Genomic DNA, 56,014 nt, shown 5'->3' on the forward strand with positions numbered 1-56,014 from the left:
TTGTTTTTTTGTTCTCAAAAATACTTCGCGGGGGCCGCTTTGCGGCCCCGGCATTCTCAAATGAACAGCATCACGTCCCCAGACGGGCCTGTGCGCCCCAGGGTAGCGGTCAGCGCTTGACCGGTGCCGGTTGCTGTTGGGTCAGGCAGTGAATGTTGCCGCCACCGAGCAACAATTCACGGCCCGGGATCATCACCACCTCATGGTTGGGGAAGACCTTGCCCAGGATCGCTCTGGCCTCGGCATCCGCCGGGTCATCGAAGCTCGGCGCGATGATGCCGCCGTTGACGATCAGGAAGTTCACATACGAGCCGGCCAGGCGCACCGATGGGTCGCGCTCCTGACTGCCCTGCACCTGGTCGACCCCGGCGCACTCGTCTTCGGTGGCGTACAGCGGGCCAGGGATGGGCATCTTGTGCACGACGAATTCGCGGCCCTTGGCATCGCGGGTGTTCTTCAGCACCTCATAGGCAGCGTGGCAACGTGCATAGTTGGGGTCGTTGGAATCATCGGTCCAGGCCAGTAAAACTTCGCCCGGCGCGACGTAACAGCAGAAGTTGTCGACGTGGCCGTCGGTCTCGTCGTTGTACAGGCCGTCCGGCAGCCAGACGATGGTGTCGACCGCCAGGTGGTCACGCAGGATGGCCTCGATCTGCTCACGGTCCAGGTGCGGGTTGCGATTGCGATTGAGCAGGCACTCTTCGGTGGTGATCAACGTGCCCTCGCCGTCGACGTGGATCGAACCGCCTTCGAGCACGAAGCCCTCGGTGTGATAACGCTGGCAGCGCTCCATTTCCAGCACCTTGGCGGCCAGTTCCTCGTCACGGTTCCACGGCGCGTACAGGCCGCCGTCGAAGCCCCCCCAAGCGTTGAAGCCCCAGTCCACCCCGCGTACTTCACCGTGGTCGTTGATGACGAAGGTCGGGCCGGTGTCGCGTACCCAGGCGTCGTCGTTGCTGATCTCGACCACGCGGATATTGGGCAGGTCGAGCTGGCGCCGGGCGTTTTCGTATTGAGCGGCGGAAACCGCCACGGTCACCGGCTCGAAGCGGGCGATGGCCTTGGCCAGGGTCAGGTGGGCGGCCTGGGCCGGCTTGCCGCCCAGGCGCCAATTGTCCGAGCGCTCCGGCCAGACCATCCAGACCTGGCTTTGCGCTGCCCACTCGGCAGGCATGTGGAAGCCGTCGGCACGGGGAGTGGAGTTGAGGGTTTTCATCGATAAACCTCTGCGAAGGCCCGGTGTCGATCCACACCAGGTCGTTGGTCAATTGGATAGCAGCGCAGTGCGTCAGTTCTGCCGGCGCGCCAGCACCTCAGGATAGCCTCTTTATATCCGATATATATCGATATTTGAAGCAGACCCATTAGACCTTTACGCATAAAAAAGCCACACAAACCGATAACAATCGGCATATGTAGCCAGGGTCGTTAGAAATCTTCCGACAGGATGCGGTCAACGCTATCGACGAAGTAATCCACGCTGGCCCGGGTGGTGCACATCGGCGGCTTGATCTTGAGGATGTTCAAGTAGTCCCCCGTCGGCTGCATGAAGATGCCCAGGTCGCGCAGGCGATCGCACAGTTGCTGGGTCTCTTGGGTGGCCGGCTCCAGGGTCTGGCGATCGCGCACCAGTTCCAGCCCCAGGTAGAACCCCGAGCCATGGGCGGCACCGGCAAGCGGATGTTTATCGACCAGCGCCTGCAGCCGCGCCTTGAAGTAGCCGCCGGTTTCCCGCGTGTTCTGCCACAGCCCCTCTTCCTGCATGACATCGAGCACGGCCATGCCGATCCGGCAGCTCACCGGGCTGCCCCCGGCCGAAGAGAAGAAATAGCCCTCGGCCTCCAGCGCCTCGGCGATCTCGCGGCGGGTGATCACCGCGCCCAGAGGCTGGCCGTTGCCCATGCCCTTGGCCATGGTGATGATGTCGGGCACCACGCCTTGCTCCTCGAAACCCCAGAAGTGCTCGCCGAGGCGCCCATATCCCACTTGCACCTCATCGGCGATGCATACGCCACCCCGGGCTCGGACCTGGGCGTAGGCCTCGCGCAGGTAGCCGGCCGGCAGCGAGATGCCGCCGGCGTTGCCATACACCGGCTCGCAGATCATGCCCGCCAGCTGGCGGCCGCGCGCATCGAGGTCGGCGAGCTTGGCCTGGACGTCGCGCAGGTAGTCGGCGGCGCTGTCGGCGCCACGGTAACGGCCACGGAAGGTATTCGGCGCCTCCACCGGGTGCACCCAGTCCGGCCGCGTTTCCAGGGCCTGCGGGTTGTCGGCGATCGACGTGGAAATGGCGTCGGTGGCCACCGACCAGCCATGGTAGGCCTCGAGCACGCTGAGCAGGTCACGCCCGCCGCTGTAGGCCCAGGCCAGGCGGATGGCCAGGTCGTTGGCCTCGGTACCGCTGTTGACCAGGAACACCCGGTCGAAACCCGGCGGTGCCAGGGCCAGCAGGCGCTCGGAAAACTCGGCGACGGCCGCGTAGTGGAAGCGCGAGTTGGTGTTGAGCAGCGACCATTGCCGCGCCGATTCGGCCGCCATGCGTGGGTGACCGTGGCCGAGCACCGCGACGTTGTTGAGCATGTCGAGGTACGAGCGCCCCTGCATGTCGATCAGGTAGTTGCGCCAGCCGCGCTCGATGTGCGGCGGCTGGGCATAGTAGTGCTTCTGCGAACGGGCGAAGCTGGCATCGCGGCGGGCCAGCAAGGCTACCGGGTCCGGCAGCGGCTCGGCGTCGCACTCGAAGCCCAGCAGTGCGCTCGGCGACGGGCACAGGGCCAGCCAGGCCGCGGCGTGGGAAGGCTTGGCGAACAGCGGTGGCTGCAGCTGGGGCGCTCGGCACAGCTGCACCCCGAGCATGGCCGAGGTGCTGCCCAGTGCCTGGCCCCGGGCAATTGCCGCGCCGTCTTGCGGGGCCTGCTCCAGGCCGCTCAGCCACAGGCTCCAGTGTGCGCCGCGCAAGCAGCCGCGCCCTGCGCCAGCCTGCGCCCAGATGCCGTCCTGCGGCGCCTGTACGGCCGTACCGGGTTGTACGTGCAGCTCCACGCCAAGGGCACAGGTGGCCGGCTCGTCCGGGCGGTCGACATGGGTTTGCGAAAGGCGGTATTGGCCATGCAGGGTGCACGCCGGCACTGGCTGCGCCGCCAGCAGACGCTGGTCGATGCCGGGTTGCTCCCAGTTGCCGGCCTCGAAGTGCGGGCTGAACACGCCCAGATCGAGTCGCGCCGGCGCCTGGCCGGCCATCGTCGGCAGCAACGGCAGGCAGCCGTGGAAATCAGGAGTCTCGGCGTCGAAGCCGGCAGCCTGGAGGATGGCCGCTTCCATCAACGCGCATGGCGCTGCCATGGCCGTATCGAAGATCTCCCACTCATGGGCGATGTTATCGAGGATGTACTGGTTGCCCGGCTCCACCGTCAGTTGCTGCTCGCTGCTGAGCACCAGCACTGCGGCCCGGTTCAGCACCAACGGCCACAAGGCGCGCAGTTCGACCTCGATCAGCGGGTTGCAGGCGTGGTAGGCGGTCACGGCCGGAAGGATGCGCAGGGGGTCGCCTTCGGCGTGATGCAGCAGCGCCGCGCAGGTCACCGACAGGTCGGCGATGCGCCAGGTGCGCAGCAGGTCGCCGAAGTCGATCACGCCCTGCAGCTGCCACTGGCGATCGCTATCGCGGGCCCACACGGCGTTGTCATCGGTGATGTCCAGGTGCACGGCCTGGCTCGGCAACTGCGCCGCCAGCGGCGCCAGGCGCTCGGCCGCCAGCCGGGTCGCCTGCTCGATACGGGCGCGCTTGGGCGCATCCTGCAGGCTGGGGAGCAGATGGGCGATCAGCGCCTGGGCATGCTGGGGATCCCACTGCAAGGTCCGCGCAAGGCCTGGATGGTCGAAGCCGGCCAGGGCCTTGTCGACCCGGGCGCACAGCTCGCCGAGTTCGGCCATCAGGCGTGTCGGCATGTGCTTGAGACGGGTCAGCGACTGGCCGTCGATGTAATCGAGCAAACGCACCCGCAGGGGCTGGCCCTCGACGTCCACGGCCAGCAGCGCCTGGCCGTCGCGCGCACTGCGCACCGCCGGCACCGGCAGGCCCTGCCCACGCAGGTAGGCCAGCGCCGCGTGCTGCGCCTCGAGTTCGACCTGGGCGTAACTGGCGTGGCAGACCTTGAGCACGAAGCGGCCCTGGTCGCTGTCGAGCCTGAAATTGAGGTCCTGCTGGCTACCCAGCGCCTGCAGACTGCCCGCCAGATCATAATGCGCCCGCAGCAGGGCATGCGCCTGGGCTTCGCTGAGCGAAGGACTGGGCTGGCTGGAACGCTGGATCAGGGTGCGGAGCGGCATGAACAGGGAACCTCGGTTTTTTCCGCCTATATCGCCATTTGCCTGGCCAATAAACAAGTAGGCGTTGGTGCAAAGTGTCGGACGCATGGTGCAAGCGGCACTTGCCTCGGGCGGGCACAGTCGACAAGCTAGGCGGGTTCGGAACAACCTCACTTAGCCAAAGGCAATTGCACATGCGCATTCTCGTCACCGGCGGAGCCGGTTTCATCGGCTCGGCCCTCATACGTCACCTGATCGAGCACACGGAACATGAAGTGCTCAATCTCGACAAACTGACCTACGCGGGCAACCTCGAGTCGCTGCAACGCATTGCCGGCAACAGCCGCTACGAATTCGTCCAGGCCGACATCGCCGACCAGGCCACGGTCTCGGCACTGCTCGAACGCTTCCAGCCCGATGCGATCATGCACTTGGCCGCCGAGTCCCATGTCGACCGCTCCATCGATGGCCCGGCAGCGTTCATCCAGACCAACATCGTCGGCACCTACGCCCTGCTCGAAGCCACCCGCGCCTGGTGGAGCCGCCTGCCGGTGGACAAGCGCCAGGCCTTCCGCTTCCACCATATCTCCACCGACGAAGTGTATGGCGACCTGCACGGCGTCGACGACCTGTTCACCGAGACCACGCCCTACGCACCGAGCTCGCCGTACTCGGCCAGCAAGGCGGCGTCCGACCACCTGGTCCGCGCCTGGCAGCGTACCTATGGCCTGCCGGTGTTGCTGACCAACTGCTCGAACAACTATGGCCCGTTCCACTTCCCGGAAAAACTCATTCCGCTGGTCATCCTCAACGCCCTGGCCGGCAAGCCTCTGCCGGTGTACGGCAATGGCCTGCAGGTGCGCGACTGGCTGTTCGTCGAAGACCACGCCCGGGCGCTGCTCAAGGTGGTCAGCGAGGGCGTGGTCGGCGAAACCTACAACATCGGCGGCCACAACGAGCAGAAGAACATCGACGTGGTACGCGGTATCTGTGCGCTGCTCGAGGAGCTCGCGCCCGAGCGTCCGGCCGGTGTGGCAAACTATGCCGACCTGATCACCTTCGTCCAGGACCGCCCCGGCCACGACCTGCGCTACGCCATCGATGCGGGCAAGATCGAGCGCGAGCTGGGTTGGACTCCTGAAGAAACCTTCGAGACCGGTCTGCGCAAGACCGTGCAGTGGTACCTCGACAACCTCGAATGGTGCAGGCACGTCCAGGATGGCAGCTACCAAGGCGAACGGCTGGGCAACACCGACTTCAAGGATCTGATTGCATGACAAAAGGTATCGTCCTGGCGGGCGGCTCCGGCACCCGCCTGCACCCCATCACCCTCGGCGTGTCCAAGCAGCTGCTGCCGATCTACGACAAGCCGATGATCTACTACCCGATCTCGGTGCTGATGCTTGCCGGCATCCGTGACATCCTGCTGATCTCCACCCCCCAGGACCTGCCGCAGTACCGCCAGCTGTTCGGCGACGGCAGCCAGTTCGGCATCAATCTCAGCTACGCCGAGCAGCCCTCTCCCGATGGCCTGGCCCAGGCGTTCCTGATCGGCGAGGAATTCATCGGCAACGACCCGGTGTGCCTGATCCTCGGCGACAACATTTTCCACGGCCAAGGGTTCAGCGAGCAGTTGCTGCGTGCTGTCAACCACCCTTCCGGAGCCACGGTGTTCGGCTACTGGGTCAAGGACCCAGAGCGCTTCGGCGTGGTCGAGTTCGACGAGCAGGGCACGGCCCTGTCGATCGAGGAAAAGCCGCTCGAACCGAAGTCCAGCTACGCCGTCACCGGCCTGTATTTCTACGACAACGACGTGGTGAAGATCGCCAAGGGCATCAAGCCATCGCCACGCGGCGAACTGGAGATCACCGACGTCAACAATGCCTACCTGCAACGCGGTGACCTGCGCGTCGAACGCTTCGGCCGTGGTTTCGCCTGGCTCGACACCGGCACCCACGACAGCCTGCTGGAAGCCTCGCAGTATGTGCAGACCATCGAGCACCGCCAGGGCCTGAAAGTGGCCTGCCTGGAAGAAATCGCCTTCCAGAAAGGCTGGATCTGCCGCGAGCAACTGCTGACCAAGGCCGAAGAACTGAAGAAGACCGGCTACGGCCAGTACCTCCACACCCTGGCGAAAGAGCACGCATGAACATCATCAAGACCGCTATCCCCGATGTGATGATCATCGAACCCAAGGTGTTCGGCGACAGCCGCGGCTTCTTCCTCGAAAGCTTCAACGCCCGCGCCTTCGCCGAGCAGACCGGCGTCGACGTGGCGTTCGTCCAGGACAACCATTCGCGCTCGCAGAAAGGCGTACTACGTGGCCTGCACTATCAGCTGCAGAACGCCCAGGGCAAGCTGGTGCGGGTGGTGCAAGGCGAAGTCCTAGACGTGGCCGTGGACATCCGCAAGCGCTCGCCGACCTTCGGCCAGTGGGTCGCCGTGCGCCTGTCCGCCGACAATCACCGCCAGCTGTGGGTACCGGCAGGCTTTGCCCATGGCTTCGTGGTACTGAGCGAGTCGGCCGAGTTCCTGTACAAGACCACCGACTATTACAACCCCGCCGCCGAACGCTGCATCCGTTGGGACGACCCGACCCTGGCGATCGACTGGGAGCTGGCCGAGCCGCCGCAACTGTCGGCCAAGGACCAAGCCGGCGTGCTGTTCAAGGACGCGGAGCTGTTCCCATGAAAATCCTCGTCTGTGGCCGCAATGGCCAGGTGGCCCAGGCCCTGCAGGCCGAACTGGCCGGCCTTGGCGAACTGCACCTGCTTGGCCGCGAACAGCTCGACCTGGCCCAGCCCGAGGCCCTGCGTGAACCGCTGCGGGCGCTGGCTCCCGACCTGATCGTCAATGCCGCCGCGCATACCGCCGTGGACCAGGCCGAGAGCGAACCGGAGCTGGCTTTCGCGATCAACGCCGAAGGCCCGCGGGTGCTGGCCGAAGAGGCCGCTCGCCTGGGCGTGCCGCTGATCCACTACTCCACCGACTACGTGTTCGACGGCGACAAGCCCGCGCCCTACACCGAAGACGACGCGCCAAATCCGTTGGGCGTGTACGGCCGCAGCAAGCTGGTGGGCGAGCAGGCCATCGCTGCGGTGGCGGGCCAGCACCTGATCTTGCGCACCAGCTGGGTGTATTCCCTACATGGGCGCAACTTCCTGCTGACCATGCAGCGGCTGCTGCAGGAAAAACCCGAACTGCGCGTCGTCAGCGACCAGATCGGCGCGCCGACCTGGGCCAGCACCATCGCCGCCAGCACCCGTGCACTGATCGAGCGCTGGCAAGCCGGCCAGGCCGGCGCCTGGGGCACCTACCACCTCACCGCCCAGGGCGAAACGTCGTGGTTCGGTTTCGCCCAGGCCATCGGCGAGCAGCTCAAGGCCCGTGGCCTGCCCTGCGCCGAACTGCTGCCGATCCCATCCAGCGACTACCCGACCCCTGCGCGGCGGCCGTTCAACTCACGGCTGGACTGCTCGCGCCTGGCCCGTGAATGGCAGGTCAGCCAACCACACTGGCAGCAGGCGCTGATCGACTGCCTGAAGTAGCGCATAATTGCGCCAGACCCTTCTGGCGCATTCCACCCGATGATTGCAAAGCCCACGCCTCCCCGTCGCCCACGCTGGCGCAGCCTTGCCCTCCTGGCCCTGTGCCTGGCCCCCTTGCTCTGGCCGGTGCACCACCTGGCCGAACGCTATTACCAGGACCAGTTGGCCTCGCAGAACCGCCAGACCCTCGACCTGTACGTAGCCAACCTGCTCGGCACCCTGCACCGTTACGAAACCCTGCCACAGATCCTCGGGGACCTGCCGGCGCTGCGTGGCGTGCTGGCCGACCCGTTCCGCCTCGAGGCGGTGACCAATGCCAACCGCCTGCTCAAGGACATCGCCCAGCAGACCGGTGCCGAGGTGATGTACCTGATGGATGTCAGCGGCAACACCCTGGCCGCTTCCAATTGGGATAAACACGACAGTTTCGTCGGCCGCAACTTCGCCTTCCGGCCCTATTTCAACGAAGCCATGGCCGGTCGCCTGGGCCGCTTCTTCGGCCAGGGCACCACCTCGGCCAAACGCGGCTACTTCTTCGCCGCGGCGGTGCGCGACCGCGAGCGAGTGATCGGCGTGCTGGTGGTCAAGGTCGACCTCGACCATACCGAAACCCTCTGGGGCCGCACGCCCGAGCAACTGCTGCTGACCGATCACAACGGCGTGGTCATCCTCACTTCGCGGCCGGAGTGGCGCTTCCGTGCCACCCGCCCACTGACCGAGGCAGAGCGCCAGGCGATCATCGCCATCCAGCCCTACCCGACCCAGGCGCCACAGCCGCTGCAGCTCAACCGCGAAGCCTGGATCTCGCAGAGCCGCGACATCAAGGAAACCGGCTGGCAGGTGAGCATCCTGGCGCCGCGCATGCTGGTCGACCGCTCGGTGCAGACCGTGATGGCCATCGGCGGTGCCACGCTGCTGGTGCTGATGCTGCTGGCCGGCCTGCTGATGCAGCGGCGCCGCCACTATATCGACCGCATCGATTTCGAAGCCAGGGGCCGCCAGGAGCTGGAAAAACGCGTGGCTGCCCGTACCGCCGATCTCGAAGGCCTCAATACTCGCCTGAAAAGCGCCGTGCTCGAACGCGAAAACGCTCAGCAAGAGCTGGTGCGGGCTCAGGACGAACTGGTCCAGGCTGGCAAGCTGTCGGTGCTGGGCACCATGTCGGCGAGCATCAGCCATGAACTCAACCAGCCCCTGGCGGCGATCCGCAGCTATGCCGAGAACGCCGAGATCCTGCTCGACCACCAGCGTACCGAGGACGTGCGCGGCAACCTCAAGCTGATCGGCGAGCTGACCGGGCGCATGGCCTCGATCATCGCCCACCTGCGCGCCTTCGCCCGCCGCGATCGCCATGCTCCGGAGAGCGTGGCGCTGCAACCGGCACTGGACGACGCGCTGGCGCTGCTGGCCAAGCGCCGGCGGGCGATGGCCGTCGAACTGATCCGCGACCTGCCCGAGGCCACCCTGTGGGTGCAGGCCGGCGAGACCCGCCTGCGTCAGGTGCTCGGCAACCTGCTGGCCAATGCCCTCGACGCCCTGACCGAGAAAGCCAACCCGCGCAGGCTCTGGCTGAGTGCCGAACGGCGCGAAGACGACGTCTACCTGTACATCCGTGACAACGGCCCGGGGTTCAGCCGCCAGGCGCTGGAACATGCCAAGGAGCCGTTCTTCACCACCAAGACGCGGACCCAGGGCCTGGGCCTGGGCCTGGCCATCTGCGAAAGCCTGATGCTGGCCCTGGGCGGCGAACTGCTGCTCGGCAACCACCCGGAAGGCGGCGCCTTGCTCACCCTGCGCCTGCGCGTGGCCAAGCCCGGGGCCAACCTGCAATCTTCGGAGGACACGTCGGCATGACGACCGCGACAACGATCGACAGCCAGGCCCAGGTGATCCTGGTCGACGACGACCCGCACCTGCGCCAGGCCCTGAGCCAGACGTTGGACCTCGCCGGGCTCAAGGTGGTCAGCCTGGCCGACGCCCAGGGCCTGGCCGAGCGCATCGAGCCAGACTGGCCTGGGGTGGTGGTCAGCGATATCCGCATGCCGGGCATCGACGGCCTGCAACTGCTCGAGCAACTGCACGGACGCGACAACGAGCTGCCCGTGCTGCTGATCACCGGCCATGGCGATGTGCCGCTGGCGGTACAAGCCATGCGCGCGGGTGCCTATGACTTTCTGGAAAAACCTTTCGCCAGCGATGCGCTGCTCGACAGCGTGCGCCGCGCTCTGGCCCTGCGTCGACTGGTACTGGACAACCGCAGCCTGCGCCTGGCCCTGAGCGACCGCCAGCAACTGGCCACGCGCCTGGTCGGTCACTCGCCGGCCATGCAACGCCTGCGCGAACAGATCGGTGCCCTGGCCGGGACCCGCGCCGACGTGCTGATCCTCGGCGAGACCGGTGCCGGCAAGGAAGTGGTGGCGCGCGCGCTGCACGACCTGTCCAGCCGCCGCGACGGCCCGTTCGTCGCCATCAATGCCGGGGCCCTGGCCGAGTCGGTGGTCGAAAGCGAACTGTTCGGGCACGAGCCGGGAGCCTTCACGGGTGCGCAGAAGCGCCGCATCGGCAAGTTCGAGTTCGCCAACGGTGGCACGCTGTTCCTCGACGAGATCGAGAGCATGAGCCTGGACGTGCAGGTGAAGCTGTTGCGTCTGCTGCAGGAACGGGTGGTCGAGCGCCTGGGCGGCAACCAGCTGATCCCGCTGGACATCCGCATCATCGCCGCGACCAAGGAAGACCTGCGCCAGGCCGCCGACCAAGGGCGTTTCCGCGCCGACCTCTACTACCGCCTCAATGTCGCACCACTGCGTATCCCGGCGCTGCGCGAGCGCGGCGACGACATCCTGGTGCTGTTCCAGCACTTCGCCGATGCCGCCAGCGAGCGCCACGGGCTGGCGCCCCACACCCTGCAGCCAGGCCATCGGGCCATCCTGCTGCGCCATGAATGGCCAGGCAACGTGCGCGAGCTGCAGAACGCCGCCGAACGTTTCGCCCTGGGCCTGGAACTGGCCCTCGACGGCCAGCCAGCGCCAGCGGCAGCCACCGCGACGCCGGTCGTTGCCGGCAACCTCAGCGAGCAGGTCGAGCAGTTCGAGCGCTCGCTGATCGCCGCCGAGCTGGCCCGGCCACACGGCTCCATGCGCAGCCTGGCCGAAGCCCTCGGCATTCCACGCAAGACCCTGCACGACAAGCTGCGCAAGCATGGCCTCAACTTCGAAGGCGGCAGCAGCGCGCACGACGACCACGAGGACAACCGCCCATGACCACCGACAGCCAGTACCTGCAAGCGGTACTGCACAGCGCCATTCCCCTGACCCGCGAGATGGGCCTGGAGGTCATCGACTGGCAGGCCCACTGCCTGCGCCTGCAGTTGCCGCTGGCGGCCAACGTCAACCACAAGAGCACCATGTTCGGCGGCAGCCTGTACTGCGCCGCAGTGCTCGTGGGTTGGGGCTGGCTGCACCTGCGCCTGCGCGAGCTGGGCATCGACGACGGGCATATCGTCATCCAGGAAGGCCAGATCAACTATCCGCTGCCGGTGACCGGCACTGCGGTCGCCCGCTGCGCGGCGCCGGACGAGAAGACCTGGGAGCGTTTCCTGACGATGTATCAGCGCCGCGGCCGGGCGCGGCTGACGCTGCAGACCACGGTCAGCAACGCCGGCAGCGACGAGCCCGCCGTGACCTTCGGCGGGCAGTACGTGCTGCATCGCTGATACCTCACACGCCCCCTGTAGGAGCGGCCTTGTGCCGCGATGGACTGCGTAGCGGCCCCAGTTCCGGCAGATGGCTGAGAGCCTGGGGCTGCTACGCAGCCCATCGCGGCACAAGGCCGCTCCTACAGGGGGGGCGCTTCAGATCAAGCTCAGGAAGGCCTGGCGCCATGCAGCGTTTGCGGGCATCGCCAGGAAATACGGATTGAGTAGCGATTCGCGTGCCGGGTAGCGGAACGGCTGGCCATCGACCCCGATCACCTCACCCCCAGCCCCTTCCAGCACCCCCTGCGCCGCAGCCGTATCCCACTGCGAGGTCGGTGCCAGGCGCGGATAGCAGTCAGCGCTGCCTTCGGCCAGCAGGCAGAACTTCAGCGAGCTGCCGATATTGGCCAGTTCCAGGTCCCCCACCTGCGCCCCAAGCCCCGCCAACAAGGCCTCTTGCTCGGGGCTGGAATGGCGACGGCTGGCAACCACGGTGAAGCGGCCATCGACCGGTGGCGCATTGCGGACCTCGATGGCCTCGGCCTGACCATCGGCTTCGGCACGCCAGGCGCCCAGATCACGACCACCGAAATAGGCGCGCCCGTTGGTCGGCATGGTCACCACGCCGAACACCACCTCGCCGTGCTCGATCAGCGCGATGTTGACGGTGAACTCTTCGCTGCCGGCGATGAACTCCTTGGTTCCGTCCAACGGGTCGACCAGCCACCAGCGCTGCCAGCCCTGGCGCTCGGCCAGCGGGATATTGCAGTCTTCCTCCGACAACACCGGGATCTGCGGCGCCAGGGCGCGCAGGCCATCGGCAATGACCTGGTGCGCGGCCAGGTCGGCGGCGGTCACCGGTGAATCGTCGGCCTTGTTCTGCACGGCAACGCCTGCGCGCCAGAACGGCAGGATCGCCTCGCCGGCCGCAAGGGCCAGCTTGACCACTTCATGCATCAATTGCTGGTCGCTCATGCCTCGAACAGCCCCCGCTGGATCAGCAGGTCACGGGCCAGGTACAACGCCGCCAGGGCACGCCCCTCGGTGAACTGCGGATGCATGGCCAAGGCCGACAATTCGCGCAGGTTGACCTTGTCGACCCGCATCGGCTCCGGCTCGTCGCCTTCCAGGCGCTCTTCGTACAGGTCGCTGGCCAGCACCACCTGGATCTTCTGGCTCATGTAACCCGGCGACAGCGACAGCTCGGTCAGGTGTTCCAGCTGGCGCGCGCCAAAGCCGGCTTCTTCCTTGAGTTCGCGCTCGGCCGCCGCCAGCACGTCCTCACCCGGCTCGATCAGGCCCTTGGGCAACGACAACTCGTATTCGTCGGTACCGCCGCAGTACTCCTCCACCAGCACCGCATGCTCGGCATCGAGCATGGCCACGATCATCACGGCGCCGTAACCGTTGCCGCGGCCGACCAGACGCTCGTAGGTGCGTTCGTTGCCGTTGCTGAAGCGCAATTGCACGGCCTCGACGCGGAACAGGCGGCTGCTGGCGACGATTTCGCGGCTGAGGACGGTGGGTTTCTGGCGCATGAGACGGCTCCTTGGCGTGAACGGGTTACTATACCGTGGCTTGCCGACTGATCGAGAGTTTCCCATGCCTGTTCTTCCCTGGTCCGCCATCGATACCGTCCTGCTGGACATGGACGGCACCCTGCTCGACCTGCACTACGACAACCGTTTCTGGCTCGATCACCTGCCGCAACGCTACGCCGACCTGCATGGCGTCAGCCGGGCGATGGCCGAGCTCGAGCTGCAGCCGCTGTTCGAGCGCAACGCCGGTACCCTGAACTGGTACTGCCTGGACTTCTGGAGCCGCGAACTGAACCTGCCGATCCGTGAGCTCAAGCGCGAGATCGCCGACCTGATCGCCCTTCGCCCGGATGCCGACACCTTCCTCGCGGCCATCCGCCAGGCCGGCAAGCGCGTGGTGATGATCACCAACGCCCACCGCGACTCGCTGTCGCTGAAGCTGGAGCGGGTGGAGCTGGCGCCCTATTTCGAGCGGCTGATCAGCTCGCACGATTACGGGTTTCCAAAGGAAAATCCGCAGTTCTGGGACGCCTTGCAGGCGGATATCGGGTTCGAACCGGAACGCAGCCTGTTCATTGACGACACGCTGGCGATCCTGCGCAGTGCGCGGCGCTTCGGTGTGGGGCATCTGCTGGCGGTGCGCCAGCCAGACAGCCGGGGGCAGCCGCGCGATACCGAGGAGTTTGCGGCGGTCGAGGATTACCGGGAATTGTTGCTGGGCCTTTAGGGCCTCTTCGCGGGTGAACCCGCTCCTACAGGGATCACCGTACCTGTAGGAGCGGGTTCACCCGCGAAGAGGCCGTCACAGGCTGAAAATTACTCCTTAGGCGGAATACGCAGCACCTGCCCCACATAGATCTTGTCCGGATGTTTCAACATCGGCTTGTTGGCCTCGAAGATCTTGTTGTACAGGTTGGCATTCTTGTACACGCGCAACGAGATCGCGCTGAGCGTCTCACCCTTCTCCACCGTCACGAACTGGGCCGCCTCGGTAACGACCGCCGACAGCGCGACGGTCAGACCATCAGCATCCACGCTGGCCACCCCTTCGATGTTGCCGGCTGCGAGAATGACCTTTTCCTTCTCCTCCTGGCTTGCCACCTCGCCCTTGAGCACAACCTTGTCACCCTCTACGGTCGCCGTGATATCAGGGTTGCCCAAGCCCACGCTCTCCACATGTTTCTTGAGCTGTTCTTCGGCATTGGCATTGCCCGGCGTGAGCAAATCGATCAACTTCTCGCCCGCTTCCTTCACAAAACTGATCAGACTCATAGCGTTCTCCTTGTCGACGAAACCTGGAACGGGTCAGTCTAGGCCACGATCACCAATCCCGCCCCGCTGCGACCCATCGACGCGCTCTATCAAGGCATAGACCCTAGCGATTAGACGGCGCCGACGCACACGCCTAGGCTGGTGCTATCAGATAGCCGCCGGTAATCCACGCCGATGCATAGCAAACCTCCGGTCTGCGCGGCGTCATCGTCCTTGACCCTGCCCGCCGCCAGCAATACCTACGACTACGCCCAGCTCGACGACGGCGCGCAGGCCAGCACGCCGCTGGCCGAGGAAGTGGCGTTGGCGATCGTCTACAACGGCCTCAACCAGGCCGTGATGCTGGTCAGCCCCACCGACCTCGAGGATTTCGCGGTCGGTTTCAGTGTCGGCAGCGGCATCGTCGAAGGCACTGCGGAAATCTACGACCTCAAGCTCTCCGGCAGTGGCTCGGCCCTCTATGCCGACCTGGAAATCTCCAGCCGTGCGTTCTGGAACCTGAAAAACCAGCGTCGCCAACTGGCCGGCACCAGTGGCTGCGGGCTGTGCGGGGTCGAAGCCCTGGAGCAGGCCTTGCCTGAACTGGCCGTGCTGCCCGGCGCGCCACTGCCCCCGGCGCACTGGCTTGGCGGCCTGCGCGAGCGTATCGACGCCTTCCAGCCCCTCGGCCAACACTGTGGCGCGGTCCATGCGGCGCTGTTCATGAACGACCAGGGCGAATTGCTGCTGGGCCGCGAAGACATCGGCCGGCACAACGCCCTGGACAAGCTGATCGGCGCCCTGCTGCGCCAAGGCATCGATACCGCAGGCGGGCTGGCCATCGTCACCAGCCGCTGCAGCCTCGAACTGATCCAGAAAGTCCTGCGTGCCGGCATCCAGACCCTGGTCAGCCTGTCAGCGCCCACGGGGCTTGCCCTGCAATGGGCGCGCAAGCACAACCTCAACCTCATCCATCTACCCAAGCACAGCGCACCGCGGGTCTACAGCCCTGCGGCGGAGTCTCAACAGCCGTGACCTCGTACCAACACCTTCCGGACAACGCTCCCGCCTCCTCCCCACGCTACAAGCCCTACCACGGCCCTGCCGGTGGCTGGGGCGCCCTGCGCAGCGTGGCCAAGGCCTGGGTCGGCAGCGACAACGCGCTGAAGAACATCCGCGCCCTGCTCAAGACCAACCAGAACGGCGGCTTCGACTGCCCCGGCTGTGCCTGGGGCGATTCGCCGGAAAGCGGCATGGTCAAGTTCTGCGAGAACGGCGCCAAGGCGGTCAACTGGGAAGCCACCAAGCGCCGCGTGGATGCCGCCTTCTTCGCCCGCTACAGCGTCAGCGCGCTGCTGGCGCAAAGCGATTACTGGCTCGAATACCAGGGTCGGCTGACCGAACCGATGGTCTATGACCCGCAAAGCGACCGCTACCAGCCCATCGAATGGGACGCCGCCTTCGCCCTGATCGCCCGCCACCTGAACGACCTGACCACCCCGGACCAGGCCGAGTTCTACACCTCAGGCCGCGCCAGCAACGAAGCGGCCTACCTGTACCAGCTGTTCGTTCGCGCCTACGGTACCAACAACTTCCCCGACTGCTCGAACATGTGTCACGAGGCCAGTGGCGTGGCCCTGGGCCAGAGCGTCGGGGTCGGCAAGGGCACCGTGACCTTCGACGACTTCGAGCATGCCGATGCGATCTTCGTCTGGGGCCAGAACCCAGGCACCAACCATCCGCGCATGCTCGACCCGCTGCGCGACGCGGTGAAGCGCGGCGCCCAGGTGGTGTGCATCAACCCACTCAAGGAGCGCGGCCTGGAACGTTTCCAGCACCCGCAGAACCCGCTGGAGATGCTCACCAACAGCGATCGCCCGACCAACACCGCGTTCTTCCGCCCTGCCCTGGGCGGCGACATGGCCATGCTACGCGGCATGGCCAAGTTCCTCCTGCAGTGGGAGCGCGAGGCCCAGGCCAAGGGCGAGCCGGCTGTGTTCGACCATGTATTCATCGCCGAGCATGGCCACGGCGTCGATGAGTACCTGGCCGTGGTCGACAGCACCTCCTGGGAGCACATCCAGGCGCAATCCGGCCTGGAACTGGCCGACATCGAGCTGGCCGCGCGCATGTACTGCCGCGGCAAGCGCGTGATCATGTGCTGGGCCATGGGTATCACCCAGCATCGCCATTCGGTGCCGACCATCCAGGAAATCGTCAACCTGCAGATGCTGCGCGGCAACGTCGGCGTACCAGGCGCCGGCCTGTGCCCGGTGCGTGGCCACAGCAACGTGCAGGGCGACCGCACCATGGGCATCAACGAGCGCCCACCGGTGGCCCTGCTCGATGCCATCGAACGACGCTTCAACTTCCCCGTGCCCCGTCACAATGGCCACAACACCGTCGAAGCCATCCACGCCATGCTCGATGGCCGCGCCAAGGTGTTCATCGGCCTGGGCGGCAACTTCGCCCAGGCTACCCCGGACACCGAGCGTACCGCCCAGGCCCTGCGCAACTGCGAGCTGACCGTGCACATCAGCACCAAGCTCAACCGCAGCCACCTGGTCCACGGCAAGCAGGCATTGATCCTGCCGTGCCTGGGCCGCACCGACATCGACCTGCAGGCCGATGGGCCGCAGGCGGTCACCGTGGAAGACTCGTTCAGCATGGTCCACGCCTCCAACGGCCAGTTGAAGCCGCTGTCCACGCAGATGCGCTCGGAACCGGCGGTGATCGCCGGCATCGCTGCGGCGACGCTGGGCAAGAAACCGGTGGACTGGCACTGGCTGGTAGCCGACTACGACCGCATCCGCGACCTGATCGGCGACACCATCGCCGGTTTCGCCGGGTTCAACGAGCGCCTGCGCCACCCTGGCGGCTTCTACCTGGGCAACAGCGCAGGCAGCCGCGAATGGAAAACCAGCACCGGCCGCGCAAACTTCAAGGCCAACCTGCTGCCCGATACCCTGCTCGACGAGCGGGTCCGCGCCAGCGGCCAGCTGCCGGACCTGATCATGCAGTCGATGCGCTCGCACGATCAGTACAACACCACCATCTACGGCCTCGACGACCGTTATCGCGGCGTGCGCGGCCAGCGCGACGTGTTGTTCGCCAACGAGGCCGACATCGTGCGCCTGGGCTTCCAGCCAGGGCAGAAGGTCGATATCGTCTCGTTGTGGGGCGATGAGCATGTGCGCCGGGTGCACGGCTTCACCCTGCTGGCGTTCGATATTCCTGCCGGGCAAGCAGCGGCGTACTACCCCGAGGTGAACCCGCTGATCCCGTTGGAGAGCATTGGCGACGGCAGCCATACACCGACTTCCAAATTCGTTGCCATCAAGCTGGAACGGGCGCGGGACGACGGCCGTATCCTGTAGGCCAAACACTGTCGCAAGAAACGAAAAAGCCCTGTTCCGCAACGGTTCAGGGCTTTGTCATAAAGAGCTCAGACAGGCGAAAAACGATTAAGTTTCACTAGAAAAACAATAAGTTAGATAATTGTGTACAACTCGTGCCAATCGTCGGATTTGCGTTGCCAGGCACCCTCCAGAGCCTCAAATTCGCCTCGTCATTCCTATGAGGCTCTCTTGATGAAGAAGTACTCCTCGATTCTGTTGTTGTCTTTCAGCTTGCTCAGCGGCGTTGCCATGGCAGGCGGCAATACCGAGGCTGGCATTGGCGGCGCATTGGGTGGGGTACTCGGCTCCGTAGTGGGCAACTCCATCGGTGGTAGCACCGGTGGCGCCATTGGTGCCGGCCTGGGCGGCGCCGCCGGCGGTGCGCTGGGTGCCGACAAGCGCCAGCGTGGCGAAGCCGCCATCGGTGGCGCACTGGGCGCCGCGGGCGGCAACGTGGTCGGTCGGTCGGTCGGTGGCACCACCGGCAGCTACATCGGTGCAGCTGCAGGCGGCGGTGCCGGTGGCGCGCTGGGTAACTACATGGGCAACAAGGCCGATGAAGACGAGCGCCACGAGAATCGCCGCTACCGTCGCGACTACGACGACCGTCGTCACTGGGACCGTGGCCACCACTACGGCCATCGCAAGCACGGGCGCCACTGGCGCCACTGATGCCAGCGGCATCGCCCTGTGCCAGGCAAAAGCCCCGCCCTCACCAGCGGGGCTTTTTCATGCCTGCTGGTCAAGCTGCACACCGGCCAGGATGACCTGCAACGCCTCCGGCAACACCAGCGGCCGGCCGCTGGCCCGCTCGACGAATACCTGCACCACCGTGCCCGCCGCGCAGGCCTCCGCCTCCCCGGGGCGGAACAGCGCCAGGCGGTACTCAACCGTGCTTCCCACCAGCCGCGTCACCCCCAGCCCGACCTCCAGCACATCCGGAAAACCCGGCAGTGCATAGAAATCCGCCGCCGAGCTGACCACGAACGCTGCCAGCTCGCCGTCGCGCAGGTCCAGTTCGGCCTGCTCGACCAGGAAAGCCTGGATCGCGGTCTCGAAAAAGCCGTGCACGGTGGCGCCAGCGACATGGCCGTTGAGGTCGTTGTCCTGCGGACGGGTGAGGATGGGGTGAAAGTGGGAGAAGGCGGTGCGCTGGAGAGATTCGGTCATGGGAGATCCGTTTGAGACTGCATCAGGGCGAAGCTTCCCACAACATGTTAGGAAGGCCTATAGTCGCAATCAATTATAGATTGCATAGCATGGTGGACCCAGTGAAAACGAGAAAAACACCAGTGCCTACTCATCATCTCGATCATGCAAACCTCAGCCGAATGGCTGCAGCCGGGCGAGTCAACGCCACCCATATAGTTGGCCAGCCAGGTGGCTGGGCAGTCCAGGTGGACGTCAACCATCTGGAGCATGTCCTCGTTGCCCAGCGCAGTGGCAATATCCGGCTATTCAAGAAATTCGAGACGTTGGTTAGCTATCTGCTGGATCTCGGGATCGACCATTTCCAGGTCGACGCATCGACCTTCGATCCTACGCAGCAGGCTAGCTACCAGCGACCAGATCGCGCTCAAGCCCTTAAGCGCGCCCATGAGGCCGCAGCCTATGAAGCCTGGTTTATCGAACAGGTCGAGGCCAGTCTGAGAGACAAAGCTACTCCCATGGATAGCGAAGACGTGGAGGAACTGTTCGCAGAGTACCGCTCCAAGCTTGAAGCCAAGCGCCGCTAATGCGCGTAGCCTGGCGACAGATGGCACGCGAAGATCGATTGCGCATCATGGATGCATATTGCCGTCAACAACCCCAGAGCGGCCATATTGCTGGACGAGAGTTTCAGGGAAAAATCCAGACGTGCCGCCCAGACACCTCGCCTGTATAGATCAGGACGGTATCCGGATACGCGAGAAATCGTCGTGAAGTCGAATTACGTGATGGTGTACCGCATCTTTGCCGAGCACATAGAGATACTTCGCATACTCCACGCGCGTCAGCAATGGCCATGACATCGCTATAAAAAAGCCGTCCCGAAGGACGGCTTTTCGTTACCACCAGCGCCAGCTTACAGCTGTGGGCCGGCAGCCTTGATGGCGTCGGATACGTCGAACTTCTTGAAGTTCTCGGTGAACAGCTTGGCCAGGGCCTTGGCGGCTTCGTCGTAGGCAGCTTGGTCAGCCCAGGTGTTGCGTGGGTTGAGCAGCTCGGTGTCGACGCCCGGAACGGCCTTCGGCACGTCCAGGTTGATGATGTCCAGGTGCTCGGTTTCGGCACCGACCAGAGCACCGCTCTGGATGGCAGCGATCACGCCACGGGTGGTCGGGATGCTGAAGCGCTTGCCCACACCGTAGCCACCGCCGGTCCAGCCGGTGTTGACCAGGTAGACCTTGGAGCCGAAGGCGTTGATGCGCTTGATCAGCAGTTCGGCATACTCGCCGGCCGGACGCGGGAAGAACGGTGCGCCGAAGCAGGTGGAGAAGGTCGACTTGATGCCGCCGCCCGAACCCATTTCGGTGGAGCCGACCAGCGCGGTGTAGCCGGACAGGAAGTGGTAGGCCGCCTGCTCGTTGTTCAGGATCGACACCGGCGGCAGAACGCCGGTCAGGTCGCAGGTCAGGAAGATCACTGCGTTGGGCTCGCCACCCAGGTTGGCTTCGGCGCGCTTGGCGACGTGCTCCAGCGGGTAGGCCGCACGGCTGTTCTGGGTCAGGCTGACGTCGGCGTAGTCGGCGTGCTTGTTACCGTCCAGAACGACGTTTTCAAGTACCGCGCCATGCTTGATGGCTTTCCAGATGACCGGTTCGTTCTTCTCGGACAGGTCGATGCACTTGGCGTAGCAGCCGCCTTCCATGTTGAAGACGACGCCTTCGCCCCAACCGTGCTCGTCGTCACCGATCAGGTAACGGCTTTCGTCGGCCGACAGGGTGGTCTTGCCAGTGCCGGACAAGCCGAAGAACAGGGTCACGTCGCCTTCTTCGCCGATGTTGGCGGCGCAGTGCATCGGCAGCACGTCGGCAGCCGGCAGCAGGAAGTTCTGCACCGAGAACATGGCTTTCTTCATTTCACCGGCGTAGCGCATGCCAGCGATCAGCACTTTCTTGGCGGCGAAGTTGATGATCACGCAGCCATCGGAGTTGGTGCCGTCGCGCTCAGGCTCGCAGACGAAGTTGGCGACGTTGAGGATCTGCCACTGGTCGCGGCCAGCCGGGTTGAACTGCTCCGGGTTGATGAACAGGCAACGGCCGAACAGGTTCTGCCAGGCCGTCTGGGTGGTCATCTTCACCGGCAGGTAGTGCTCGGCTGCCGCCCCTACGTGGACGTAGGAAACGAAATGATCCTGGGCGTTGTTGAACGCCTCGACGCGGTCCCACAGGGCATCGAACTTGTCGGCCGGGAACTTGCGGTTGATCGGGCCCCAGGCGATGGCGGCCTGGGTGGAAGGTTCTTCTACGATGAAACGGTCGGCCGGCGAGCGGCCGGTACGGTGGCCAGTCTCGACTACCAGTGCGCCAGTATCGGCTAGCACGCCTTCACCGCGTTGCAGCGCTTCTTTTACCAGCTCATCGACGCTCAGGTCGGTGTACACGGTGTTGTTGGCTTGCGTCATGAGATACCCCATCCGGCCCGAGGCCGAGTGCTCCAAACGTTTTGTAGTTGTCTCGAAAAAACTACTACAGCGAAAAAAGTGGCCGGATTATGCCAGAAACGCCCAAAAAAAGTAGGCCCCTCCTGTCAGAACCGCTTATTTGCGCAATTCGACAGGAGATTTCCCTGGACTTAAACGTTTCAGTGACGAGTGTCTGACGCCAGGTCAGTGCCGCCTCCGGCGAACAGTTGCGCGACGTCGCTGGCATCGAAGATGTAGCGTTCGTTGCAGAACTGGCAGTCGATTTCCACCCTTCCCCCGCATTCTTCCACCAGCTGCTTGGCGTCGTGCTCGCCCAGACTGACCAGCGCATTGCCGGATCGTTCGCGGGAGCAGCTGCATTTGAAGCGCAGCGGCTGGATATCGAACAGGCGTACGGCATCCTCGTGGTACAGGCGATGCAGCAGCGTTTCGTTGTCCAGGCTCCACTCCTCGGGCTTGAGGGTACTGGCCAGGGCCACCACGTGCTGCCAGCTTTCCTCACGCTCTTCGTCGTCCGGCTGGCGGTCGCGCGGCAACTGCTGCAGCAGCAGGCCGCGGGCCGTGCCGGTGGAGGTGTCGAGCCAGAAACGGGTGTTGAGCTGCTGCGACTGAACGAAGTAGTTGGTGAAGCACTCTGACAGGTTGGCGCCGTCGAGGTCGACGGTACCCTGGTAGCGCTGGCCCTTGACCGGGTCGATGGTCAAGGTCAGGTGGCCGTCGGGCATCAGTTGCGCGAGGGTCGCGTCGGCCGGGATCTGGTCCGCTTCGTAACGGGCCATGCCGCGGATGTCGCGTTCACCCGAGCATTCGACCATCAGCAGCGGGATCGGCCCTTGCGAGCGCGCCTGCAGGATCAGCAACCCGTCGAACTTGAGCGCTCCCACCAGCAGTGCGGTGGCGGCCATCAGCTCGCCGAGCAGCGCCTGCACCGGCGCCGGATAGGCGTGACGCGCCAGCACCGCGGCGTAGCTATCCTCGAGTGTCACCCACTCGCCGCGCACATCGCGGTCGTCGAAGATGAAACGTTGGGTGAAATCGGTATCTGGCAAGTCGCTCATAGGTTTTGGCTATCTGAAAATGATGACAAAATGGTTACACGGGATGTCGCCTTTGCGCGAGCATCCATGACAGAGCGCTTCACGAAGCGCTCCGATTCCTGTTTGCAATAGAGGCATTTTATGGACAATCGACCCCTGTTCCAAGCAAGGTGGTCTTGGGGACCTCTGGTAGCCTGCACATTGCTACCTGTCGCTCTACTGTGTTTCTGGTTATGGCCGTTTGGCCAGATCCTCTGCCTGACTTTCGACGAGTGGCTGTTCCACAGCCTCAACGCGCCGCTGGCGGACAACACCACCTGGCGCTACATCTGGACCGTCGGCAGCCTGCGGCCCTTCGACATCGTCGTCGGCCTGATCCTGCTGGCCGTGCTGATCCGCGGCAATTTCGTGTTCAAGGCCAACCAGGTACGCGAAGCCTTCTTCGGCTTTCTGGTCACGCTGATCCTATTAGTGGTGATTCGCGCGCTGTTTTCCAAGTGGGTGGATGCAATGGGCTGGCAACACGACAGCCCATCGATGGTATTCGACAACGTCGTGCACCTGAGCGACTACTACCCGAAACTGGAAAAGGCCTGGGAGCTGAAGGACCGCTCGAGCAACAGCTTCCCGGGCGACCACGCCTCGGTACTGCTGATCTGGGCGCTGTTCATGAGCCTGTTCAGCCGTCGCCTGGTGCAGTACCTGGTGATCTGGGCTCTGGCCTTCCTTTTCATGATGCCGCGCCTGGTGGCCGGCGCGCACTGGGGCCAGGATGACTACATCGGCGGCCTGCTGATGGCCGTGCTGGCACTGGGCTGGAGCTGCCACACGCCGCTGGCGGCCAAGGGCAGCGCCTTGCTGCTGCGCTGGACGGCGCCGTTGTTCAAGCTGATGGCCAAGTTGCCGTTGGTCGGGCGTTTGGCGGTGGTCCGCTAGAACTGTGGGGCCGCTATGCGGCCCCTGCTACTCGAAGCTACCATGCAGCTGGTGAATCTGCCGCCGCTGTTTCTTGTTCGGCCGACCATCGGTGGTCACTCCCATCGCCCCGGCCTTGCGCATCGCCGCCGCCTGTTCGCGACGGCGTATGCTGTCCTGCGTCTCCTCATACAACGCCTGCGCCTCAGGCGCCCCACGCCGCACCACCGACAATGCCCTGACCACCACGGTGCGCTCATCGAAGCCGGTGCGCAGAACAAACTCATCGCCTACCCTCGGTTCCTTGCCTGGCTTGCAGCGCTCACCCCGGCAATGCACCTTGCCACTCTCGATGGCCGCCTTGGCCAGCGCACGAGTCTTGTAGAAACGTGCCGCCCACAGCCATTTGTCCAGACGAACCTTGTCGTCATCCTCCTGCTTGCCTGCCATCTCTTTACCTCGAATTCTGTCTTTCATCGAACTGTACTACCGTAACCAACGGATGCAAAAAATCGCGGCCGTGCTTACAGTTCACCACCTCATTCGCAGGGTGCGCTTCGTGAAGACATTTGACCATCTGACAATGATCGGCCTGCGCGAGTGGGTCGCGCTGCCCGACCTGGGGGTCGCCGGCCTGCGCGCCAAGATCGACACCGGCGCCAGCACCTCGAGCCTGCATGCCACCGAGGTGGAGCCCTTCGAACGCGATGGCCAGCGCTGGGTGCGCTTTACCGCGCACCTGGGCTCGGTGGTGCAACTGCGCCACCGCCGCTGCGAAGCGCCGCTGGTCGCCATGAAAACCATCAAGAGCTCCAACGGCCAGGCCCAGATTCGCTATGTGATCCGTACCTCGCTGGCCCTGGGCGATGAAGTGTGGGAGGTGGAGTTCACCCTCGCCTGCCGCAAGAACATGCGTTACCGCCTGTTGCTGGGCTCCAAGGCGCTCGTCCAGGCGCAGTTGGTGGTCAACCCCGGGCTCAAGTACGTCCAAGACAAACCGGCCTTTCCGGCCACCCTTTCTCCTGTCACAGGTGCTGCATGAAGATCGCTGTGCTGTCGCGCAATCCGCGTCTGTATTCCACCCGCCGCCTGGTCGAAGCCGGTATCCAGCGTGGCCACGAAATGGTAGTGATCGATACCCTGCGGGCCTACATGAACATCGCCAGCCACAAGCCGCAGATCCATTACCGCGGCAAGCCGCTGGAAGGCTTCGATGCGGTGATCCCACGCATCGGCGCCTCGGTGACCTTCTATGGCTGCGCGGTGCTGCGCCAGTTCGAGATGATGGGGGTCTACCCCCTCAACGAGTCGGTGGCCATCGCCCGCTCGCGTGACAAGCTGCGCTCGCTGCAGCTGCTGTCACGGCGGGGTATCGGCCTGCCGATCACCGGTTTCGCCCACTCGCCCGACGACATCCCCGACCTGATCCAGATGGTCAACGGCGCGCCGCTGGTGATCAAGGTACTCGAGGGTACCCAAGGCATCGGCGTGGTGCTGTGCGAGACCACCAAGGCAGCCGAGTCGGTGATCGAGGCGTTCATGGGCCTCAAGCAGAACATCATGGTTCAGGAGTACATCAAGGAAGCCGGGGGCGCGGATATCCGCTGCTTCGTGGTCGGCGACAAGGTCATCGCCTCGATGAAGCGCCAGGCCAAGCCTGGCGAGTTCCGCTCCAACCTGCACCGTGGTGGCGTGGCGAGCCTGATCAAGATCACCCCCGAGGAACGCATGACCGCAATTCGGGCGGCCAAGGTCATGGGCCTGAGCGTGGCCGGGGTGGATATCCTGCGCTCCAACCATGGCCCACTGGTGATGGAAGTGAACTCGTCACCGGGGCTGGAGGGTATCGAAGTGACCACCGGCAAGAACGTGGCAGGGATGATCATCGAGCATCTGGAGAAAAACGGCGGCCCGAACCAGACCCGCACGAAGGGTAAGGGCTGAATCACCAACCCTTCGCGGCTAAAGCCGCTCCTACAGGTAGCGCGCAGTCTCTGTAGGAGCGGCTTTAGCCGCGAATAGGTCAGAAAATTTCACACCGCATTACGCGGCAACAACAGCCCCAGCGGCAACCGGACCCGCGCCTCGATTCCCCCGCCGGACCGATTGCGCAACTCGACATTGCCGCCATGCTGCGCGGCGATCCGCTTGACGATCGCCAGGCCCAACCCAGTGCCCTTGCCACCCCGCGCCCGATCACCGCGGATGAACGGGTTGAAGATGGTTTCCAGCTCCGACTCGTCGATCCCCGTGCCACGGTCCAGCACGCTGAGCACCACATAGGGCGCGCTTTCGTCACCCGACACATAGGCCGCCACCTCGACGCCCTTGCCGGCATGGTGCAGGGCATTGCCGATCAGGTTGCCGAGCATGCGCTTGAGCGATACCCGGCGCAGCGGAAACGGCGGGATTGGCTCCAGGCAAAGGCGTACGCGCTCTTCCGGCTGGTTGTACGGGGCGACCACCTCGCGTACCAGGTCGGCGAGGTCGACCTCTTCCACCGGTTCGTCACGGCCATCGCGAATGAAGGCCAGGAACTGGTCGAGGATGGCGTCCATGTCCTCGATGTCGCGCACCATGTCGTCACTGAGGTCGCTGTCATCGCCCATCAGCGACAGCGACAACCGCAGGCGGGTCAAGGGCGTGCGCAGGTCATGGGACACCCCTGCCAGCATCAGTTCGCGCTCGCGACCAGCCTGCTCGACGTCCTCGGCCATCTGGTTGAAGGCCCGGTACACCTCGGTCATTTCGCTCGGCGTGTCGCTGATCGGCAAGCGCACGCTGCGACCCTGCCCCAACTGGCGAGCGGCGAAGACCAGGCGCTTGAGCGGCTGGTTGAGCTGACGCACGAAGATCCACGCCGAGGCGGTGGACAACAGGCCGATGGCCAGGAACCAGCCCAGCACGTTCCAGATCTTCTGCCCACGCAGCGGGTGCGGGTACAGCGGCACCTTGAGCCAGCCAGGGCCGAGGCTGGGCGCATTCACCCACAACGCTGGCGGCGCGTGGATGCGTAGCCGCACCTCGGTATCCTCGCCCAGTTCGGCCTGCATCTGCCGCTGGTAGATCTCGCTGTAGGGCCAGTGCTGCTCGCCCTCCGGCACGCCGGAGCCGGTCACACGGATCAGGCCGGCGGCCTCGGCGATCTTGTCGCGGTTTTCTTCATCCGCCGCCCAGTAGGCGCGCAGGGTCAGCGCCACGCCGTGGCTGTACTGGCGGTCGACCAGCACGTCCTCGTTCATCAGCAGGTAGACCAGGGTCAATGCCTTGGAGAACAGGACGACGATCAGCACCAGCCAAAGCGTGCGCGCAAAGAAACTCTGCGGGAACCACAGCGGCGTTTTCATCGATGGCGAGGCACGATCATTTGCCGGCGTTTCCGTCCGGTACGAACACGTAGCCTACGCCCCATACCGTCTGGATGTAGCGTGGCTTGGACGGGTCGGGTTCGATCATGCGGCGCAGGCGCGAGATCTGCACGTCGATGGAGCGCTCCAGGGCATCCCACTCACGGCCACGGGCCAGGTTCATCAGCTTGTCGCGGGTCAGCGGTTCGCGAGCGTGCATGACCAGGGCCTTGAGCACGGCGAACTCGCCGGTGGTGAGCATGTGCACCTCGGCGCCGCGCTTGAGTTCACGGGTGGCCAGCGACAGCTCGTAGTCGCCGAACGTGACCGTTTCGTCCTCGCTGCCCGGGGCGCCTGGCACGCTGGGCGCCTGGCGGCGCAGCACGGCCTTGACGCGGGCCATCAGTTCGTCGGGGTTGAACGGTTTGCCCAGGTAGTCGTCGGCACCCAGCTCCAGGCCCTTGATGCGGCTCAGCTCGTCCCCCTTGGCGGTGAGCATGATGATCGGGATCTGGTTGTTCGACTGGCGCAGGCGCCTGCACGCGGACAAGCCGTCCTCGCCCGGCAGCATGAGGTCGAGCACCACCAGGTTGAAGACCTCGCGCGACAGCAGGCGGTCCATCTGTTCGGTGTTGGGCACCGCACGGGCGCGATAGCCCTTGCTGGTGAAGAAACGCTCCAGCAGGCTGCTCAGCCCCGGGTCGTCATCGACGATGAGAATCTTGTCGCCTTCAGCGTTGTTTGCAGTGCCGGTCATGAATAACTCCTCTGATATCGCCGCACATTATGGCGTAGCCATTGCCGCGCGTGCCGTGTGCATTGTTAGCAGATTTTTCCCCTGGCGCCAGTTCCCGGCCGCCGCCACTGGCCTGGCGCCATCACCGCAAGCCTGTCTCGATGGGTATAATGCGCCGCTTTCATCCAGCGCCGCCGGGCTCCAGGCCCACTCGCGGCCCCGCATTCACTATTGTCAGGTGGTTTACATGGACAGCATCAACAGCCGTATCGCCGAAGAACTGGGCGTGCGTCCACAACAGGTCGAAGCGGCCGTGGGCCTGTTGGACGAAGGCTCGACCGTGCCTTTCATCGCCCGTTACCGCAAGGAAGTGACTGGCAGCCTGGACGACACCCAACTGCGCCACCTGGAAGAGCGCCTGCGCTACCTGCGCGAACTCGACGAACGCCGCGCCAGCATCCTGTCCAGCATCGAAGAGCAAGGCAAGCTGACCCCGGAACTGGCCCGCGAAATCAAGCTGGCCGACACCAAGACCCGCCTCGAAGACCTTTACCTGCCGTACAAGCAGAAGCGCCGCACCAAGGGTCAGATCGCCCTGGAAGCCGGCCTTGGCGAATTGGCCGACGGCCTGTTCAACGACCCGAGCCTCACCCCCGAGAGCGAGGCCGCGCGCTTCGTCGACGCGGAAAAAGGCTTCGCCGACGTCAAGGCGGTGCTCGAGGGCGCCAAGTACATCCTGATGGAGCGCTTCGCCGAGGATGCCGGCCTGCTCGACAAACTGCGCAGCTACCTCAAGCAGGAAGCGGTGCTGAGCGCCCGCGTGGTCGCCGGCAAGGAAGAGGAAGGCGCCAAGTTCCGCGACTACTTCGCCCATGACGAACTGCTGCGCAACGCCCCGTCGCACCGCGCCCTGGCGATCTTCCGCGGGCGCAACGAGGGTGTACTCAGCGCTTCGCTGAAGGTGGGCGAGGAACTGCCGGGCACCTTGCACCCGTGCGAGCTGATGATCGGCCAACACGTGGGCATCGAGAACCGCAGCCGCCCGGCCGACAAGTGGCTTGGCGAAGTGGTGCGCTGGACCTGGAAGGTCAAGCTCTACACCCACCTGGAAACCGACCTGTTCGGCGAGCTGCGCGACAACGCCGAAGGCGAGGCCATCAACGTCTTCGCCCACAACCTGCACGACCTGCTGCTGGCCGCACCGGCCGGCCCACGCGCCACCCTGGGCTTCGACCCGGGCCTGCGTACCGGCTGCAAGATCGCCGTGGTCGATGCCACCGGCAAGCTGCTCGACCACACCACCGTTTACCCGCACGCGCCGAAGAACGACTGGGACCGCACCATCGCCATCATGGCCGCGCTGTGCGCCAAGCATTCGGTGGAGCTGATCGCCATCGGCAACGGCACCGCCAGCCGCGAGAGCGACAAGCTGGTGGCCGAGCTGGTCAAGAAGTACCCGGCGCTGAAGATCACCAAGATCATGGTCTCCGAGGCCGGCGCCTCGGTGTACTCGGCGTCCGAGTTGGCCGCCCGTGAATTCCCGGACCTCGACGTATCGATCCGTGGCGCCGTATCGATCGCCCGCCGCCTGCAGGACCCGCTGGCCGAACTGGTGAAGATCGACCCGAAATCCATCGGCGTCGGCCAGTACCAGCACGATGTGTCCCAGGTGAAACTGGCCCGTGGCCTGGACGCCGTGGTCGAGGACTGCGTGAACGCCGTGGGCGTCGACGTCAACACCGCCTCGGTGGCGCTGCTCACGCGTATCTCCGGGCTCAACGCCACCCTGGCCCAGAACATCGTCGCCCACCGCGACGCCAACGGCCCGTTCGCCACCCGCGCGGCACTGAAAAAGGTCAGCCGCCTGGGCGAGAAGACCTTCGAGCAGGCCGCCGGATTCCTCCGGGTGATGAACGGCGACAACCCGCTCGACGCCTCCGCCGTGCACCCCGAGGCCTACCCGCTGGTGCAGCGCATCGCCGCCGGCACCGACCGCGACATCCGCTCGCTGATCGGCGACAGCGGCTTCCTCAAGCGCCTCGACCCGAAGCAGTTCACCGACGAGACCTTCGGCCTGCCGACCGTTACCGACATCCTCCAGGAGCTGGACAAACCCGGCCGTGACCCACGTCCCGAGTTCAAGACCGCCACCTTCCAGGACGGCGTCGAAGACCTCAAGGACCTGGAGCCGGGCATGATCCTCGAAGGCGTGGTGACCAACGTCACCAACTTCGGCGCCTTCGTCGACATCGGCGTGCACCAGGACGGCCTGGTGCACATCTCGGCGCTGTCGGAAAAGTTCGTCAAGGACCCACGTGAGGCGGTCAAGGCCGGCGACGTGGTCAAGGTCAAGGTCATGGAGGTGGACATCCCGCGCAAGCGCGTCGGCCTGTCCATGCGCATGAGCGACACCCCGGGCGAGAAGGTCGAAGACAACCGTGGCGGCCGTGGCAACGGCGGCAACCGCCAGCCGCAGACGCAGCGCCCTCGGGAAACCACCACCGCAGCCCCGGCCAACAATGCCATGGCCGCCCTGTTCGCCAACGCCAAACAACTGAAGAAGAAATGATGGAAATTCCCAAGGAGTTGGTCCACAGCGCCTACAGCCAGACGATCGGCTGCCGCGTGCAACGCCTGGACGACAGCGGCATCGCCGAGGTCGCCCTGGCGCTCGAACCTCACCTGCGCAACCGTGGCAACGTGATGCACGGCGGGGCGATCTTCAGCCTGGTGGACATCACCATGGGCCTGGCCTGCTCGGCCAGCCATGGCTTCGACCAGCAAAGCGTCACCGTGGAATGCAAGATCAACTACATGCGCGCCATCAGCGACGGTGAAGTACTGTGCACCGCCCGCGTGCTGCACGCCGGACGACGTACACTGGTAGTCGACGCCGACGTAGTCCAAGGCGACAAACTGGTGGCGAAAGCGCAAGGAACCTTTGCGGTTCTGTAGCCCACCAAGCGGTATCTGCGGTATTTTTCGGCAGTGCGCTGGCACTGCCGGAACCGCGTAAACCAGGCGACAACGCCAGTTCCTTTCTACTTACCCTTGTAGACCGTTATTTCTACCCCCATATTGGGGCGACTGACGCGTGAAGGAATACATCTTGAGCGACCTCCTCAACCGCCGCCTGAGCCTGCTCGGCGCCAATCTCCCCCTGCTCAAGCAGTGCCTGCACGGTATTGAGCGCGAATGCCTGCGCGTGACCGACGAAGGTCGCCTGGCCCAGACCCCGCACCCCGAGGCGCTGGGGTCGGCGCTGACCAACGAGCTGATCACCACCGACTATTCCGAGTCGCTGCTGGAGTTCATCACCCCGGCCCTGCCCGACCCGGCCAAGGTGCTCGAAAGCCTCGAGCAGACCCACCGCTTCGTCTACAGCAAGCTGGGCGACGAGTACCTGTGGAGCCCGTCGATGCCCTGCGTGCTGCCGGCCGAGGAAGACATCCCGATCGCCGAATACGGCACCTCGAACATCGGCAAGCTCAAGCACGTGTACCGCAAGGGCCTGGCCCTGCGCTACGGCCGCACCATGCAGTGCATCGCCGGTATCCACTACAACTTCTCGCTGCCAGAAGCGCTGTGGCCCCTGCTGCGCGCCGCCGAAGGCAGCAGCGACAACGACCGCGACTACCAGTCCTCGGCCTACATCGCGCTGATCCGCAACTTCCGCCGCTACAGCTGGCTGCTGATGTACCTGTTCGGCGCCTCGCCCGCGCTGGACAAGGGCTTCCTGCGGGGTCGCCCGCATCAACTCGAAGAACTCGACGGCGAAACCCTGTACCTGCCCTACGCCACCAGCCTGCGCATGAGCGACCTGGGCTACCAGAGCAACGCCCAGGCCGGCCTCACCCCCTGCTACAACAACCTCGCCAGCTACACCGACAGCCTGCGCAAGGCGGTGGGCACGCCCTACCCGCCCTACGTCGAGATAGGCACGCACGTGGATGGCGAATGGGTGCAGTTGAACACCAACATTCTGCAGATCGAGAACGAGTACTACTCGAACATCCGCCCGAAACGCGTCACCTACACCGGCGAGCGGCCTATCCAGGCGCTGACCTCGCGCGGCGTGCAGTACGTCGAAGTGCGCTGCCTGGACATCAACCCGTTCCTGCCGGTCGGCATCGACCTCACCGAGGCGCGCTTCCTCGACGCGTTCCTGCTGTTCTGCGCCCTGGAAGCAAGCCCGCAACTGGGCAACGACGAATGCGGCCAATGCACCAGCAACTTCCTCACCGTGGTCAAGGAAGGCCGCCGTCCGGGCCTTGAACTGCACCGCAACGGCCAGCCTGTCGGCTTGCGCGAGTGGGCCACCGAGTTGATCGGCCAGATCGGCCGGTTGGCCGACCTGCTCGATCAGGCCCAGGGCGGTGACGATCATGCCAAGGCCCTGGCGGCACAACAGGCCAAGGTCGACGACGCCTCGCTGACACCATCAGCCCAGGTGCTGGCGCGCATGACCGAGCATGACGAAAGCTTCGCCCAGTTCTCCCTGCGCCAAAGCCGACTGCATGCCGAGACCTTCCGTGAGCAACCGTTGTCGGTCGAGCAGCAACAGGCCTTCGAGACCCTGGCTCGCGAATCGCTCGCCAAACAGGCCGAGCTGGAGCAAGAGGAAGTCGGCGATTTCGACCTGTTCGTCGGCGCCTACCAGGCCAGCATCCTGGCGATCAGCAACTGATGAACCGCACCGTCAACCCGCGCCGGCCCCGCGCCAGCAGCCAGGCCAGGATCGAAGCGATCCTGGCGGCAGCGCGCGAGTTGCTGGCCGAGCAAGGGGTGGCGGCGCTTTCGATCTACAGCGTGGCCGAGCGCGCGCAGATCCCGCCATCGTCGGTGTACCACTTCTTCGCCAGCGTTCCGGCGCTGCTGGAGGCGCTGACCGCTGACGTGCACCGGGCGTTTCGCGAAGCGCTGAGCGCGCCGATCGACAGCAGCGCCTTCACCACCTGGCACGAGCTGTCCAGGCTGATCGAGCAGCGCATGCTGGAGATCTACAACGACGATACCGCCGCGCGCCAGCTGATCCTCGCCCAGCACGGCCTGACGGAAGTGGTGCAAGCCGACCGCCAGCACGACATGGAGCTGGGCGATTTGATGCACAAGCTGTTCGACCAGCACTTCCGCTTGCCGCTGATGCCGGTGGATGTGGATGTGTTCGCACTGGCGATGGAGCTGAGCGACCGGGTGTATGCGCGCTCGGTGCAATTGCACGAGACCATCACCCCGCGCATGGCCGAGGAAGGCAAGCGGGTGTTCGAGGCGTATCTGGGGTTGTACCTGCCGCCGTATCTGGCCAAGCGCCAGGCTTGAGAACCTTGGGGCCGCTTTGCGGCCCATCCGGCCGGTCCGGCGCCCCGGCAAGGCCGCTCCTACAGGAAGAACGCGATCCCCTGTAGGAGCGGCCTTGCCGGGGCGCCGGACCGGCCGGATGGACCGCAAAGCGGTCCCAGCCCAACCACCCTTACAACTTGGCGATGGACACCTCGGTCGACTTCACGAAGGCGATGACTTCGCTACCGACCTGCAGCTCCAGCTCTCGCACCGAACGGGTGGTGATCACCGAAGTGACGATGCCGGAGGCGGTCTGCACGTCGATTTCCGACAGTACCGGGCCTTCGAGGATTTCTTTCACGGTGCCTTTGAACTGGTTGCGGACGTTGATCGCTTTGATGGTCATGGCTTGATTCCTTCTGTATGGATTCAGACTGGTAAGTAGGTGATTCAGTGCGCCCAACGCAGCTGCGTGGGCAAAGGGGCTACAGGGTCCGGCTCGGGCGGCGTGCCCGGCACCGACAACACACGATTGAGTACTTCGCTTTCCAGCGCCGCCAGGCGGTGCGAGCCACGTGCCCGTGGCCGCGCCAGGTCGACGCTGAGGTCCAGGCCAACTTCGCCGTCCTCGATGAGGATGACCCGGTCGGCCACGGCCACGGCCTCGTTGACGTCGTGGGTGACCAGCAGCACGGTGAAGCCATGCTGGCGCCACAACCGTTCGATCAACTGCTGCATCTCGATGCGGGTCAGCGCATCCAGCGCACCCAGCGGCTCGTCGAGCAGCAACAGGCGCGGCTGGTGGATCAGCGCGCGAGCCAGGGCCACCCGTTGCTTCTGCCCGCCGGACAACGCCGCTGGCCACTCATTGGCGCGGTCGGCCAGGCCCACCGCTTCCAAGGCATCCAGCGCCCGCTGGCGCCAGTCGCCGGAAAGGCCCAGGCCGACGTTGTCGATCACCTTCTTCCAGGGCAGCAGGCGTGCGTCCTGGAACATCAGCCGGGTTTCCTCGCGGGCTTCGGCCAGGGGCGCGGCGCCGGCCAGCAACTCACCGGCACTCGGTTGATCGAGGCCCGCCAGCAGGCGCAGCAAGGTGCTCTTGCCGCAACCGCTACGGCCGACGATGGCGACGAACTGGCCGGCCGGAATGTGCAGGTCGATGCCCCGCAGCACTTCGCGCTGGCCGAAGGTCTTGCGCAGGCCGTTGGAGGCCAGCGGGATGCCGCGCAGCAGGCGCGGCGGCTGTTCCTTGAGCACGGTCATGCGCCCTCCTTCTTGGCTACCTGGTAGGCCGGGTGCCAGCGTAGCCACACACGTTCCAGGCCACGGGCAGCGAGGTCGGCCAGCTTGCCAAGCACGGCGTAGAGGACGATCGCCAGCACCACCACGTCGGTCTGCAGGAATTCACGGGCATTCATCGCCAGGTAGCCGATACCGGCATTGGCGGAAATGGTCTCGGCCACGATCAGCGTCAACCACATGAAGCCCAGGGCGAAGCGCACGCCGACCAGGATCGAGGGCAACGCGCCGGGCAGGATCACCTGGCGGAACAGGCCGAAGCCGGACAGCCCATAGCTGCGCGCCATCTCCACCAGCGCCGGGTCGACGTTGCGAATGCCGTGGTAGGTGTTCAGGTAGATCGGGAACAAGGTGCCCAGCGCCACCAGGAAGATCTTCGCGGACTCGTCGATGCCGAACCACAGGATCACCAGCGGGATCAGCGCCAGGTGCGGCACGTTGCGGATCATCTGCACCGAACTGTCGAGCAGGCGTTCACCCCAGTTCGACAGGCCGGTGATGAAGCCCAGCACCAGGCCGATGCTGCCGCCGATGACGAAGCCGAGTCCGGCACGCCAGCCGCTGATGGCCAGGTGGGTCCAGATATCGCCGCTGCGCACCAGCTCGACCCCGGCGCTGACCACCGCGCTCGGCGCCGGCAGGATCCGCGTCGACAGCCAGCCGGCGCTCACCGCCAGCTGCCAGGCCGCCAGCAGCAGCACCGGCAGCGCCCAGGGCGCCAGGCGCTGGCTCAGGTTGGTTGAAGTAGCACGACTCATGACCTGGCCCCTCAGCTCTGCGCGACGGATTTGGGCAGGATGTCATTGGCCACCATTTCGCCGAACGGGCTGACATAGCCGCCGCTCTTGGCCTGCTCTGGACGCTGCACGTCCAGGTGCGGGAACAGCAGCTCGGCCACACGGTACGACTCTTCCAGGTGCGGATAGCCCGAGAAGATGAAGGTATCGATGCCCAGGTCTGCATATTCCTTGACCCGTGCGGCCACGGTCGGGCCGTCGCCGACCAGCGCGGTACCGGCGCCACCGCGCACCAGGCCGACACCGGCCCAGAGGTTGGGGCTGACTTCCAGCTTGTCGCGGTTGCCGTTGTGCAGCGCGGCCATGCGCTGCTGGCCGACCGAGTCGAAGCGCGCCAGCGATGCCTGGGCGCGGGCGATGGTCTCGTCGTCCAGGTGCGAGATCAGCTTCTCGGCGGCGGCCCAGGCTTCTTCGTTGGTTTCCCGCACGATCACGTGCAGACGGATACCGAAGCGTACTTCGCGGCCCTGGGCAGCGGCTTTCTCGCGCACGGCGGCGATCTTCTCGGCCACGGCGCTCGGTGGCTCACCCCAGGTCAGGTACAGCTCGACCTGCTCGGCGGCGAGGTCCTGGGCCGCGTCGGAGGAGCCACCGAAGTACAGTGGCGGGCGCGGTTGCTGGATCGGCGGGTAAAGCAGCTTGGCGCCCTTCACCTGCAGATGCTTGCCGTCGTAGTCGACCACTTCGCCTTCGAGCACCTTGCGCCAGATGCGGGTGAACTCGACCGAGGCCTCGTAGCGTTCCTCGTGGCTCAGGTGCAGGCCGTCACCAGCCAGTTCGTCCGGGTCACCGCCGGTCACCAGGTTGAACAACGCACGGCCGTTGGACAGGCGATCGAGGGTCGCCGCCTGGCGCGCCGCCACGGTCGGCGAGATGATTCCCGGGCGCAGCGCCACCAGGAACTTCAGGCGCTGGGTCACGGGGATCAGCGATGCCGCCACCAGCCAGGAGTCCTCGCAGGAACGCCCGGTAGGGATCAGCACGCCACTGAAACCGAGGCGGTCGGCGGCCTGGGCGATCTGCGTCAGATAACCGTGGTCGACCGCACGGGCGCCATCGGAAGTGCCCAGGTACTTGCCGTCACCGTGGGTGGGGAGGAACCAGAAAATGTTCAAGCTCATTGGAGTTGTCTCCTTCTAGGGTGGCTCATGCCAAGGCGGCGCCCCGGCGCTGGCGAATCGGTCAAGGCGCGCTGGCGACCTTGGCGGGGGGAGTCCAGATCACGTCCTTGATGCTCAATGGCTTGGGAATCAGCTTGAGCGCCTGGAAGGTGTCGGCGATTTTCTGTTGCGCGGTCACCACCTCTGGGGTCAGCGGCGCGGCGCCGTAGCCCTGGCGTTTGACCGAGGTCAGGGTGATGTCGGCCGGCAGGCCCAGCAGCGGCGCGACCTGGTCAGTGACCTGCTGCGGATTGGCCTGGGACCACTCGCCGACGGCGCGCACTTCGTCGATCAACGCGCTGATCACGGCTGGGTGCTGGGTCGCGTAGTCGCGGGTGGCGAGGTAGAACTGGTGGTTGTCGACCAGGCCCTGGCCATCGCGCAGGGTGCGGGCTTGCAGCTGCTGTTCGGCGGCGGCCTGGTACGGGTCCCAGATCACCCAGGCATCGACGCTGCCACGCTCGAACGCGGCGCGGGCGTCGGCCGGGGGCAGGTACACCGGCTGGATGTCACTGTATTTCAAGCCGGCATCTTCCAGGGCTCGCACCAATAAGTAGTGCACGTTGGAGCCTTTGTTGAGCGCCACTTTCTTGCCCTTGAGGTCCTTCACCGACTGAATCGGCGAGCCCTTGGGCACGAGGATGGCTTCACTGTGCGGTGCTGGTGGCTCGTAGGCCACGTACAGCAGGTCGGCGCCGGCAGCCTGGGCGAACACTGGCGGGGTCTCGCCGGTGACACCGAAGTCGATCGAACCGACATTGAGCCCTTCGAGCAGCTGCGGGCCGCCGGGGAACTCGGTCCATTGCACCTGGATGCCCTGCTCGGCCAGGCGTTTTTCCAACGAGCCCTTGGCCTTGAGCAGCACCAGGGTGCCGTATTTCTGATAACCGATACGCAGGCTTTCGGCCTGGGCTTGGGTAATGGCGCCGAAGGACACAGCCGCCGCAAACAGGGCGACCAGACCGCGACGCAAGAAGACTGTGCGCATGGCGCTCTCCTGTGCGAATGGGGTTCGGGTTGCACCTGCTTGCCTCGTTGTCGGGCGAGTAAGGTGGATGACGCGATGAAACGGTTGGACTGGGTCAGATACTCCAGCGAGCACTGATCAGGCGTTCATTGAGCAAGCCGGGGGCCACCGGCCGTGGCCTGCGGGCCAGGGCCAGGTGGAAGGTCTCCAGCGAGTCCTGCAGGCGCTCTTCCAGAGCGGGTGCCAGCTGCGCAGGCTTCGCGCCTTCTCCATAGGCGATCTGGCTGTCGTCGGCGAAGATCCCTTGCAGGGTCTCCTGCGCCTTGAGTGCCGACAGCACGGGTTTCAACGCGTAATCCACCGCCAGCATGTGGGCGATGCTGCCGCCGGTGGCGATCGGCAGCACGATCTTGTGTACCAGGGCCCGCTCGGGCAGCAGGTCGAGCAGGGTTTTAAGGGCGCCGGCGAACGACGCCTTGTAGACCGGGGTGGCGACGATCAGGCCATCGGCCTGCGCCACCAGTTGCTGGAAATGCTGCACCTGCGGGCTGTCGAAGCGTGCGTGAAGCAGGTCTTCTGCTGGGAAGTCACGTACCTGGAAAGTCACCACCTCGACCCCACGGTCCTGCAGCCACCGGCGCGAACGCTCGAGCAGCACGCCGGAGCGTGAACGGGAACTTGGGCTACCACCGATTGAGACGACCAGCATTGCAGCGCTTCCTTGTGTGTTGGTGAGGTGACATTACCAGTCTGTTTATATATCTAGAAATCATATTTTTTCATTTGGTTATTCCATTTCAATCATCTTCATGGGATTTGTCTCAGCCATAAAAAAGGGCCGTCGAAACGGCCCGAAATCCCTGCTATGGCTAAGAGCAATGCAACGAGGATGCTTAACGATTGGGCTGCGGGGTCAGGCGCAGGTAGGGTTTGACCGCGCGGTAGCCTTTGGGGAAGCGCTGCTTGATCTCATCCTCGTCCTTCAGCGAAGGCACGATCACCACGTCGTCGCCGTCCTGCCAGTTGCCTGGCGTGGCGACCTTGTAGTTGTCGGTCAGTTGCAGCGAGTCGATCACCCGCAGGATTTCGTTGAAGTTGCGCCCGGTACTGGCCGGATAGGTGATGGTCAGGCGCACCTTCTTGTTCGGGTCGATGACGAACAGCGAACGCACGGTCAGGGTGTCGTTGGCGTTGGGGTGGATCAGGTCGTACAGGTCGGAAACCTTGCGGTCGGCGTCGGCGATGATCGGGAAGTTGACCACGGTGTTCTGGGTCTCGTTGATGTCATCGATCCACTTGTGGTGCGAGTCGACCGGGTCTACCGACAGGGCGATGGCCTTCACGCCGCGCTGGGCGAAATCGTCCTTGAGCTTGGCGGTCAGGCCCAGCTCTGTGGTGCATACCGGGGTGAAGTCGGCGGGGTGGGAAAACAGCACGCCCCAACTGTTGCCGAGCCATTCGTGGAAACGGATCTTGCCTTCGCTGGATTCCTGCTCGAAGTCGGGGGCGATGTCGCCGAGTTTGAGGCTCATGGGGTACGGCTCCTGTGCTGTGTTCTGGCTTATGGGTTGAATGTGCCTGCTTTCTGATAAAAACAAAAAGAATAAATAATGATTTATTTATAATCTTAGGTGATATGAAATCGCACGCACAAAAAAGCCTCGCTCTAGGCGAGGCTCTTTTTTGCAGCTACGACTTACAGGAAGCTGTAAGTGTAGTTGACGATGAAGCGGGTTTGGTCCTGGTCGGCGGACGACTCTGGACCTTCGCCACGGTACACGCCTTGGCGCAGGCTGAAGCCCAGGCCTTTGAGGGCGCCCTGCTGAACGGTGTAGTCGATGCGAGCATCGCGCTCCCATTCGTCGTAGGTGCCATGGCCCGACTTGTAACGAATGTCGTCACCGCGCAGGTAGGCGATGGACGCCTTCAGACCCGGCACGCCCAGACCTGCGAAGTCATAGGAGTACTGACCGAAGGTAGTGTTCTCACCCGCCTTGGCGAACTGGTTGATCATGCTATCGGTGAACAGGTAGAAGCTGGCACCACCAGCGCCTTCGTCAACCAGGCTGCCTTGGTTCAACCAGACGAAGCCGCCGTCGTCGCTGACCTGCTGGTGGCCGACCATCAACGCGTGGCTACCCAGGGTATAGGTGAACATGGCGGACCAGGTCTTGTTGTCGACCTCGCCGGCGTTCTTGGCGTAACCGCTGTTGTTGTTGAAGATGTAACCAGCCTGGCCGTTCTTGCCGTCGCTGCTGCTATCGAAGTAGCGCAGGTCGGTCTTGAACGATTGGTCGTCAGCGATCTTGAAGACGTGGGTAGCGCCCAGGAAGTGCTGCTTGTAGAAGTCTTCCAGGTTCGAGTAGTAGTACTGCAGGGTCAGGTCTGGAGTGAGCTTGTAGTCCAGGCCGCCGTAGCGGAACTTGTTGCTCTCCTGGGTACCACCAGCGACCGACAGGCCGGTGCGGTTGCTCGAGGCACGACCCATGGCGTGGGTCAGCTGACCGGCGTTGATGGTCAGGTTGTCGATTTCCTTCGACTGGATGGTGCCACCCTCGAAGGTTTGTGGCAGCAGACGACCGTCGTTGGCAACCAGGATCGGCAGGTTCGGTGCCAGGGCACTACCGAAGTGCACTTCGGTCTTCGAGAAGCGAGCCTTGGCATTGGCGCCCAGACGAGCCCACTGGCCTACAGCCGAGCCATCGGAATCGCTTGGGAAGAAGCTGCTGTTGTCCGGGTGCTTGCCACGGCCACCATCGAGGTGGATACCCCACAGGGCCTGGGCATCGACACCGAAACCAACGGTGCCTTCGGTGAAGCCGGAGATGTAGTCGAGCTTGAAGCCCTGACCCGATTCACGGTTGTCAGCGCCGCCGTCACGGTTGTCACCGTTGAAGTACATGGTGCGCGAGCTGATAGAGAGTTTGCTGTCTTCGACGAAACCAGCAGCGCCTGCTTGTTGGGCGAGAACCCCCAGTGCCACGGCGAGAGCCAGGCTGGACTTGTACATGTTTTGCTCCTCTACGTTCTAATTTTTGTGCGTCTCAGGCGGCAAGGTCTTCTGCCCCGCTCACCGTGGATTGGCGATTTAGCCTTAAAAGGTGGCCGCTTAGTCAATACATTTCTAAACGTTACACGACTTTGGTCTAAAGCCGCCCCCTGCGCTACAGGATAATGACAATCCTATAAATCCAAAATGACCGTTTTATGAATTTCTAAGATTTTTGCGGAATAAGGTAGGAACCTTCACTGCAAAAAGTTGTATCGGCGACGCTAATCATACCTTTAGGTTATTTGCAAACGTTTGCCGATGAGCTATGCAAAATCCCCTTCGCTAAAGCGGCTAAAGCGTAGCACTGGATCCCAGACTCACCACTCAGCCCTTCTGCGCCTCTCTGCGTCGGGCTCAGGCTTTTGCCTCCTAAGCTAATTCTAAAAAGTTATTTATTTCTAATTTCTTAGATCATTTAGTCTTCTCGCCATCCATCACACCTTGCCTGACGAGAGGTTCTCCATGATCCCGCACGCTCCGCTGCGCCTGTTCGCCGCCCTGACCCTCGCCAGCGCCAGCTGGTTGGCCCATGCCGCCGACCTGACCGTCGCCTACCAGACCACCGTCGACCCGGCCAAGGTCGCCCAGGTCGATGGCGACTACGAAAAAGCCAGCAAGGTCAGCATCGACTGGCGCAAGTTCGACAACGGCGCCGACGTGATCACCGCCGTGGCCAGTGGCGACGTGCAGATCGGCTACCTCGGCTCCAGCCCGCTGGCCGCCGCTGCCACCCGCAAGCTGCCGGTCGAGACCTTCCTCATCGCCACCCAGATCGGCGCCGGCGAAGCGCTGGTCGCCCGCGACAGCATCAAGACCCCACAAGACCTGGTCGGCAAGAAAGTCGCCGTGCCGTTCGTCTCCACCGGGCACTACAGCCTGCTGGCCGCGCTCAAGAGCTGGAACATCGACCCGTCCAAGGTGCAGATCCTCAACCTCGCGCCGCCAGCGATCATCGCCGCCTGGAAGCGTGGCGACATCGACGCCACCTACGTCTGGGACCCGGCCCTGGGCGTGGCCAAGGAAAACGGCAAGGTGCTGATCACCTCGGGCGAACTGGCCGAGAAAGGCGCGCCGACCTTCGATGCCTGGATCGTGCGCAAGGACTTCGCCGCCAAACATCCAGACGTGGTCAAGGCCTTCGCCAAGGTCACCCTGGACGCCTATGCCGACTACCGCAACGACCCCAAAGCCTGGCTGGCCAACCCAGACAACGTCGCCAAGCTGGCCAAGCTCTCCGGCGCCAAACCCACCGACATCCCGGTGCTGCTGCAGGGCAACGTCTACCCGCTGGCCGCCGACCAGGCCAGTGCACTGGGCGCGCCGACCACCCAGGCACTGACCGACACCGCCACCTTCCTCAAGCAGCAAGGCAAGGTCGAGGCGGTGCTGCCGGACTACTCGCCATACGTCAGCGCCAAGTACCTGCCCAACTAACATCGCAATCGACCGGAGCCAGCCATGGCCTTGCTTGAACTGGAGCGCATCAGCGCACAGTACCCCGGCACCGACGCCCCGGTGCTGACCGACATCGACCTGAGCCTGGGGCCGCGCCAGTTGCTGGTGGCCCTGGGGCCGTCCGGCAGCGGCAAGACCTCGCTGCTCAACCTCATCGCCGGCTTCGTCGCCCCCAGCGCCGGGCGCATCACCCTCGACGGCGTGCCGGTGCAGGGCCCTGGCGCCGAACGCGGCGTGGTGTTCCAGGACGATGCCCTGCTGCCCTGGCAGAACGTGCTCGGCAACGTCGCCTTCGGCCTGGAGCTGGCTGGCGTGCCGCGTGCCCAGCGCGAGGCCAAGGCCCGCGAGATGCTGGCCCTGGTCGACCTGCAGGGCTTCGGCGAACGGCGCATCTGGCAGCTCTCCGGGGGCCAAAAGCAACGTGTCGGCCTGGCCCGCGCCCTGGCCGCCGACCCGCGGGTGCTGCTGATGGACGAGCCGTTCGGCGCCCTCGATGCCTTTACCCGCGAACAGATGCAGGAGTTGCTGCTGCAGGTCTGGCAGCGCACCGCCAAGCCGGTGTTCCTGATTACCCACGACATCGAGGAAGCGGTATTCCTCGCCAGCGAGCTGGTACTGCTGGCACCCAACCCCGGCCGCGTGGTCGAGCGCCTGCAACTGGACTTCGGCCAACGCTATGCCACCGGCGAATCGGCGCGGGCGATCAAGTCCGATCCGCGCTTCATCGAGACCCGCGAGCACGTGCTGGCCCGGGTGTTCTCGCAACGCCAGGCCAGCCGCCAACAGGAGCACGCATGAGCAGCATCGACCTGCCTGTCGCCGGCAAGCGCGACGCCCATGGCCAAGGGGTCGTGAAACCGCGCCGGCCACTGCCGACCCGCTGGATCAGCGCCCTGACCCTGGCCGCCCTGTTGCTGGCCTGGTGGCTGGTGACTGCTGCCGGCTGGATCGAACCGCTGTTCCTGCCCTCGCCCGGCGACATCCTGGCCCGGGCCTGGACCCTGCTCACCCAGGGCTACATGGACGCCAGCCTGTGGCAGCACCTGGGCGCGAGCCTCGGGCGCATCGGCCTGGCCCTGGTCGCCGCGACGCTGAGCGCCATCCCGGTGGGCATCGCCATCGGCTACAACCGCGTGGCCCGCGGCATCCTCGACCCGCTGATCGAGTTCTATCGGCCGATCCCGCCGCTGGCCTATCTGCCGCTGATCGTCATCTGGTGCGGCATCGGCGAGCTGTCCAAGGTGCTGCTGATCTACCTGGCGATCTTCGCCCCGATCGCCATCGCCACCGCCACCGGCGTGCGCACCGTCGACCCGGCCAAGCTGCGTGCAGCGCAGTCGCTGGGTGCAACCAAGGCGCAGCTGATCCGCCACGTGATCCTGCCCAGCGCCCTGCCCGACATCCTCACCGGCATCCGCATCGGCCTGGGCGTGGGCTGGTCGACCCTGGTCGCCGCCGAGCTGATCGCCGCCACCAGCGGCCTGGGCTTCATGGTCCAGTCAGCGGCGCAGTTCCTGGTCACCGACGTGGTGGTGCTGGGCATCTTGCTGATCGCCCTGATCGCCTTCGCCCTGGAGATGGGCCTGCGCGCCCTGCAACGCAAGCTGGTGCCCTGGCACGGGCAGAGCCACTGAATTCCTGTTGACCACGCCAGCAGCCTGGCGCCTGATTGAAGAGACCGACATGAGCCTGACCATCACCCCCCTCAGCCCGGCGCTCGGCGCACAGATCAGCGGCGTGGACATCAGCCGCGACATCACTGCCGAACAGCGCGATGCCATCGAACAAGCGCTGCTCCAGCACCAGGTGCTGTTCTTCCGCGACCAGCCGATCGACCCGGAGCAGCAGGCGCGCTTCGCCGCCCGCTTCGGCGACCTGCATATCCACCCCATCTACCCCAACGTGCCAGAAACGCCTCAGGTGCTGATCCTCGACACGGCAGTCACCGACGTGCGCGACAACGCCGTGTGGCACACCGACGTGACCTTCCTGCCAACCCCGGCGCTGGGCGCGGTGCTTAGCGCCAAGCAGTTGCCGGCCTACGGCGGCGACACCTTGTGGGCCAGCGGTATCGCCGCGTTCGAAGCCTTGTCGGCACCGCTGCGCGAAATGCTCGACGGCCTGACCGCGACCCACGACTTCACCAAGTCGTTCCCGCTGGAGCGCTTCGGCACCACGCCCGAGGACCTGGCGCGCTGGGAGGCGACGCGGCGCAACAACCCGCCGTTGTCGCACCCGGTGGTGCGCACGCATCCGGTGAGCGGGCGCAAGGCGTTGTTCGTCAACGAGGGGTTCACCACCCGCATCAACGAGCTGAGCGACTGGGAAAGCGAGGCACTGCTGAAATTGCTGTTCGCCCATGCCACACGGCCGGAGTTCAGCATTCGCTGGCGCTGGCAGGAGAACGACGTGGCGTTCTGGGACAACCGCGTGACCCAGCATTTCGCGGTGGATGACTACCGGCCGAACCGGCGGGTGATGCATCGGGCGACCATTCTGGGGGATGCGCCGTTCTGATGGGCTTTTTCTGCACCGGCCTCTTCGCGGGTAAACCCGCTCCTACACGGGCATCTGTAGGAGCGGGTTTACCCGCGAAGAGGCCGGCCCAGGCTGTCACCTGACCAGATGCAAAAACTGCATGTGCCGCTCGTACTGGTCGAGGATGTCGTTGATGATCTGCTCCTTGCTGTAGCCCACCAGGTCGTAGTTCTGGCTGCCCTCGCTCAGGTGCACCTCCGCCCGGTAGTAGCGGCGGTTCTTCAACTCCTGGGTGCCCAAGCCGCCCAGGGCGAACGACGGGGTGAAATACCCGCGCATCTGCACCTGGTAGATGAACGGCTGCTCCTCGCCATGGCCGACCTTGAGGCTGACGTTGTCATGGCTCGGGTCGTCCTGGGTCACCAGCACCAGGCCTTTCTGCTCGAACACCTCGCGTACATCGGCGATCGCCGGGCGCACCACATCGTCCATGAAGCGGTACACCTCGTCACGCGATGGGAAGTGCACCGCCTGGCTCAGGCGCTGGCGCCAACCGCCACGGCCACGGCGTGACTGGGCGAACGGCGCCAGCGAGTGCATCTGCGCGATCTGCCGCTGGCTTTCCAGGTAGAAGGCCTTGTGCAGCCCCCACATCATGCACAGCAGGATCAGCGAGAACGGCAGCGAGGTCAGCACCACCGCTGATTTCAGCGAGTCGATGCTGCCGGCGAACAACAGGCCGCTGGTGATCAGCGCGGTCATGGCACCCCAGAAGATACGCAGCCAGTTCGGGCCATCCTCGTCCGGGTCGCCACCCTTGGCGGACAGGGTCGAAAGCACCACGGTGCCGGAGTCGGCCGAGGTCACGAAGAACACGAAGCTGATGAACACCGTGACGGCAATCACCACCTTGCTCCAGGGATAGGTCTCGAGCAGCAGGTACAGGCTCATCGACGGGTTATCCAGCGCCGACTGGCCGAGCGCGGTCATGCCGTGGTTGATCACCTGGTCCAGGGCGCTGTTGCCGAAGATCGACATCCACGCCAGGGTGAAGCCCAGCGGGATCAACAGCACGCCGAAGACGAACTCACGGATGGTCCGCCCGCGCGAGATCCGCGCGATGAACAGGCCCACGAACGGTGCCCAGGCAATCCACCAGGCCCAGTAGAACACCGTCCAGCCGCCCAGCCAGTCACGGTTCTCGCCGTAGGCGTACACATCGAAGCTCTTGCGCGGCAAGGCGCCGAGGTAGTCACCGAGGTTCTGGATAAGGGTGTTGAACAGGTGCTGGGTGGGCCCGGCGAACAGCACGAACAGCAGCAGCGCACAGGCCAGGAACAGGTTGATGTCGCTCATCACCCGCACGCCCTTCTCCACGCCAGCGACCGCCACGGCCACCGCCGCGCCCATCATCAGGGTGATGAGGATCACCTGCACCCACTGGCTGTGGCTGATGCCGAACAGGTAGTCGAGCCCGGCGTTGAGGTGCAACACGCCAAAGCCCATGTCGGCGCCCAGGCCGAACACCGTGGCGATGATGCCGAAGCCGTCCACCGCGTAGCCGATCGGGCCGTTGATGCGCTTGCCGATCAGCGGGTACAGCGCCGAACGCAGCGCCAGCGGCAGGTTGTGGCGGTAGGCGAAGTAGGCCAGGGCCATGCCGACGAAGGCGAACACGCCCCAGCCGTGCAGCCCCCAGTGCAGGAACAGGATCTGCATCGCCTGGCGCCCGGCCTCGGCGGTGCCGCCCTCGCCTTGCGGCGGCTGCAGCATGTGGGTGAGCGGTTCGGAGACGCAGAAGAAGAACAGGGTGATGCTGATGCCGGCGGCGAACAGCATGCCGGCCCAGGACAGGTAGCTGAACTCGGGTTCGTCGTGGTCGGCACCGAGCTTGATCTTGCCGTAGCCGGACAAGGCGGTGACCACCACGAAGACCAGGTACAGGCTCATGGCCAACATGTAGTACCAGCCAACGGTGTTGGCCGCCCAGTTCTGCGCCGCCAGCAGCCACTCGCCGGCTGCTTCCGGCAGCGCGATGACCACCAGGCCGAAGAGCAGGATGAAGGTGGCTGCGAAGTAGAACACCGGGGGGTTCATGCGCATCTTGCCATTGGCAAGGGTGGAAGTCGGTGCACTCATGCATGCACCTCGTCACGGGACGTGAGGTTCGGATTGAACGGGTTCAGCAAAGGAATCCTCCTGTTGAACACCGGCAGCGGACCAGCGTTTTTCGTTGAACAAGCGTTCAAGTTAAACATGGATCGGCTTTCAAAGCGAACCGGGGGGCTGATTGGTAGGCACCTTGGAGGCCCTTTTCGCGGGTGAACCCGCTCCTACAGGGGCACCCATTCCTGTAGGTGCGGGTTCACCCGCGAAAGGGCCCGTCCAGGCAAATGATCAGCTCAACTCTTGTCCTGGCAATCCAACTGCAGATTGGCCTGGGTAATGTTGCTATCAGCCGGCACGCTGCGGGTCAGCCACACGTTGCCACCAATGGTCGAGCCCTTGCCGATGGTGATGCGCCCGAGGATGGTCGCACCGGCATAGATCACCACATCGTCCTCGACGATCGGATGCCGCGGCAGGCCTTTGTGCAGCGTGCCCGACTCGTCGCTGGGGAAGCGCTTGGCACCCAGGGTCACCGCCTGGTAGATGCGTACCCGCTCGCCGATGATCGCCGTTTCACCGATCACCACGCCGGTGCCGTGGTCGATGAAGAAGCTCGGGCCGATCTGCGCGCCAGGGTGAATGTCGATGCCGGTGGCCGAGTGCGCCAGCTCCGAGCTGATGCGTGCCAGCAGCGGCAGGCCGGCCTGGTACAGGTGGTGGGCCAGGCGGTGGTGGATCACCGCCAGGATACCTGGGTAGCACAGCAGCACTTCGTCCACGCTGCGCGCCGCCGGATCGCCGTGGTAGGCGGCCAGCACGTCGGTGTCGAGCAGCACACGCAGCTCGGGCAGCGCCGCCGCGAAGCCCTGGATCAGGCGCAGGGCCTGGGCATCGACTGCAGCCAGGTCGGCCTTGTTCTGCCGCGCGGCATAGCGCAGTTCAAGGCGGGCCTGGGTCAGCAGTGCGGTCAGCGCGGTGTCGAGGGTATGGCCGACATAGAAATCTTCGCTTTCCTCGCGCAGATCGACCGGGCCCAGGCGCATGGGGAACAGCGCGCCGCACAGCTGTTCGAGGATGTGTCGCATCGCCTCGCGCGACGGCAGCTCACGACCGCCCTGCTCGCCACTGCTGCGGCCATTGCGGGTACGCCACTGTTCACGGGCGCTGCGCAGGCCGCTGACGATGCCGTGCAATTGCCATTGCCCAGATGAAGGTTGTTCGCTCACGGTGTTCTCCTGGATTTTTTTAGCGTCAGTGCCGGCCCTTTCGCGGGTAAACCCGCTCCTACAGGCTTCGCGAATCCGGTTCACTCGGGAAAGGGCCGTCCTGAAAACATGCAGTCCACTCTACGGCAATCCTTCCAACCTGGCCTACCCTCAACGGTGTCCATTCACCGATTCGGGGGCCCGTCATGTCGAAATTCGTCAAACCGCTTCTCACCGCCAGCCTGGCCGTCGTGCTCGGTACTGGCCTGTTCAGCCAGGCCTTCGCCGGCGAGCAGCTGAAGACCATCCAGGAAAAAGGCGTGATCAACGTCGGCCTCGAGGGCACCTATCCACCGTTCAGCTTCCAGGACGAGAACGGCAAACTCACCGGCTTCGAGGTGGAGCTGTCCGAGCTCCTGGCCAAGGAACTGGGGGTAAAGGCCAAGATCCAGCCGACCAAATGGGACGGCATCCTCGCCGCACTGGAGTCCAAGCGCCTGGACGTGGTGGTGAACCAGGTGACCATTTCCGATGAACGTAAGAAGAAGTACGACTTCTCCGAGCCCTATACCATCTCCGGCATCCAGGCGCTGGTGCTGAAGAAAAAGGCCGAGCAACTGAACATCAATAGCGCCCAGGACCTGGCCGGCAAGAAGGTCGGCGTGGGCCTGGGCACCAACTACGAGCAATGGGTCAAGCAGGACGTGCCCAAAGCCGATGTGCGCACCTACGAGGACGACCCGAGCAAGTTCGCTGACCTGCGCAACGGCCGCATCGACGCCATTCTGATCGACCGCCTGGCCGCACTGGAATACGCCAAGAAGGCCAGCGACACCCAGCTTGCCGGCGCCGCCTTCTCGCGCCTGGAAAGCGGCGTGGCCCTGCGCAAGGGCGAGCCCGAACTGCTGGCCGCGATCAACAAGGCCATCGACAAGCTCAAGGCCGATGGCACCCTGGCCAAGCTGTCGGAAAAGTACTTCGGTGCCGACGTGACTAAATGATCGCCGAGAGCCTGCAACTGGTCGCCGACTCGATCCCCTTCCTGCTCAAGGGCGCCGGCTACACCGTGCTGCTCAGCGTCGGCGGCATGTTCTTCGGCCTGCTGCTGGGCTTCGCCCTGGCGCTGATGCGCCTGTCGAAGAGCGTGTTGCTGGACTGGCCAGCGCGGGTCTACGTGTCGTTCTTTCGCGGCACGCCCCTGCTGGTGCAACTGTTCGTGATCTACTTCGGCATGCCGCAGATCGGCATCGAGCTCGATCCGATCCCGGCCTCGCTGATCGGCCTGTCGTTGAACATGGCCGCGTACGTCTGCGAGATCCTGCGCGCGGCGATTTCCTCGATCGACCGTGGCCAGTGGGAAGCCGCCGCCAGCATCGGTATGACCCGTACGCAGGCCATGCGCCGGGCAATCTTGCCGCAGGCCATGCGTACCGCCTTGCCGCCGCTGGGCAACAGCTTCATCTCGCTGGTCAAGGACACCGCGCTGGCGGCAACCATCCAGGTTCCCGAGCTGTTCCGCCAGGCGCAGCTGATTACCGCACGCACCTTCGAGGTGTTCACCATGTACCTGGCGGTCGCGGTGATCTACTGGATCCTCTGCAGCATCCTCGCGCACTTCCAGAACCGCATGGAAACGCGGGTCAACCAGCACGACCAGGAGCACTGACGATGATCGTGGTAGAAGGCCTGACCAAGCGCTTCAACGGCCAGACCGTGCTCGACGGCATCGACCTGACCGTCGAGGCCGGCGAGGTGATCGCCATCATCGGCCCGAGCGGCTCGGGCAAGACCACCTTCCTGCGATGCCTCAACCTGCTGGAAACCCCCGACTCCGGGCATATCCGCATCGGCGACATCAGCATCGACGCCAATCGCCCGCTGGGCGGCCAGCAGGCAGCTATCCGCCGTTTGCGCCAGCAGGCCGGGTTCGTGTTCCAGAACTTCAACCTGTTTCCCCACCGCACCGCCCTGGACAACGTCATCGAAGGGCCTGTGGTGGTGAAGAAGACGCCCCGCGCCCAAGCCCTGGAACTGGGCCGGCGATTGCTGGCCAAGGTGGGCCTGGCCGGCAAGGAAGATGCCTATCCCAGGCGCCTGTCCGGCGGCCAGCAGCAACGCGTGGCGATCGCCCGTGCACTGGCCATGGAACCGCAGGTGATCCTGTTCGACGAGCCCACCTCGGCGCTCGACCCGGAGCTGGTCGGCGAGGTGCTGGAGACCATCCGCGGGCTGGCCGCGGAAAAGCGCACGATGATCATCGTCACCCACGAGATGACCTTCGCTCGCGATGTGGCCAACCGGGTGATCTTCTTCGACAAGGGGGTGATCGTCGAGCAGGGCGAGGCCAAGGCGTTGTTCGCGGCGCCCAGGGAGGAGCGAACCCGGCAGTTCTTGCGTAAGTTCCTGGGTACCGCTGCGGGGTAAGGCGACCCTCTGCGGCGGCTTTTTCGCGGGTAAACCCGCTCCTACAGGTATCGCACAGCCTGTAGGAGCGGGTTTACCCGCGAAAGGCGCCGCACTTCTATGTTTATTCCAAACAGTTAGTTCATAAACATTTAATAAGCCATTAGGGTATATGAACCGGACCACCGGACCAGCAAACGTCTGTCGCCATCAGCTGAAGCGACGCATCCACTTTGTGAGGTTCGGTTCTGATGACCACCCAGCCAACTATCCCATTCCACAGCGACGTCGATACCTCGCCGCTGCTGCTGCCGGCCAAGGTGCTGCGCAGCGATGCCGAGGCCCTGCAAGCGGCCCGCGAACTCGCTGAAACGGCCCGCGAGCAGGCTGCACGGCGCGACCAGCAGCGCAAACTGCCCTGGGCCGAGATCGAACAGTTCACCCGCAGCGGCCTGGGCAGCATCACCGTGCCCAAGGCCCATGGCGGCCCCGATGTCAGCTTCGCCACCGTGGCCGAAGTCTTCCGCATCATCAGCGCCGCCGACCCGGCGCTGGGGCAGATCCCGCAAAACCAGTTCGGCATGCTGCAGTTGTTGCGGGTGACCGCGACGCAAGCCCAGCAGGCATTGATCTTCCGCAGCGTGCTCGACGGCTGGCGTATCGGCAATGCCGGCCCCGAGCGCGGCACCAAGGACACCCTGACTCTCAAGGCGAGGATCACCCGCCACGGCGACGGCTATCGCATCAGCGGTGAGAAGTTCTACTCCACCGGCGCCCTGTTCGCCCATTGGGTGGCGGTCAAGGCGCTGGACGACGAAGGGCGCCAGCGCCTGGCCTTCGTTCGCCGTGGCAGCCCTGGGCTGCGCATCGTCGACGACTGGTCCGGGTTCGGCCAGCGCACCACCGCCAGCGGCACCGTGCTGCTCGACCAAGTGCCGGTGGACGCGGAGCTGGTGATCGACAACTGGCGCCAGCGCGACCTGCCGAATATCCAGGGCGCTTCGTCGCAGCTGGTGCAGGCGGCCATCGACGCCGGTATCGCCGAGGCAGCGATCGAGGACGCCATCGCCTTCGTCCGCCAGTACTCCCGGCCTTGGATCGATGCCAAGGTCGAGCGGGCCAGCGACGACCTGTACGTGATCGCCGACATCGGCCGCCTGAAACTCGAACTGCACGCCGCCCAGGCGTTGCTGGCCAAGGCCGCGCGGGTGCTCGACGAGGTCAACGCTGGCCCCATCGATGCGGCTGCTGCAGCACGGGCATCGATTGCCGTGGCCGAGGCCAAGGTGCTCACCACCGAAATCGCCCTGCAGGCCAGCGAGAAGCTGTTCGAGCTGGCCGGCAGCCGCGCCACGCTGGCCGAGTACAACCTTGACCGCCACTGGCGCAATGCCCGCGTGCACACCCTGCACGACCCGGTGCGCTGGAAGTACCACGCGGTAGGGGCCTATCACCTGAACGGCACGTTGCCGGCCCGGCATTCCTGGATCTGAATTGAGGCACCCGGGGCCGCTTTGCGGCCCATCGCGGCACAAGGCCGCTCCTACAGGCAGCATCGCGATTCCCTTGTGTAAGCGACGTTGTACCGCGATCCCCTGTAGGAGCGGCCTTGCGCCGCGATGGGCTGCAAAGCAGCCCCTGGGGCTGGAGAACACCATGACTACATCGATCATCACCTCGGATGACCAGGCCCTGGCCGTCACCGAGGAAATCGCCCAGCAACTGCGCCGCGACAGCGCCCTGCGCGACCGAGAGCGGCGCCTGCCACACGCCGAACTGGAGCTGTTCAGCCGCTCGGGCCTGTGGGCCATCAGCGTGCCCAAGGCCTTCGGCGGCGCCGGCGTGTCCAATGTCACCCTGGCCCAGGTCGTCGCCCGCATCGCCCAGGCCGACGCCTCGCTCGGGCAGATCCCGCAGAACCACTTCTACGCCCTGGAAGTGCTGCGCGTGAACGGCAGCCCCGAGCAACAACGGCGGCTCTACCAGGAGGTCCTGGCCGGCCAGCGCCTGGGCAACGCCCTCGCCGAGCTGGGCACCAGAACCGCCCACGACCGCAACACCCGCCTGACCCGTGACGGCGAAGGTTTCCGCATCAATGGTCGCAAGTTCTACGCCACCGGCGCCCTGTACGCCCAGCGCATCCCCACCTCGGTCATCGATGAGCAAGGCGTGCAGCAACTGGCCTTCGTCCCGGCCAGCAGCGCCGGCTTACAGGTGATCGACGACTGGAGCGGCTTCGGCCAGCGCACCACCGGCAGCGGCTCGGTGGTGTTCGACAACGTGTTCGTCCGCGCCGAAGACGTGGTGCCGTTCCAGAGCGCCTTCGAGCGCCCGACCCCGGTCGGCCCGCTGGCGCAGATCCTCCACGCCGCCATCGACACCGGTATCGCCCGCGCCGCCTACGAAGATGCCCTGCACTTCGTGCGCACCCGCAGCCGGCCCTGGGTGGATTCCGGCGTCGACAAGGCCAGTGACGACCCCCTGACCCTGAAGAGCTTCGGCCAGTTGGCCATCCGTCTGCACGCCAGCGAGGCCCTGCTCGAACGCGCCGGCCTGTACCTCGACCAGGCCCAGCAGGACAGCACCGAGAACAGCGTCGCCGCCGCTTCCATCGCCGTCGCCGAAGCCCGCGCCATCAGCACCGAAATCGCCCTCGCCACCGGCACCACGCTGTTCGAGCTGGCCGGCAGCCAGGCCACCCTGGCCGAGCACAACCTCGACCGCCACTGGCGCAACGCCCGCGTACACACCCTGCACGACCCGGTGCGCTGGAAGTACCACGCCATCGGCAACTACTACCTCAACGCGGAAAACCCGCCACGCCGGGGGACCCTCTGATGGCCAGGCAGATCCTGCTCAATGCTTTCAACATGAACTGCGTCGGGCACATCAACCACGGCTTGTGGACCCATCCACGGGACACCTCGACCCAGTACAAGACCTTGGCCTACTGGACCGACCTGGCGAAGCTGCTCGAACGTGGGCTGTTCGATGGCCTGTTCATCGCCGACATCGTCGGCACCTACGATGTCTACGGCCAATCGCTGGATGTCACCCTCAAGGAGTCGATCCAGCTGCCGGTCAACGACCCGCTGCTGCTGGTCTCAGCCATGGCCGCGGTGACCCGCCACCTAGGCTTCGGCCTCACCGCCAACCTGACCTACGAGGCGCCATACCTGTTCGCCCGGCGCCTTTCCACCCTCGACCACCTGAGCAACGGCCGGGTCGGCTGGAACATCGTCACCGGCTACCTGGACAGCGCCGCGCGGGCCATGGGCCTTGAGCAGCAACCCGAGCACGACCGCCGCTACGACCAGGCCGACGAGTACCTGCAGGTGCTGTACAAGCTGCTCGAAGGCAGCTGGGCCGACGATGCGGTGGTCGCCGACCGCCAGCGACGGGTGTACGCCGAGCCGGACAGAGTGCGCAAGGTCCACCACCACGGCGAGTTCTACAAGGTCGAGGGCTACCATCTGTGCGAACCTTCGCCACAGCGCACCCCAGTGCTGTTCCAGGCCGGCAGTTCGGCACGCGGGCTGGCCTTCGCCGGCAACCATGCCGAATGCGTGTTCATCAGCGGCCAGGACAAGGCCGCCACCCGCGCCCAGGTCGACAAGGTACGTGCCGCAGCCAAGACCGCTGGCCGTGACCCGCAGGCACTCAAGGTGTTCATGGGCATCACGGTGATCGTCGCCGCCACTGAACAAGCCGCCCAGGCCAAGCACGCCGAGTACCTGCGCCACGCCAGCGCCGAGGCCGGCGTGGCCCATTTCGCCGCCTCGACCGGCATCGACTTCGCCGCCTTCGACCTCGACGAGCCGATCGGCGCCAGCAACGGCAACGCCATCCAGTCCGCCACCCGCCAATTGCAGGACAACGCCTGGACCCGCCGCCGCCTGCTGCAGCAACACGCACTCGGCGGGCGCTACGTGACCCTGGTCGGCTCACCCGAGCAGGTGGCCGAACAGCTGATCGCCTGGGTCGACGAAACCGGCCTGGACGGTTTCAACCTGACCCGCACCGTCACCCCGGAAAGCTTCGAGGACTTCATCGACCTGGTGGTCCCGCAGCTGCAACGCCGTGGCCGCTACAAGACCGCCTACGCCGACGGCACGCTGCGCGAGAAGCTGTTCGCCAGCGGCCAGCCACACCTGCCCGCCAATCATCCAGGTTCGGCCTATCGCCAAACCGCCCCTGCCCCGACTGGAGCCCTGCACCATGCTTGAAAAACTGTTCCGGCCCGTCGCGGCCATTGCCCTGGGTCTCGGCCTGAACGCCACCGTGCTGGCCGCCGAGCCGCTGAAGATCGGCACCACCTCGGCCTTCGCCATCCCCCTAGAAGCCGCCGTCGAGGAAGCCCACAAGCAAGGCCTGGAGGTCAAGCTGATCGAGTTCAGCGACTGGATCGCGCCCAACGTCAGCCTCAACAGCGGCGACATCGACGTGAACTACTTCCAGCACATCCCCTTCCTGGAAAACGCCAAGGCCGCCGCTGGCTTCGACCTGGTGCCCTACGCCCCCGGCATCATCAACAACGTCGGCCTCTACTCCAAACGCTACAAAAGCTTCGCCGACCTGCCCGAAGGCGCCAGCGTGGCCATTGCCAACGATCCGATCAACAGCGGCCGCGGCCTGCAACTGCTGGCCAAGGCCGGGCTGATCACGCTCAAGCCGGGCGTGGGTTACAAGGCCACCGAGGACGACATCGTCGCCAACCCGAAGAAGATCAGGATCCTCCAGGTCGAAGCCGTGCAGCTGGTGCGCGCCTACGACGACGCCGACCTGGTACAGGGCTACCCGGCCTACATCCGCCTGGCCAAGACCTTCGATCCCACCTCGGCACTGCTGTTCGATGGCCTGGACCACAAGGAGTACGTGATCCAGTTCGTCATCCGCCCACAGAGCAAGGACGATCCACGCCTGGCCAAGTTCGTCGATATCTACCAGCACTCGCCGGTGGTGCGCGAAGCGCTGAACAAGGCCCATGGCAGCCTCTACCAAGCTGGTTGGGAAGGCTGACATGGGCCAGGCCAACGCCTTCGAGGCGTTCACCCCGCACAACGCGCCTGCGCCCGAGCTGCCCCTGCGCCCTGAGGTCAACCAGGCCCACGTGCGCTTCATCGGCCTCGGCAAGACCTATCCGGGCCAGACGCAGCCGGCCTTGCAGAACATCGACCTGAACATCCGCCGTGGCGAGATCTTCGGCATCATCGGCCGCAGCGGCGCCGGCAAGTCGTCGCTGCTGCGCACCATCAACCGCCTGGAGCAACCGAGCCAGGGCCGGGTACTGATCGACCAGGTGGACATCGCGCCGTTCGACGAGGACCGCCTGGTCGCCCTGCGCCGGCGCATCGGCATGATCTTCCAGCACTTCAACCTGATGTCGGCCAAGACCGTGTGGCAGAACGTCGAGCTGCCGCTGAAGGTCGCCGGCGTGGCCAAGCCCGAGCGTCAGCGCAAGGTGCGCGAACTGCTCGAACTGGTCGGCCTGCAGGACAAGCACCACGTCTACCCGGCGCAGCTGTCGGGCGGGCAGAAGCAGCGCGTGGGCATCGCCCGCGCGCTGGTGCACGACCCCGAGGTCCTGCTGTGCGACGAGGCCACCTCGGCGCTGGACCCGGAAACCACCGCGTCGATCCTCGAACTGTTGCGCGACATCAACCAGCGCCTGGGCCTGACCATCGTGCTGATCACCCACGAGATGGCGGTGATCCGCGATATCTGCCACCGGGTGGTGGTGCTCGAGCGGGGCGCGGTGGTCGAACAGGGTGAAGTCTGGCGAGTGTTCGGCGCACCGCGCCACGAAGTTACCCGGACCTTGCTCGCACCGTTGCAGGCCAAGCTGCCTACGGCGTTGCAGGCGAGCCTGCGGGCCAGCCCGGTGGGCCGCGACAGCGCCGTGGTGCTGCGGCTGAGCGTACTGGGCGAGCCGGCCCTGTCCGACCTGTTCCAGGATCTGGGTGGCCGGGTGCGGCTGCTCCAGGGTGGCGTCGAAACCATCGGGGTGCACGCACTGGGGCAGTTGATCCTGGCCGTGCAAGGCTCGCCCCACGACACCCCTCGATTGCTCGAACGGGCCCGCCGCTGGGCCGAAGACGTGGAGGTGCTGGGCTATGTGGTTTGATCGTTTGCTCGAAGGCTTGCTCGACACTCTGCTGATGGTTGGAGTGTCTTCGCTGATCGCGCTGCTGGTCGGGGTGCCGATGGCGGTATTGCTGGTCACCAGCGACAAAGGCGGGATCTTCCAGGCGCCGTTGCTGAACCGGGTGCTGGGCGCCTTCGTCAACCTGTTCCGCTCGATCCCGTTCCTGATCCTGATGGTCGCGCTGATCCCCTTCACCCGCCTGGTGGTCGGCACCACCTATGGCGTCTGGGCCGCCGTGGTGCCCCTGACCATCGCCGCCACACC

54 protein-coding genes (1 of these 54 cut by a window edge) are annotated in these 56,014 nt (G+C 64.9%); 33 read left to right on the forward strand and 21 right to left on the reverse strand.

Features of this window, described 5'->3' with window-relative positions:
• Positions 1-109: 109 nt before the first annotated feature.
• Together aguA and IAE37_RS19530 are read right to left on the reverse strand one after the other, a co-directional pair.
• Positions 110-1,216 carry an agmatine deiminase gene (aguA, locus tag IAE37_RS19525; protein WP_201176135.1) on the reverse strand — a complete coding sequence of 369 codons (1,107 nt, stop codon included), beginning with the start codon at positions 1,214-1,216 and terminating at the stop codon, positions 110-112.
• A gap of 212 nt (positions 1,217-1,428) precedes the next feature.
• On the reverse strand, positions 1,429-4,329 hold the full coding sequence (locus tag IAE37_RS19530) for an aminotransferase (protein WP_201176136.1): 2,901 nt from the start codon (positions 4,327-4,329) through the stop codon (positions 1,429-1,431).
• A gap of 173 nt (positions 4,330-4,502) precedes the next feature.
• Here IAE37_RS19530 and rfbB point away from each other — a divergent pair, with 173 nt between their 5' ends.
• From rfbB to IAE37_RS19565, 7 genes are read left to right on the forward strand one after another with little or no spacing between them, the layout of a single operon-like run.
• Positions 4,503-5,585 carry a dTDP-glucose 4,6-dehydratase gene (rfbB, locus tag IAE37_RS19535; RefSeq protein WP_201176137.1) on the forward strand — a complete coding sequence of 361 codons (1,083 nt, stop codon included), beginning with the start codon at positions 4,503-4,505 and terminating at the stop codon, positions 5,583-5,585.
• Positions 5,582-6,457 (forward strand): glucose-1-phosphate thymidylyltransferase RfbA, encoded by an 876-nt coding sequence (gene rfbA, locus IAE37_RS19540; protein ID WP_201176139.1) that lies wholly within the window; start codon positions 5,582-5,584, stop codon positions 6,455-6,457. Before rfbB ends, rfbA begins: the two co-directional genes overlap by 4 nt.
• The gene (gene rfbC, locus IAE37_RS19545) at positions 6,454-6,999 is read left to right on the forward strand and encodes a dTDP-4-dehydrorhamnose 3,5-epimerase (protein ID WP_201176141.1); all 546 of its coding nucleotides are present in this window, start codon (positions 6,454-6,456) and stop codon (positions 6,997-6,999) included. The genes rfbA and rfbC overlap by 4 nt, the downstream gene beginning before the upstream one ends.
• Positions 6,996-7,856: a dTDP-4-dehydrorhamnose reductase gene (rfbD, locus tag IAE37_RS19550; RefSeq protein WP_201176143.1), complete on the forward strand. Its 861-nt coding sequence runs from the start codon at positions 6,996-6,998 to the stop codon at positions 7,854-7,856. The genes rfbC and rfbD overlap by 4 nt, the downstream gene beginning before the upstream one ends.
• Before the next feature lie 39 nt (positions 7,857-7,895).
• Positions 7,896-9,710, forward strand: coding sequence for a sensor histidine kinase (locus IAE37_RS19555; protein WP_201176145.1), 1,815 nt, complete (start codon positions 7,896-7,898; stop codon positions 9,708-9,710).
• Positions 9,707-11,116: a sigma-54-dependent transcriptional regulator gene (locus IAE37_RS19560; protein WP_201176146.1), complete on the forward strand. Its 1,410-nt coding sequence runs from the start codon at positions 9,707-9,709 to the stop codon at positions 11,114-11,116. Before IAE37_RS19555 ends, IAE37_RS19560 begins: the two co-directional genes overlap by 4 nt.
• On the forward strand, positions 11,113-11,568 hold the full coding sequence (locus IAE37_RS19565) for a thioesterase domain-containing protein (RefSeq protein WP_201176147.1): 456 nt from the start codon (positions 11,113-11,115) through the stop codon (positions 11,566-11,568). Before IAE37_RS19560 ends, IAE37_RS19565 begins: the two co-directional genes overlap by 4 nt.
• Before the next feature lie 138 nt (positions 11,569-11,706).
• Here the strand turns inward: IAE37_RS19565 and cysQ are convergent, their stop codons facing one another.
• Together cysQ and nudE are read right to left on the reverse strand one after the other, a co-directional pair.
• On the reverse strand, positions 11,707-12,525 hold the full coding sequence (gene cysQ / locus IAE37_RS19570) for a 3'(2'),5'-bisphosphate nucleotidase CysQ (protein WP_201176148.1): 819 nt from the start codon (positions 12,523-12,525) through the stop codon (positions 11,707-11,709).
• Positions 12,522-13,088 carry an ADP compounds hydrolase NudE gene (gene nudE, locus IAE37_RS19575; protein ID WP_201176149.1) on the reverse strand — a complete coding sequence of 189 codons (567 nt, stop codon included), beginning with the start codon at positions 13,086-13,088 and terminating at the stop codon, positions 12,522-12,524. Before nudE ends, cysQ begins: the two co-directional genes overlap by 4 nt.
• Positions 13,089-13,152: 64 nt before the next feature.
• On the opposite strand from nudE, the gene yrfG reads away from it, so the two are divergent.
• Complete coding sequence (yrfG, locus tag IAE37_RS19580) at positions 13,153-13,815, forward strand: GMP/IMP nucleotidase (RefSeq protein WP_201176150.1); 663 nt, start codon at positions 13,153-13,155, stop codon at positions 13,813-13,815.
• 89 nt (positions 13,816-13,904) lie between these two features.
• On the opposite strand, the gene lysM is transcribed toward yrfG, so the two are convergent.
• Positions 13,905-14,360 (reverse strand): peptidoglycan-binding protein LysM, encoded by a 456-nt coding sequence (gene lysM, locus IAE37_RS19585; protein WP_201176152.1) that lies wholly within the window; start codon positions 14,358-14,360, stop codon positions 13,905-13,907.
• 174 nt (positions 14,361-14,534) lie between these two features.
• On the opposite strand from lysM, the gene fdhD reads away from it, so the two are divergent.
• The 3 genes from fdhD (at position 14,535) to IAE37_RS19600 (ending at position 18,409) form a co-directional block, all read left to right on the forward strand.
• On the forward strand, positions 14,535-15,374 hold the full coding sequence (gene fdhD, locus IAE37_RS19590; RefSeq protein WP_201176154.1) for a formate dehydrogenase accessory sulfurtransferase FdhD: 840 nt from the start codon (positions 14,535-14,537) through the stop codon (positions 15,372-15,374).
• Complete coding sequence (locus IAE37_RS19595) at positions 15,371-17,716, forward strand: FdhF/YdeP family oxidoreductase (protein WP_201176155.1); 2,346 nt, start codon at positions 15,371-15,373, stop codon at positions 17,714-17,716. Before fdhD ends, IAE37_RS19595 begins: the two co-directional genes overlap by 4 nt.
• 213 nt (positions 17,717-17,929) lie before the next feature.
• Positions 17,930-18,409, forward strand: a complete 480-nt coding sequence (locus IAE37_RS19600) for a glycine zipper domain-containing protein (RefSeq protein WP_201176156.1) — start codon at positions 17,930-17,932, stop codon at positions 18,407-18,409.
• A 57-nt stretch (positions 18,410-18,466) separates the two neighbouring features.
• Here IAE37_RS19600 and IAE37_RS19605 read toward each other — a convergent pair whose 3' ends face one another.
• Positions 18,467-18,907 (reverse strand): acyl-CoA thioesterase, encoded by a 441-nt coding sequence (locus IAE37_RS19605; RefSeq protein ID WP_201176157.1) that lies wholly within the window; start codon positions 18,905-18,907, stop codon positions 18,467-18,469.
• A 101-nt stretch (positions 18,908-19,008) separates the two neighbouring features.
• Here IAE37_RS19605 and IAE37_RS19610 point away from each other — a divergent pair, with 101 nt between their 5' ends.
• The gene (locus IAE37_RS19610) at positions 19,009-19,473 is read left to right on the forward strand and encodes a hypothetical protein (RefSeq protein ID WP_328822759.1); all 465 of its coding nucleotides are present in this window, start codon (positions 19,009-19,011) and stop codon (positions 19,471-19,473) included.
• A gap of 51 nt (positions 19,474-19,524) precedes the next feature.
• Positions 19,525-19,746, forward strand: coding sequence for a type II toxin-antitoxin system RelE/ParE family toxin (locus IAE37_RS19615; RefSeq protein WP_236410060.1), 222 nt, complete (start codon positions 19,525-19,527; stop codon positions 19,744-19,746).
• A 56-nt stretch (positions 19,747-19,802) separates the two neighbouring features.
• On the opposite strand, the gene IAE37_RS19620 is transcribed toward IAE37_RS19615, so the two are convergent.
• A complete protein-coding gene (locus IAE37_RS19620; protein ID WP_201176158.1) occupies positions 19,803-21,344 on the reverse strand; it encodes a phosphoenolpyruvate carboxykinase in 1,542 nt (513 codons plus the stop codon).
• 179 nt (positions 21,345-21,523) lie between these two features.
• Positions 21,524-22,423 (reverse strand): Hsp33 family molecular chaperone HslO, encoded by a 900-nt coding sequence (gene hslO / locus IAE37_RS19625; RefSeq protein WP_201176159.1) that lies wholly within the window; start codon positions 22,421-22,423, stop codon positions 21,524-21,526.
• Between the two features lie 120 nt (positions 22,424-22,543).
• Between hslO and IAE37_RS19630 the strand changes: the two genes are divergently transcribed.
• Positions 22,544-23,338, forward strand: coding sequence for a phosphatase PAP2 family protein (locus IAE37_RS19630; RefSeq protein WP_201176160.1), 795 nt, complete (start codon positions 22,544-22,546; stop codon positions 23,336-23,338).
• A gap of 27 nt (positions 23,339-23,365) precedes the next feature.
• Here the strand turns inward: IAE37_RS19630 and IAE37_RS19635 are convergent, their stop codons facing one another.
• Positions 23,366-23,767, reverse strand: a complete 402-nt coding sequence (locus IAE37_RS19635; RefSeq protein WP_201176161.1) for an RNA-binding S4 domain-containing protein — start codon at positions 23,765-23,767, stop codon at positions 23,366-23,368.
• 109 nt (positions 23,768-23,876) lie between these two features.
• On the opposite strand from IAE37_RS19635, the gene rimB reads away from it, so the two are divergent.
• Both rimB and rimK read left to right on the forward strand, forming a co-directional pair.
• The gene (gene rimB / locus IAE37_RS19640) at positions 23,877-24,359 is read left to right on the forward strand and encodes a retropepsin-like aspartic endopeptidase RimB (protein WP_133327660.1); all 483 of its coding nucleotides are present in this window, start codon (positions 23,877-23,879) and stop codon (positions 24,357-24,359) included.
• Positions 24,356-25,261, forward strand: coding sequence for a 30S ribosomal protein S6--L-glutamate ligase (gene rimK, locus IAE37_RS19645; protein WP_201176163.1), 906 nt, complete (start codon positions 24,356-24,358; stop codon positions 25,259-25,261). Before rimB ends, rimK begins: the two co-directional genes overlap by 4 nt.
• An 89-nt stretch (positions 25,262-25,350) precedes the next feature.
• Here rimK and IAE37_RS19650 read toward each other — a convergent pair whose 3' ends face one another.
• Both IAE37_RS19650 and ompR read right to left on the reverse strand, forming a co-directional pair.
• Positions 25,351-26,664, reverse strand: coding sequence for an ATP-binding protein (locus tag IAE37_RS19650; protein WP_201176164.1), 1,314 nt, complete (start codon positions 26,662-26,664; stop codon positions 25,351-25,353).
• Positions 26,665-26,680: 16 nt separating this feature from the next.
• Positions 26,681-27,421 carry an osmolarity response regulator transcription factor OmpR gene (ompR, locus tag IAE37_RS19655; RefSeq protein WP_201176165.1) on the reverse strand — a complete coding sequence of 247 codons (741 nt, stop codon included), beginning with the start codon at positions 27,419-27,421 and terminating at the stop codon, positions 26,681-26,683.
• Between the two features lie 226 nt (positions 27,422-27,647).
• On the opposite strand from ompR, the gene IAE37_RS19660 reads away from it, so the two are divergent.
• The 4 genes from IAE37_RS19660 (at position 27,648) to IAE37_RS19675 (ending at position 32,719) form a co-directional block, all read left to right on the forward strand.
• Complete coding sequence (locus tag IAE37_RS19660) at positions 27,648-29,969, forward strand: Tex family protein (protein ID WP_201176166.1); 2,322 nt, start codon at positions 27,648-27,650, stop codon at positions 29,967-29,969.
• Positions 29,969-30,355 (forward strand): PaaI family thioesterase, encoded by a 387-nt coding sequence (locus tag IAE37_RS19665; protein WP_201176167.1) that lies wholly within the window; start codon positions 29,969-29,971, stop codon positions 30,353-30,355. Before IAE37_RS19660 ends, IAE37_RS19665 begins: the two co-directional genes overlap by 1 nt.
• Before the next feature lie 154 nt (positions 30,356-30,509).
• Entirely contained in the window at positions 30,510-32,087 is a 1,578-nt protein-coding gene (gene gshA, locus IAE37_RS19670; RefSeq protein WP_236410061.1) for a glutamate--cysteine ligase, read from the forward strand.
• A complete protein-coding gene (locus IAE37_RS19675; protein ID WP_201176169.1) occupies positions 32,087-32,719 on the forward strand; it encodes a TetR/AcrR family transcriptional regulator in 633 nt (210 codons plus the stop codon). The genes gshA and IAE37_RS19675 overlap by 1 nt, the downstream gene beginning before the upstream one ends.
• A gap of 151 nt (positions 32,720-32,870) precedes the next feature.
• On the opposite strand, the gene IAE37_RS19680 is transcribed toward IAE37_RS19675, so the two are convergent.
• The 8 genes from IAE37_RS19680 to IAE37_RS19715 all read right to left on the reverse strand — a co-directional run bounded on the left by IAE37_RS19680 (position 32,871) and on the right by IAE37_RS19715 (position 39,913).
• Positions 32,871-33,086 carry a TOBE domain-containing protein gene (locus IAE37_RS19680; protein ID WP_003255829.1) on the reverse strand — a complete coding sequence of 72 codons (216 nt, stop codon included), beginning with the start codon at positions 33,084-33,086 and terminating at the stop codon, positions 32,871-32,873.
• A gap of 44 nt (positions 33,087-33,130) precedes the next feature.
• Positions 33,131-33,943: an aliphatic sulfonates ABC transporter ATP-binding protein gene (gene ssuB / locus IAE37_RS19685; protein WP_201176172.1), complete on the reverse strand. Its 813-nt coding sequence runs from the start codon at positions 33,941-33,943 to the stop codon at positions 33,131-33,133.
• Positions 33,940-34,737 (reverse strand): aliphatic sulfonate ABC transporter permease SsuC, encoded by a 798-nt coding sequence (gene ssuC, locus IAE37_RS19690; RefSeq protein WP_201176175.1) that lies wholly within the window; start codon positions 34,735-34,737, stop codon positions 33,940-33,942. The genes ssuB and ssuC overlap by 4 nt, the downstream gene beginning before the upstream one ends.
• An 11-nt stretch (positions 34,738-34,748) precedes the next feature.
• Positions 34,749-35,897 carry an FMNH2-dependent alkanesulfonate monooxygenase gene (ssuD, locus tag IAE37_RS19695; protein ID WP_201176177.1) on the reverse strand — a complete coding sequence of 383 codons (1,149 nt, stop codon included), beginning with the start codon at positions 35,895-35,897 and terminating at the stop codon, positions 34,749-34,751.
• Between the two features lie 61 nt (positions 35,898-35,958).
• The gene (locus IAE37_RS19700; RefSeq protein ID WP_201176180.1) at positions 35,959-36,924 is read right to left on the reverse strand and encodes a sulfonate ABC transporter substrate-binding protein; all 966 of its coding nucleotides are present in this window, start codon (positions 36,922-36,924) and stop codon (positions 35,959-35,961) included.
• A gap of 94 nt (positions 36,925-37,018) precedes the next feature.
• Complete coding sequence (ssuE, locus tag IAE37_RS19705) at positions 37,019-37,612, reverse strand: NADPH-dependent FMN reductase (protein ID WP_201176182.1); 594 nt, start codon at positions 37,610-37,612, stop codon at positions 37,019-37,021.
• A gap of 184 nt (positions 37,613-37,796) precedes the next feature.
• Complete coding sequence (locus IAE37_RS19710) at positions 37,797-38,435, reverse strand: peroxiredoxin (RefSeq protein WP_201176184.1); 639 nt, start codon at positions 38,433-38,435, stop codon at positions 37,797-37,799.
• A gap of 164 nt (positions 38,436-38,599) precedes the next feature.
• Positions 38,600-39,913 (reverse strand): OprD family porin, encoded by a 1,314-nt coding sequence (locus tag IAE37_RS19715; RefSeq protein WP_201176186.1) that lies wholly within the window; start codon positions 39,911-39,913, stop codon positions 38,600-38,602.
• Between the two features lie 504 nt (positions 39,914-40,417).
• Here IAE37_RS19715 and tauA point away from each other — a divergent pair.
• Genes tauA through tauD form a run of 4 tightly spaced genes read left to right on the forward strand, consistent with a single transcriptional unit; the run spans position 40,418 to position 43,927 of the window.
• A complete protein-coding gene (gene tauA, locus IAE37_RS19720) occupies positions 40,418-41,389 on the forward strand; it encodes a taurine ABC transporter substrate-binding protein (protein WP_201176188.1) in 972 nt (323 codons plus the stop codon).
• Between the two features lie 24 nt (positions 41,390-41,413).
• Positions 41,414-42,208, forward strand: coding sequence for a taurine ABC transporter ATP-binding subunit (gene tauB, locus IAE37_RS19725; protein ID WP_201176190.1), 795 nt, complete (start codon positions 41,414-41,416; stop codon positions 42,206-42,208).
• Complete coding sequence (gene tauC, locus IAE37_RS19730) at positions 42,205-43,044, forward strand: taurine ABC transporter permease TauC (protein ID WP_201176191.1); 840 nt, start codon at positions 42,205-42,207, stop codon at positions 43,042-43,044. Before tauB ends, tauC begins: the two co-directional genes overlap by 4 nt.
• A gap of 49 nt (positions 43,045-43,093) precedes the next feature.
• Positions 43,094-43,927 (forward strand): taurine dioxygenase, encoded by an 834-nt coding sequence (gene tauD / locus IAE37_RS19735; RefSeq protein WP_201176192.1) that lies wholly within the window; start codon positions 43,094-43,096, stop codon positions 43,925-43,927.
• Between the two features lie 96 nt (positions 43,928-44,023).
• On the opposite strand, the gene betT is transcribed toward tauD, so the two are convergent.
• Both betT and epsC read right to left on the reverse strand, forming a co-directional pair.
• Positions 44,024-45,985: a choline transporter BetT gene (betT, locus tag IAE37_RS19740; protein ID WP_201176250.1), complete on the reverse strand. Its 1,962-nt coding sequence runs from the start codon at positions 45,983-45,985 to the stop codon at positions 44,024-44,026.
• 305 nt (positions 45,986-46,290) lie between these two features.
• Entirely contained in the window at positions 46,291-47,223 is a 933-nt protein-coding gene (gene epsC / locus IAE37_RS19745; RefSeq protein ID WP_201176193.1) for a serine O-acetyltransferase EpsC, read from the reverse strand.
• Between the two features lie 185 nt (positions 47,224-47,408).
• Here epsC and tcyJ point away from each other — a divergent pair, with 185 nt between their 5' ends.
• The 9 genes from tcyJ to IAE37_RS19790 all read left to right on the forward strand — a co-directional run.
• Positions 47,409-48,203 (forward strand): cystine ABC transporter substrate-binding protein, encoded by a 795-nt coding sequence (tcyJ, locus tag IAE37_RS19750; RefSeq protein WP_201176194.1) that lies wholly within the window; start codon positions 47,409-47,411, stop codon positions 48,201-48,203.
• Positions 48,200-48,868, forward strand: a complete 669-nt coding sequence (gene tcyL, locus IAE37_RS19755; RefSeq protein WP_201176195.1) for a cystine ABC transporter permease — start codon at positions 48,200-48,202, stop codon at positions 48,866-48,868. Before tcyJ ends, tcyL begins: the two co-directional genes overlap by 4 nt.
• A gap of 2 nt (positions 48,869-48,870) precedes the next feature.
• Positions 48,871-49,626, forward strand: coding sequence for an L-cystine ABC transporter ATP-binding protein TcyN (tcyN, locus tag IAE37_RS19760; protein WP_201176196.1), 756 nt, complete (start codon positions 48,871-48,873; stop codon positions 49,624-49,626).
• Positions 49,627-49,856: 230 nt separating this feature from the next.
• Positions 49,857-51,098 carry an SfnB family sulfur acquisition oxidoreductase gene (locus IAE37_RS19765; RefSeq protein ID WP_201176198.1) on the forward strand — a complete coding sequence of 414 codons (1,242 nt, stop codon included), beginning with the start codon at positions 49,857-49,859 and terminating at the stop codon, positions 51,096-51,098.
• Positions 51,099-51,261: 163 nt separating this feature from the next.
• On the forward strand, positions 51,262-52,443 hold the full coding sequence (locus tag IAE37_RS19770) for an SfnB family sulfur acquisition oxidoreductase (protein WP_201176200.1): 1,182 nt from the start codon (positions 51,262-51,264) through the stop codon (positions 52,441-52,443).
• Positions 52,443-53,831, forward strand: coding sequence for an LLM class flavin-dependent oxidoreductase (locus IAE37_RS19775; RefSeq protein WP_201176202.1), 1,389 nt, complete (start codon positions 52,443-52,445; stop codon positions 53,829-53,831). The genes IAE37_RS19770 and IAE37_RS19775 overlap by 1 nt, the downstream gene beginning before the upstream one ends.
• Complete coding sequence (locus IAE37_RS19780) at positions 53,824-54,624, forward strand: MetQ/NlpA family ABC transporter substrate-binding protein (RefSeq protein ID WP_201176203.1); 801 nt, start codon at positions 53,824-53,826, stop codon at positions 54,622-54,624. Before IAE37_RS19775 ends, IAE37_RS19780 begins: the two co-directional genes overlap by 8 nt.
• A 1-nt stretch (position 54,625) precedes the next feature.
• A complete protein-coding gene (locus IAE37_RS19785; RefSeq protein ID WP_201176206.1) occupies positions 54,626-55,729 on the forward strand; it encodes a methionine ABC transporter ATP-binding protein in 1,104 nt (367 codons plus the stop codon).
• On the forward strand, positions 55,719-56,014 hold the 5' portion of the coding sequence (locus tag IAE37_RS19790) for a methionine ABC transporter permease (RefSeq protein ID WP_201176208.1). Its footprint extends 349 nt past the window's final position; only the first 296 of its 645 coding nucleotides appear in the window; the start codon lies at positions 55,719-55,721; its stop codon lies off the right edge, out of view. The genes IAE37_RS19785 and IAE37_RS19790 overlap by 11 nt, the downstream gene beginning before the upstream one ends.

It is taken from the genome of Pseudomonas sp. S31, assembly GCF_016648105.1.
Taxonomy (GTDB): domain Bacteria; phylum Pseudomonadota; class Gammaproteobacteria; order Pseudomonadales; family Pseudomonadaceae; genus Aquipseudomonas.

Bases quoted from the DNA above. Each gene is read 5' to 3' on its own strand.
- aguA (WP_201176135.1), bottom strand. From the start codon at position 1,216: ATGAAAACCCTCAACTCCACTCCCCGTGCCGACGGCTTCCACATGCCT.
- IAE37_RS19530 (WP_201176136.1), bottom strand. From the start codon at position 4,329: ATGCCGCTCCGCACCCTGATCCAGCGTTCCAGCCAGCCCAGTCCTTCG.
- rfbB (WP_201176137.1), top strand. From the start codon at position 4,503: ATGCGCATTCTCGTCACCGGCGGAGCCGGTTTCATCGGCTCGGCCCTC.
- rfbA (WP_201176139.1), top strand. From the start codon at position 5,582: ATGACAAAAGGTATCGTCCTGGCGGGCGGCTCCGGCACCCGCCTGCAC.
- rfbC (WP_201176141.1), top strand. From the start codon at position 6,454: ATGAACATCATCAAGACCGCTATCCCCGATGTGATGATCATCGAACCC.
- rfbD (WP_201176143.1), top strand. From the start codon at position 6,996: ATGAAAATCCTCGTCTGTGGCCGCAATGGCCAGGTGGCCCAGGCCCTG.
- IAE37_RS19555 (WP_201176145.1), top strand. From the start codon at position 7,896: ATGATTGCAAAGCCCACGCCTCCCCGTCGCCCACGCTGGCGCAGCCTT.
- IAE37_RS19560 (WP_201176146.1), top strand. From the start codon at position 9,707: ATGACGACCGCGACAACGATCGACAGCCAGGCCCAGGTGATCCTGGTC.
- IAE37_RS19565 (WP_201176147.1), top strand. From the start codon at position 11,113: ATGACCACCGACAGCCAGTACCTGCAAGCGGTACTGCACAGCGCCATT.
- cysQ (WP_201176148.1), bottom strand. From the start codon at position 12,525: ATGAGCGACCAGCAATTGATGCATGAAGTGGTCAAGCTGGCCCTTGCG.
- nudE (WP_201176149.1), bottom strand. From the start codon at position 13,088: ATGCGCCAGAAACCCACCGTCCTCAGCCGCGAAATCGTCGCCAGCAGC.
- yrfG (WP_201176150.1), top strand. From the start codon at position 13,153: ATGCCTGTTCTTCCCTGGTCCGCCATCGATACCGTCCTGCTGGACATG.
- lysM (WP_201176152.1), bottom strand. From the start codon at position 14,360: ATGAGTCTGATCAGTTTTGTGAAGGAAGCGGGCGAGAAGTTGATCGAT.
- fdhD (WP_201176154.1), top strand. From the start codon at position 14,535: ATGCATAGCAAACCTCCGGTCTGCGCGGCGTCATCGTCCTTGACCCTG.
- IAE37_RS19600 (WP_201176156.1), top strand. From the start codon at position 17,930: ATGAAGAAGTACTCCTCGATTCTGTTGTTGTCTTTCAGCTTGCTCAGC.
- IAE37_RS19605 (WP_201176157.1), bottom strand. From the start codon at position 18,907: ATGACCGAATCTCTCCAGCGCACCGCCTTCTCCCACTTTCACCCCATC.
- IAE37_RS19615 (WP_236410060.1), top strand. From the start codon at position 19,525: ATGCATATTGCCGTCAACAACCCCAGAGCGGCCATATTGCTGGACGAG.
- IAE37_RS19620 (WP_201176158.1), bottom strand. From the start codon at position 21,344: ATGACGCAAGCCAACAACACCGTGTACACCGACCTGAGCGTCGATGAG.
- hslO (WP_201176159.1), bottom strand. From the start codon at position 22,423: ATGAGCGACTTGCCAGATACCGATTTCACCCAACGTTTCATCTTCGAC.
- IAE37_RS19630 (WP_201176160.1), top strand. From the start codon at position 22,544: ATGGACAATCGACCCCTGTTCCAAGCAAGGTGGTCTTGGGGACCTCTG.
- IAE37_RS19635 (WP_201176161.1), bottom strand. From the start codon at position 23,767: ATGGCAGGCAAGCAGGAGGATGACGACAAGGTTCGTCTGGACAAATGG.
- rimK (WP_201176163.1), top strand. From the start codon at position 24,356: ATGAAGATCGCTGTGCTGTCGCGCAATCCGCGTCTGTATTCCACCCGC.
- IAE37_RS19650 (WP_201176164.1), bottom strand. From the start codon at position 26,664: ATGAAAACGCCGCTGTGGTTCCCGCAGAGTTTCTTTGCGCGCACGCTT.
- ompR (WP_201176165.1), bottom strand. From the start codon at position 27,421: ATGACCGGCACTGCAAACAACGCTGAAGGCGACAAGATTCTCATCGTC.
- IAE37_RS19660 (WP_201176166.1), top strand. From the start codon at position 27,648: ATGGACAGCATCAACAGCCGTATCGCCGAAGAACTGGGCGTGCGTCCA.
- IAE37_RS19665 (WP_201176167.1), top strand. From the start codon at position 29,969: ATGGAAATTCCCAAGGAGTTGGTCCACAGCGCCTACAGCCAGACGATC.
- IAE37_RS19675 (WP_201176169.1), top strand. From the start codon at position 32,087: ATGAACCGCACCGTCAACCCGCGCCGGCCCCGCGCCAGCAGCCAGGCC.
- IAE37_RS19680 (WP_003255829.1), bottom strand. From the start codon at position 33,086: ATGACCATCAAAGCGATCAACGTCCGCAACCAGTTCAAAGGCACCGTG.
- ssuB (WP_201176172.1), bottom strand. From the start codon at position 33,943: ATGACCGTGCTCAAGGAACAGCCGCCGCGCCTGCTGCGCGGCATCCCG.
- ssuC (WP_201176175.1), bottom strand. From the start codon at position 34,737: ATGAGTCGTGCTACTTCAACCAACCTGAGCCAGCGCCTGGCGCCCTGG.
- ssuD (WP_201176177.1), bottom strand. From the start codon at position 35,897: ATGAGCTTGAACATTTTCTGGTTCCTCCCCACCCACGGTGACGGCAAG.
- IAE37_RS19700 (WP_201176180.1), bottom strand. From the start codon at position 36,924: ATGCGCACAGTCTTCTTGCGTCGCGGTCTGGTCGCCCTGTTTGCGGCG.
- ssuE (WP_201176182.1), bottom strand. From the start codon at position 37,612: ATGCTGGTCGTCTCAATCGGTGGTAGCCCAAGTTCCCGTTCACGCTCC.
- IAE37_RS19710 (WP_201176184.1), bottom strand. From the start codon at position 38,435: ATGAGCCTCAAACTCGGCGACATCGCCCCCGACTTCGAGCAGGAATCC.
- IAE37_RS19715 (WP_201176186.1), bottom strand. From the start codon at position 39,913: ATGTACAAGTCCAGCCTGGCTCTCGCCGTGGCACTGGGGGTTCTCGCC.
- tauA (WP_201176188.1), top strand. From the start codon at position 40,418: ATGATCCCGCACGCTCCGCTGCGCCTGTTCGCCGCCCTGACCCTCGCC.
- tauB (WP_201176190.1), top strand. From the start codon at position 41,414: ATGGCCTTGCTTGAACTGGAGCGCATCAGCGCACAGTACCCCGGCACC.
- tauC (WP_201176191.1), top strand. From the start codon at position 42,205: ATGAGCAGCATCGACCTGCCTGTCGCCGGCAAGCGCGACGCCCATGGC.
- tauD (WP_201176192.1), top strand. From the start codon at position 43,094: ATGAGCCTGACCATCACCCCCCTCAGCCCGGCGCTCGGCGCACAGATC.
- betT (WP_201176250.1), bottom strand. From the start codon at position 45,985: ATGAACCCCCCGGTGTTCTACTTCGCAGCCACCTTCATCCTGCTCTTC.
- tcyJ (WP_201176194.1), top strand. From the start codon at position 47,409: ATGTCGAAATTCGTCAAACCGCTTCTCACCGCCAGCCTGGCCGTCGTG.
- tcyL (WP_201176195.1), top strand. From the start codon at position 48,200: ATGATCGCCGAGAGCCTGCAACTGGTCGCCGACTCGATCCCCTTCCTG.
- tcyN (WP_201176196.1), top strand. From the start codon at position 48,871: ATGATCGTGGTAGAAGGCCTGACCAAGCGCTTCAACGGCCAGACCGTG.
- IAE37_RS19765 (WP_201176198.1), top strand. From the start codon at position 49,857: ATGACCACCCAGCCAACTATCCCATTCCACAGCGACGTCGATACCTCG.
- IAE37_RS19770 (WP_201176200.1), top strand. From the start codon at position 51,262: ATGACTACATCGATCATCACCTCGGATGACCAGGCCCTGGCCGTCACC.
- IAE37_RS19775 (WP_201176202.1), top strand. From the start codon at position 52,443: ATGGCCAGGCAGATCCTGCTCAATGCTTTCAACATGAACTGCGTCGGG.
- IAE37_RS19780 (WP_201176203.1), top strand. From the start codon at position 53,824: ATGCTTGAAAAACTGTTCCGGCCCGTCGCGGCCATTGCCCTGGGTCTC.
- IAE37_RS19785 (WP_201176206.1), top strand. From the start codon at position 54,626: ATGGGCCAGGCCAACGCCTTCGAGGCGTTCACCCCGCACAACGCGCCT.